The sequence below is a fragment of the Pseudoramibacter porci genome (assembly GCF_009696145.1).
Classification (GTDB): domain Bacteria; phylum Bacillota; class Clostridia; order Eubacteriales; family Eubacteriaceae; genus Pseudoramibacter; species Pseudoramibacter porci.
In genome coordinates, this window is record NZ_VUMO01000005.1 from 56,943 (window position 1) to 112,996 (window position 56,054).

A 56,054-nucleotide genomic window follows, 5' to 3' on the forward strand; every position below is an offset into this window, starting at 1 on the left:
CCAATAGCTCAGCTGGATAGAGCGTTCGGCTACGAACCGAAAGGGCAGGGGTTCGAATCCCTTTTGGCGCACCACTTTTTTATTTTTAAGCCTCAGGGCTTATTTTTTTTGTCATTTTTCCTAATTTTCCTAATGAGGCTATGCTATAATCAACCTTAACCTTTGATTCATCAGGAAAGTAGGAAATTTATGGTTATCAAAATCGCACTGGTTCTCATTTTCTTTGCCGTCATGCTGTTCATCGGGTTCACCTGCAGAAAGCGCGCGACAGATGTCAACGGCTTTGTCCTCGGCGGGCGCAGCGTCGGTCCCTGGCTCACAGCATTCGCCTACGGCACGTCCTATTTCTCGGCGGTCGTTTTCGTCGGCTACGCCGGACAATTCGGCTGGAAATACGGCATCGCCGCCACCTGGGCCGGGATTGGCAATGCGCTGCTCGGTTCCTTCCTCGCATGGACAGTTTTGGGGCGCCGCACCCGCATCATGACCCAGCACCTCAATTCGGCGACCATGCCCGACTTTTTCGGCAAGCGTTTTGACAGCGACGCGCTGAAAATCGCCGCGTCGATCATCACCTTTATCTTCATGATTCCGTACACCGCCTCGCTTTACAACGGACTGTCCCGCCTTTTCGGCATGGCCTTCAACATCGACTACAGCGTCTGCGTCATCGCGATGGCGATTCTGACCGGAATTTACGTCATCGCCGGCGGCTATATGGCGACCGCGATCAACGACTTCATTCAAGGGCTGATTATGCTCGTGGGCATCGTCGCCGTCATTGCCGCTGTCCTCGCCAGCAAAGGCGGTTTCATGGCTGCGCTGGATCAAATGGCGCGAGTCAGCGATCCGGCGATCTCCAAGACCCCCGGCGTTTTCGCGTCCTTTTTCGGACCCGATCCCCTCAACCTGCTCGGCGTCGTGCTGCTGACCTCTCTCGGGACTTGGGGCTTGCCGCAAATGGTTCAGAAATTCTACGCGATCAAAAGTGAAAAAGCCATCGACACCGGCACTGTGGTCTCCACCGCCTTTGCCTTTATTGTCGCCGGAGGCTGCTATTTTCTCGGCGGTTTCGGCCGATTATTTGCCGGTCAGATCGACGTAGTTAAAAATGGATATGATTCAATCTTACCGACGATGATCTCCGGTCTGCCGGATCTGCTCATCGGCGTCGTGGTCGTGCTCGTTCTGTCTGCGTCGATGTCGACGCTCTCCTCCCTCGTGCTGACGTCCAGCTCGACGATCACTTTAGATCTCATCCGCGGACAGTCTAAAAAACACAGGGATGACGACACACTCGTCGCCATTATGCGCGGTTTGATCGTCGTCTTTATCGCGATCTCCGTCGTCATTGCCCTGATTCAGTACCGCTCGAACGTGACCTTTATCGCCCAGCTCATGGGAATTTCCTGGGGCGCCATGGCCGGCGCGTTCTTGGCGCCCTTCCTTTACGGTTTGTATTGGAAAGGGACTACTGCTGCGGGCTGCTGGTGCAGTTTTATCTTCGCCGTCTGCTTTATGCTCGTGGATTTGTTTGCCGGCGCCCATCTGCCGGCGGTGCTCCAGTCGCCCATTAACGCCGGTGCCTTTTGTATGGTGGCTGGCCTTGTAATCGTCCCGGTCGTTTCTCTGTTCACGAAAAAGCCCGACGCGGACCGCGTGGCCGCCACCTTCGCCTGCTACGGCAAAAAGGTTCTCGTTGAACAGCGCGAAGCGCTGTCTGACGATGAAGAAGCGTAAATCATCGGCAGATACAAAAAAGCGTTTGGCAGAAGAAAAAATTCTCCTGCCAAACGTTTTTTAATGCCAACTGATGATTTCGATTTCGCCGTTCACTGTAATTTTCAATATCCAAACGTTACTTTGAAATAAATAAAAGATACGAAATATTCCACTTTTACTCAAGATGATTGCTCGTTTCTTTACTTTTAATTAATAAAACGCGTACATTTTATAAATTTTATTCTTAGATTTTGACAATACAAGTTACTCTCAAGTCCACGGCCTCAACATCGTAAAAAGGGGGATGCTTCGTTTTTGAGCAATAAAAAAACGCCCAAACTGAGCGAAATCATTAGATCAACCTGCATCTGCAAACAGCACAGCTTGAGAATACGCGTACCGTGATTTTATTTAAAAAAAATCGATTCTGGATGTTCAATTTTCAAAATCTCGATCATTTTCTCGATTTCATCCGTTCCAAAAACACTTTCTGACATGCGTCTGGCGAATTCACTGGACGTCAGACCGATTGCATCAGCCAGATCGTCGTCCCGATATCCCTGTTCTTTCATAATTTTACGCAATTGAATTGTGTCGACCATTTTTCCTTTTCTTTTCCTTTTTTGTTTTTGTTTTTGTTTTTGTTTTTGTTTTTGTTTTTGTTTTTGTTTTTGTTTTTGTTTTTGTTTTTGTTTTTGTTTTTGTTTTTGTTTTTGTTTTTGTTTTTGTTTTTGTTTTTGTTTTTGTAATTAAGTATCTTCTTAGTAAATTTTATTCTCTCACCTTTTTCTAAGGTTGTCAAGTTATAATTGTATTAAAATTCATTTACATGTTATAATGTAAACAGTCAGAAATTTCACAAATGAGATGGATAAAATAATGAAGAAAGAACAAATTACTACATCAAAACCCGTGATGACCAAAGGGAAACGCATCCGAACGCTGCGGATCCAGCACGGTTTCCGTCAAGAACAGCTGGCGCGGACTATCGGTGTTTCGAAACAAACCATGTACAAATACGAGTTTGACATCGTCACCAATATTCCGTCGGATAAAATTGAAGCCATCGCCGACGCGCTCGACGTCTCTCCTGCTTACATCATGGGCTGGACCCGCGACGCTGACCCCAATCTTCTGCTTCAAAATCACCTTTCCGAACCTGAGGGGCTCTACAAATACAATTGCCTCGACGAGCATGGCCAAATGGTCGTCGATACGGTTTTAAGCCTCGAATACGAACGGTGCAGCGGCCACAACGCACTGATTCACGATGCCGATATTCAATCAAATGACAACAATTAATTATATTTATTCTAATTTTTGCGCCGTACGCTCGTCTGCATGCGGCGCTGCTTGTTTCTTCACGTTATTTTCGATACAATAAGGGAAACTTTGAAAGGACTCCCTACTCAATATGCGTACTGAAAAAAAGGCTGCCGTCCAAAACGGTGTCGCCAGATTGGTGCTCACCGTCGCGGTGATTGCACTGGAATTTTATTTTCTATACGCCGTTTTTCTTAGGCTTTACTCCGCTTATGCTTGGATTCACACCGGTGTGCGCATCGCGTCGCTGGTCGTCACCATCATCATTTTCGGCGAGCGGCGCAACGCCGGCATCAAAATGCCGTGGATCTTCCTGATCCTATTGTTTCCAGAATTCGGACTTTTGCTCTACGCCCTCGGCGGGCGCATCAACGTCACCAAACGTATGCGCAAACGCTACGCAGCCATCGATAAATTGCTCTACCCGATGATGGCGCAGGATGCCGCTGTCGCCGATCAGCTTCGAAGCACCGATCCGGCGCTGGCCAATATCTGCCATTATGTCCGCCATTACGGCCCCTATCCGGTTTACGACAACACGGCGGTTCAGTTTTTCGATCTGGCCGATAAAGCCCTCGACGCGATGAAGGATGATCTGCGCCGCGCCGAGCATTTTATTTTTATGGAGTACTTTGCCATTGAAGACGCGGAGGCTTTTGCCGGCATCTACCACATTCTAAGGCAAAAGGTCAAGGAAGGGGTCGAGGTGCGTTTGTTTTACGATGACATCGGCAGCATCGGCTTCATCAATCAAAGCTTCATCAAACGCATGGCGGCCGACGGCATCCAGTGCCGGGATTTCAACCCGGTGATTCCGCTGCTCAATGTTTTCATGAACAACCGCGATCACCGCAAGTTCACCGTCATCGACGGAAAGGTAGCCTACTCCGGCGGCTACAACCTCGCCAACGAATACTTCAACATCACCCACCCCTATGGCTATTGGAAGGACACCGGCGTCCGCCTCGAAGGCTCCGCTGTGCGCTCCTTCACGCTGATGTTTTTCGAAATGTGGAACGCCGTCAAACACACCGACACCCCAGACGAAATCGATATGAAATACTTCGCACCCTGGGAAAAAATCGAAGGCGCCGAAGGCTACGTCCAGCCTTATGCCGACAGCCCCCTGGATTTTGAGCACGTCGGCGAAGACGTCTACCTGAACCTGATCAAACACGCCAAGCATTATTTTTACCTGACCACGCCTTACCTGATCATCACCGACGAGATGACCCGCGAACTCGGCCTGGCGGCCAAACGCGGCGTCGACGTGCGCATCATCACCCCCGGTGTGCCGGACAAGCCCCTCGTCTACGCGCTGACGCGGTCATATTATTCCCAGCTCGTGCAAAACGGTGTGCGGATCTTCGAATATCAGCCCGGCTTCATTCACGCCAAGCAATGTATCTGCGACGGCGAGGCTGCTACCGTCGGCACCGTTAATCTAGATTACCGCAGCCTTTACCTGCATTTCGAGTGCGGTGTCCAGATGATCAAAGTCCCGGCGATTCAAAACATTCTCGCCGATTTCAACCACACCTTCACCCTCTGCCACGAAGTCACGCAAACCTATCAGCGCGAACGCCTTTCCCTGTTCCGCCAATTCGTTCAGTCCCTGCTCAGACTGTTCGCTCCGCTTTTGTAAACACGAGACCGCCGCTGCGCGGTCTTTTTTACTTGCCCCCTTTTATTCCCGCTTTCTTGTGGTAAAATATAAGGGCAAAATAACACATGATCATTTGTACGGAAGATCACGATCATTGGAGGTAATATGAGATACGAAAATGTCAAGAAGACCGACCCAGCGGTCTACGATATCATGCGCAAGGAATGGCACCGCCAGCAGGACGGCCTTGAACTGATCGCGTCAGAAAACTTCGTCTCGGAATCGGTAATGGACTGCATGGGCAGCCACCTGACGAATAAATACGCGGAAGGGCTGCCGGGTGCGCGCTACTACGGCGGCTGCCAGTTCGTCGACGAAATTGAACAGCTGGCCATCGACCGCGCCTGCGAACTCTTCGGCGCCGAACACGCCAACGTCCAGCCTCACTCCGGTGCCCAGGCCAACACAGCGGTCTACCTCGCGCTGCTCCAGCCGGGCGACACCGTCATGGGCATGGCCCTCGATCAGGGCGGCCACCTGACCCACGGCTCAAAGGTCAATTTATCGGGCAAGCTCTACAACTTCGTTCCTTACGGGGTCGACAAAACGACCGAATTAATCGACTACGACGCTTTTGAAGCGCAAGTCAAGGAAGTGAAACCTAAACTCGTCGTCGCCGGCGCTTCCGCCTATCCGCGCATCATTGACTTCGAACGCATGGCCAAAATCTGCCACGACAACGGCGCCCTTTACATGGTCGACATGGCTCATATCGCAGGACTCGTCGCTGCAGGCCTGCACCCGTCGCCGGTTCCGGTCGCCGATATCGTCACGACGACAACACACAAGACCCTGCGCGGGCCGAGAGGCGGCCTCATCCTCTGCAAAAACGAATTTGCCAAGGCCATCGACAAAGCCGTGTTCCCAGGCACTCAGGGCGGCCCGCTGATGCATACCATCGCCGCGAAAGCCGTCTGCTTCAAGGAAGCGATGACCGACGACTTCATCGCCTATCAGAAGCAGATCGTCAAAAACGCCGCGGTGCTCGCAGATGAACTCGCCAAACGGGGCTTCCGCATTGTCTCCGGCGGCACCGACAACCACTTGATGCTCGTCGATGTATCTGCCGTCGGCATGACCGGCAAAGAAGCGGATGAAACCCTCGAATCTGTCGGCATCACCGCAAACAAAAACACAATCCCCTACGACACCCAGAAGCCTTTCATCGCCAGTGGTGTCCGCGTCGGCACGCCGGCCGTCACCACCCGCGGATTGGTCGAAGACGACATGCGCGTCATTGCCGACATCTTTGAAGACGCGCTGATCAAGAAGGATTCGGACGCGGCGAAAGCCAAAGTCAAAGCCCTGACCGACAAATACCCGCTGTACCCGGATCTGATGTCTGACGACTGATGGCAGACCAAGATTACAAAACCGTACTGACCGCTGCCGAGGCGGAGCAGACGATCAACAAGTCCCGGTTCATCGGCGTCGTATTTCACGCCGAAACCGAGGATGACGTCGCCGCGGAAATCGCCAAGCTCAGAAAAAAACATTTCAAGGCCACCCACGTCTGTTCGGCCTACGTCCTGGGCACTCAGCCGCCGCGGGAAAAGGCCAGCGACGACGGCGAACCCTCAGGCACGGCCGGCCGCCCCATTCTCGACGTCATCCTCAGGCGGGAGCTGAAAAATGTCGGCGTCGCGGTGGTCCGGTATTTCGGCGGGGTTAAGCTCGGCGCCGGCGGACTGATCCGCGCCTACGCCGGAACAGCGTCCCTCGTCCTCGATCACGCGCGCATCGTCGGGAAAATCTGGTCTGATACCGTCCGCGTCGTGATCCCCTACCCGATGTACGGCGGATTAATCCAAAAACTCGCCGCCTCGGGCAAGGCCTCCTGGCAGCCGGTGCAGTCGCGTTTTGAAGAAACGGTCACTTTGGATTTTGAGGTGCCTGTCGGCGAAACGGCTGAATTCGCCGCATTTCTAACCGACCAAACCGCCGGTCAGGCGGCAATCACCACGGGCGAAGCGAAATGGGTCGACACCTTGATTGCCGCGCCGAAAAAATAGTGGCCATACAGAAAATATGCAGCTTTTGTCAATCCGGCAAGAGCTGTTTTTTATACCTTAAAATTAAAATGTACAAAATAAAAACGCGCCCTGAATGATTCAGAGCGCGCTGAAAACGCGATATCCTCGCAAATTGAACCGAACTGAGCTACTGCAGCACCATGTTCAGGAAATTCTGAGTTCGTTCGTTTTTCGGATGGTTGAACACTTCTTCCGGCGGTCCCTCTTCGACGACGACGCCGCCGTCAATGAAGATCGTCCGGTCGGAAACTTGTTTAGCAAAACCCATTTCGTGGGTCACGACAACCATCGTCATCCCTTCAGACGCCAATTTTTCCATGACGCGCAGCACTTCGCCGACCATTTCCGGGTCGAGGGCGGAAGTCGGTTCGTCGAAAAGCATGACGTCCGGATTCATTTCAAGGGCGCGGGCGATCGCGACACGCTGCTGCTGCCCGCCGGAGAGCTGTCTCGGATAAGCGTCCGCTTTGTCGAGCATGCCGACGCGGTCGAGCAACTCATCGGCCTTCTTGTCCGCTTCTTCCTGGCTCATGAGTCCAAGCTTGACCGGTGCGAAGGTGACGTTCTTTTTGACCGTCATGAACGGGAACAGGTTGAACTGCTGGAACACCATGCCGATGTTGCGCCGAACGAGGTCGATGTCGACCTTCGGATCGGTGATTTCGTGGCCATCGACCACGATGGAACCACTGGTGGCCACTTCAAGTCCATTGAGGCAGCGCAGCATGGTGCTCTTGCCGGAGCCGGACGGCCCGATGACGCAGACCACTTCCCCTTCTTCGACTTCGAGATTGATGTCCTTGAGGACTTCAAGATCGCCGAATTTTTTCTGTAAATTTTTAACGATAATCTTAGGCATCTGCTTTCAACCTCTTTTCAATACGTTTGGAAATGGTTGACAGAATCATGATAATGATAAAGTACATGACCCCGACGATGATCCACACCTTAAAGGATTCCAGATTGTCCGCGATGATTAAGCTCCCGATTTGCGTCAGTTCCGCCATACCGATAACCGACAGAATCGAGCTGTCCTTCAACGTGATGATGCACTGATTGACAATCGCCGGCACCATGGTGCGCACCGCCTGCGGCAAAATAACACTGCGCATGGCCACGCCGTGAGACAGGCCAAGGCTGCGGGCCGCTTCCATCTGGCCCTTATCGACGGATTCAATCCCGCCGCGGAAAATTTCAGCCAGATAAGCGCCGGCATTCAGCGTCAGGGTGATGATGCCGGCCGTCATGGGTTCCATGCGGAAATTCAGCGCACTGGTAATCCCAAAATAAATGAAGAACGCCTGAACGATAATCGGCGTTCCTCGGATGATGTCGACGTAAACGCGCGCGACAGCGCGGGCCCCCACAGCTCTGGACACGGAAAGCATCCCGAAAAGAAGCCCTAATATCGCGGCGAGTACCAGCGATATCAGGGTTGATTCCAAAGTCACTCCAAGTCCCTGGAGCAGGCGGGGCCATGATTGTGAAAGTAATTCAAAAAAACTCACAATGACCTCCAAAAATAATGATGATTCGGCTTATTTGCTGCTTGTCTTGATGTATTTGTTGATGATCTTGTCGTATTCGCCGTTCTTCTTCAGGTTCTTCAGACCTTTATTGAACATCTTGAGCAGCTTCTGATTTTTGCCTTTCTGAACAGCAAAACCGTAGGAATTGCCAGCCTGGAGATCGCCGACGATTTTCAGCGGCTGACCTTTTGTGATGGCGTAGCCGAGGACCGGATAATCTTCGAAGCAGGCAGCGGAGTGTCCGGACTTGACGTCTTCGTACATGTTCGCGCTGCTCTTAAAGGTCGAAAGGGTGTAGCCGTATTTGTCTTGGTTTTCTTTTGCGAAGGACGCGCCTTCCGTACCGGCCTTAACCGCAACATTCTTGCCCTTTAACTGATCGTAGCTGGTGATGCTGGAATCATTCTTGACTGCCATGCCGATCCCGGAGTCAAAATACGGATCTGAGAAATCAAATTTTTTCTTGCGTTCGTCTGTGATGCTCATGCCAGCGATCACGGCGTCGCTCTGGCCGCTTTCAAGAGACTGAACTGCGCCGTCGAAACCGAGCGCCTTGACGGTGTACTTAAATCCCTGATCCTTTGCGATGGCCTTGAGCAAGTCCATATCGATCCCGACGCGCTTGCCCTTGCTGTTTTCAAATTCGAAGGGAGCGAACGTGGTGTCCGTTGCGATGATGTACTCATCGGAGTTTGAGCTGCTGGATGATCCACAAGCACCAAATGTCATGACAGTGACCAAGGCAAGTGCAAAAATCAGGCCCAATTTCAAACCTTTTTTCATAAAAATCCTCCAATTTTTATTGTGTTTTGCTGCTCCGTTAAGAAAGCATTAAAACAGTTTTAAATTACTTTTAATTTTATCATCTTTGTATACCTGGTGCAATTCAAATTATTAAAAAGTGCTTAACTTAAACAGAAATTTCCTGTTATTTTTCGTCGAATACGCTGAATTTATATACAAAATCTGCATGTTCCTCTTTTGGTGGCACACACGGCGTAAATTCGTTTAACCCCTTAAGCTTTCTAAGGTTGAATTAAATTGTATACAATTGACTTTTACCCATGCCTTTGCTAAAATTTATAAAAATAAATAAATTGTATCCAAAATTCACGGCTGCACGATAAACATGCAAGGAGGTTAAGTTCAGATGGCGAACGATCCATTTACCCAGGCTTTTATTCGTAAATACGCGTCGCGGACCGTTGCGCGGGATCAGATCCCGATGGAAACCTACCAGGCCCACAAGGTCAGTCAAGGGCTCCGAGACGAAGAAGGCAACGGACTTGTGGTCGGACTGACCAATATTTCCCGAGCTGACGGTTTCGAAAGCGTTGATGGCAAACGCGTCCCCTGCGAGGGCAAGCTCTGGTATCGCGGCATCGATATTAACGACATTATCAGCGGCTTCACCCAGTGCCGTTTTGGGTACGAATCCGCTGCGTTTTTGCTGCTCTTCGGCGATCTGCCGACTCAGGATGAGCTCAACGACTTCCGCGATGTGTTAGACAGCCAGCGCGCGCTGCCGCCGCATTTTGTGCGGGACATCATCATGCACTCGCCTTCCAACGATCTGATGCGCATGCTGACCCGCTGTGTGCTTTCCCTCGGCGCCTACGACGACAACAGCGAAGACACCTCACCCGAATACGTGCTCGCCCAGAGCATCAAACTCATCGCACAGTTTCCGCAGCTCGTCATGTACACCTATCAGGCGTACAACCACTACATCAAAGGCAATTCTTTGTATCTGCACCGTCCCCACACGAATATGTCCACATCAGAAATTCTCTTGAGCCTCCTCCGTCCAGACCGGAAATACACGGACCTCGAGGCATGGGTGCTCGAAGTGGAACTGATTCTTCACATGGAACACGGCGGCGGCAACAACTCGACTTTTGTCGACCGCGTCGTCTCTTCGACCGGCACGGACACTTACTCGACAATGGCGGCGGCCATCGGTTCTCTCAAAGGGCCGAAGCACGGCGGACAGATTCTGCTCGTGCCCGAAATGATGGAAGACCTGGCAGAAAACATCGCAGGACCCGGAGATATGGCCGGCATCAAGCGCTATCTCTCCGCGCTGCTCGACCACAAGGCCTTTGACAAGAGCGGCAAGATTTACGGCATCGGCAACCCGGTGTATTCCATCTCCGACCCGCGCGCTGAGATTCTACGCAAGTACGGCGAAAAACTCGCCAAGGCGAAAAAACAAAACGACGTATTTGATATGTACGCGGCCGTAGCGGAACTCGCGCCCAAAATGATCAACGAACGCGGCCTTTACCACAAGCCTGTCTGCGCAAACATCGACTTCTTCAGCGGATTTGTCTACCGCATGCTCGACATCCCGCCGGAACTCTACGTCCCGATGATCACCGTCGGCCGCATCGTCGGCTGGAGTGCGCACCGCATCGAAGAAATCGTCAACGGGAAAGTCATCATGCGTCCGGCTTATGAAAGTTTGATTCCGGAACGCAGACCTTTCGTTCCGATCGAAGCGCGGCACGAAGGCGGAAAATAATTTACATGCTTAAGTCATGTAATTCTGAAAGCATTTACAGCGCGAAAAGCCGGATAAATTCCGGCTTTTTTATTTACAACAATTTTCATTTATGATAAATTGTGCATTGTAATCAATTGTTTTAATTTTCGAGTTACATTTGGTCGACCACTTCTTGAAGCATTTGACAGACAAGCCAGTGCAACTCAACAGGAGGTTTAGTGATGGCAAGAAAATTATCCAAAAAATCCGTAGCGTCAGCTGAAACAAAGAAAACAGAAGTCAAAGCTGCACCGAAAGCTGAAGTCAAAACAGAAGTCGAAACAGCAGTAAAGGCTGAACCGAAAAAAGACAAAGCCGAAGCGGCTAAAACTGCCGCCAAGACTGTCGCCAAAACAGCGGTCAAGGCTGCAAAGAGCACTGCAAGTACGGCCAAAACCGGTGCCAAAAAAACGGCTGCAAGACGCAGCTCCAGCCGTGGCTACAAAAGTGAAGTCATTATCCAGCGCAGCGATTTCGAAGTGACATCATCAGGACTGGTTGACGAAGTCAAGGAAATCTGGACGAAAGAAATGGGCAACCTCGTCCGCGATCTCAAGGACGTGAAAGTCTACGTCAACACCGAAGAAGCCATGGCTTATTACGTCATCAACGGCGAAGTCAACGGCAGCTTCGCGCTCTAAGCGCCATGGACGCACAGCGGCTTAACGCCGCTGTTTTTTTTTGCTTAAATCATCTCATTACTGAAGGATTTTCACCTGACACGCCGCCATCGTTTGAAGTGCCGCCGCGTGGCTTTCAGGGGTGACGCCGGCACAGCACCGTGCGTCAACCGCAATCGGCACTTCTGGCAGAAACGCCTTGAGCATCAGCGCGTTAGATACGACACAGATGTCCGTACACAAGCCGACGAGCTCGATTTCAATATCGCGTCCAGCGGCGATTGCCGCTATGCGCTCCGCAAGGGCCACCGAGCCGAAGCTCGGCTTTTCGACGACGTGATCCGGCGGAATCATGGCCGCAATGCGCGGCTCGAGGGCCCAGCCCGGCGTCCCTTTAATGCAGTGGGGCACCGGCAGGTTTTCGCCCTCCTGGGTGTCCAGATAATTTGCCCGATGGGTGTCCTGGGTTGCGTAGACGTTCGCCTTTGGCGTTGCCGCGATCTTGTCGATTACCGGCTGCACAATGGCTTCCGCCTCTTTAGTGCCAAGAGCGCCGTCGATAAAATCCTTCTGCATGTCGACGACAATCAAAATCCGTTCCATACGCACCTCCGTTTGACAAAAATAAATTTAAAGAGCGGCCAGTCCGCGTTTGAGGTCCTCGATAATGTCGTGGACGCTTTCGAGCCCGACGGACAAACGAATCATGCCGCCGTCAATTCCCGCTGCTACGAGCTGTTCGTCGGTGAGCTGGCGATGGGTCGCCGACGCCGGGTGCAGCACACAGGTACGGATGTCGGCGACGTGGACTTCGTTGGACGCCAATTTGAGGCTGTCCATGAATTTCACCGCCTGCGGCCGTCCACCTTTGACGACGAAGGAGATGACGCCGCTCGTGCCGTCCGGCAAATATTTTTCAGCCAACGCGTGATAGCGGTCCCCTGGCAAGCCCGGATAAGTCACAGACGCGATTCCGTCCGCCTGTTCGAGGAACGTCGCCACCTGCATCGCGTTGTCGCAGTACTGGCGCATCCGCACCGGCAGGGTTTCCAGTCCGAGATTAAGCAGAAATGCCGAGTGTGCCGCCGGGTAGCAGCCGAAATCGCGCATCAGCTGCATGCGCGCCTTGGTGATGTAGGGCGCGTCAGCGTATTTATCCGTGTAGACAATGCCGTGGTAGCTTTCATCCGGTTCGGTAAATTCGGGGAATTTCCCGTTGGTGTAATCGAATTTGCCGGCATCGACGATCATGCCGCCGCACTGCAGAGCGTGGCCGTCCATGTATTTACTCGTCGAGTGGGTCACGATGTCGGCGCCCCATTCGAAAGGACGGCAGAGTACCGGCGTTGCAAAGGTATTGTCGACGATCAGCGGCACGCCGTTGGCGTGCGCAATCTTCGCAAATTTTTCGATATCGAACACCGTAAGCGCCGGGTTGGCCAAGGTTTCGCCGAAAACGGCTTTGGTGTTGGGCTTGAAGGCCGCCTGAATTTCTTCTTCCGAAGCCTCTTCGTCGACGAAAATGCATTCAATGCCGAGGCGGCGCAGCGTGATGTTAAACAAATTGAGGGTCCCGCCGTAGACCGAGGGCGTCGCGATGAAGCTGTCCCCCGCCGCACAGAGGTTTAAAATGGCGAGCAGATTGGCCGCCTGTCCGCTGGACGTCGCCATCGCACCGACACCGCCTTCCATATCGGCGACCTTAGCTTCCACCGCCATGACCGTCGGATTCGCGAAGCGCGAGTAAATGATGCTCTTCGTCGGGTCGTCGAAAACGCCGGCGACTTCATCCGTCGAATCGTAAACGTAAGTCGTGCTCTGCACAATCGGGACCACCCGCGGGTCTCCGTTTTTCGGCGTGTAGCCCGAGTGCAGACATTTCGTTTCCATATCCATGATCACACATCTCCTTCCAATTACCTAGTGTTTTAATATGAATGTTGACTCATTTACTATGTTTTAATTCTAGTTTATCAAAAAACGGCGGTCAAGAAAACGTTAAATTGATAAAAGCTCTTCGTCTGCCCTTCACCCTTGCACAGCGGCCCGTCACAGGCTTTTTTTAAAAGCCGCGAGAAAAGTCTCGGCCGCTTTTGAAAAGATGCGGTATTTCTTCCAGACGAACACGGCCCCCACCGATACCCTCGGCTCAAAAGGTACAAAGTGTAAATGGGGATCATCGATTTGGTACAGGCCGTGAATGCTCACGGCACAGGCACATCCGGTGCGCACCAGTTCCGCGCCGTTGCCGATCAAGTCGAACCGCCCCACTACATTGAGGTCTGCCGTCCGCATCTCTCCGCCGGACCATTCCTCCACGTCAAAAGTTGCGTTATTCTTCCGCGACGAGAGGAGCAGCGGCATGGCCTTCAGATCTTCAGGCCGAATGGCGCGCCGCTTGGCCCAGAGACTGCCTGCCGGAACGACGACGCCGACCTCCTCCGTCTCGGGCAGGCGCAGGTAATCGTAAGCGTCGAGGCGCACTGGTTCGAGCAGCAGGGCAAAATCCACGAGGCCCCGCTCCAGCTGCTCCTGAATCACGTCGACGTTGCCGCTGGAAATCTCACAGGTCAGCTTCGGGTATCTTTCGTGAAGCGCGGCGAAGGTTTCCGTCACCAGGTGCATGATTTTCGTCTCAGCCGCCCCGATGCGTACACACCCCGACACGTCCTCGTTTTTTCTGGCAAATTCCTCCTCGGTCTGGTCGACGAGAGAAAGGATTTCCATCGCGCGCTGCTTCAGCCGCATGCCCTCCTCGGTGAGCAGCGTGCTGCGGTTGGTCCGTACGAAGAGCTTCGTGTCGAGCTCATCCTCGAGATCGGCAATCTGACGCGACAGCGTCGGCTGGGTGACGTGAAGGACATTCGCTGCCTCCGTCATGTTTTCGTCCTGGGCCACCTCTAAAAAATATTTCAACGATCGAATTTCCATTTGCACCCCTCTATTCCCGCATCGCAATGTGGTTACTCTTGATATACAAAAATATTATATCATGCTTTTCAACATAAGCATTTCACATTTTAACTTTTTGGGGTTAAGATAAACGTGTCAAAAAAATTACACCACTGGAGTCCACCTATGGATGAAAAACCAGACAAAATCTCGTGGACGCTGGCTGCAGCGCTGACTTCATCAAGGCCTACGCCGCTTTGAACAAGCCGAGCGTGCAGATCCGCAGGCTACGCGAGCACCGCAGAGTGCTGCTGTCGGCTATCCACGACACGCAAAACAAATTGGATTGTCTCGATTACTTGATTTACACCAAACGGAAACAAACCCATTAGATTCAAGAAAGGAAATGAACAATGGAAAAACAAACAGCTGGACGCGACGCCCTCGGCGATTTCGCGCCGAAATTTGCAGCACTTAACGACGACGTACTTTTCGGAGAAGTCTGGGCCAGAGAAGACAAGCTCTCCCCGAAACTCAGAAGCATCATCACCGTCTCGGCCTTGATCGGCAAAGGGATGGTCACCGACGCTTTGAAGTTCCACCTGCAGAGCGCCCGAAAAAACGGCGTGAGCAAGCAGGAAATGGCTGAGCTTTTGACCCACATCGCCTTTTACGCCGGATGGCCCAACGCCTGGGCCGCCTTCCCGATGGCGAAGGACGTGTACGCTGACGACACGACACCGGAAAGCCACGGCGGCTTTTTCGGCCTGGGTCAGCCCAACGACGCCTTCGCCAAATACTTTATCGGTCAGTCCTATTTGAACCCGGTGACCAAGCCGGACGACCCGCTGGCGATTTTCAACGTCACCTTTGAACCGGGCTGCCGCAACAACTGGCACATCCACCACGCCACCTCCGGCGGCGGCCAGATTTTGATCTGCGTCGACGGCGAAGGCTGGTATCAGGAAGAAGGCAAACCAGCACGAGCCCTCAAACCGGGCGACATCGTCGAAATCCCGCCGGAAGTCAAACATTGGCACGGTGCCGCAAAGGACAGCTGGTTCTCCCATCTGGCCTTTGAACTTCCCGGGGAAAACACGTCCAACGAATGGTGCGAACCCGTCGGCGACGACGTCTACCTCGCGCTTTAAACCAGGGGGGACCAATCATGCCCCTATCCGCCGATATTTAATATATCTGCCAAAAAACTGAGCCGGCCTGTAATACAGGCCGGCTCGGTTTCACATATATTGTTTTCAACGTATTCTTATTTCAATGCCCTTTAAAATAATTTGTTTCATCTGCCACAATTAAATCACCAAAATGCGCATTACCCCAATCACACATCACTGTAAGAATAGGAATCAACGTTTCGCCGTAGGGCGTGAGTGAATATTCCGTCTTTGGCGGAACCACTGGATAAACCTCACGATGGACCAAACCGTCAGCTTCGAGCTGTCGGATCTGCTGCGTCAGCATTTTTTGCGTAGCTTGGGGAATTAGTCGTCTGAGTTCCGAAAATCGAAGTGTCTTTCCAATGAGATCGTAAAGAATAATCGGTTTGTATTTGCCGCCTATGACGCTCAGTGTTGCCTCAACCGGGCAATGAAAAATACGTTCTTTCTTCTCATTTTTATTGTGCATACGCTGCCTCCATCATTTACTATTGCGGCTGTACCAGTTGTTCGTGATGATCTGATGCAGCGCTTCAACTCTCTATATATCATAACAGAAATGCAGGTGTCCCTGACATTCATTCGACAAGCTTAATGTTTAAAATCCTTGCCGTAGTTCCAGCATTTTGCTATGACTTTTCCCGTTGAAAGGTACTGCGCGCTTTGAAATTCAAACAGCACCGGGCTGACCTTTTCATAATCAATTTTTCCGCGTTCGTTAAGACATTCTTCCTGCACATACGTGTGGACAGGTTTGAGAATGAAGTCGTGAAAATTTCCAACTGTCATCATCTGTTCCACCTTACAAGTCATGCAAACAGGTGCTACTTCTACAATTGGTGCCTTCTCCAGTTCGTCCATATGCCAGGCAAATGTTTTGGATTTATCGATTTTTTCCGCCTTGACTATGCCGCACCAATCTGCTGCCTTCAACATTGAAGCGCTGACCAAGCTAACTGAAACGACACCATTTTTCTGAATCGCAGCATCGTCCAACTTGTGTGCTTGGTCCACGCTGATCATCAAACGTCCGTGTTCAGCCACACCAACGTGTGCAATCGGGAGAAAATTCACTCTCCCATCCTCAAGCATCGTCCCCACAATCGTCGTTGGCATCGGGTACAACCCCATTACACTTCCAATATCTTTCTGCATAATTGTCATGCTCCTTTCATCTGATAACGGTATAAATTGTCTTATCGATATACGCATTTTACATCGTTCTAACGTATTGTGGAAGTACGCACAATGATGTGCCATAGGTACAAAAAAGTAAGTATCCTGATCTCCTTGAACAAAAAAAGACTCTAAGAGAACTCAGAGCCTTATGCGTCAACTATGGCCATTCCGGTATAACAGTAAATGGTGTCAGTCATTCTGCCCACCCTTTGCTTTGTATTGCTCCTTCAAATTTCGAATATCTTCTTCATGTTTATTTTTCATCCGTTCTAATTTGTATATACGTGCCCGCCATTTTTTGCGTGCCGAAAGGACCACAAGAATCTCAAAAATCTGCTCTATATTTGCCCAAGTTTCCGGCAGGTATTCACGAGCCAGATCCCCGTCGTATTCAGATCAGAAGCCTGCCATTGACTCGTCTTATCGCAGGATGGCTTCAGGCACGAAGCCGATTCATCTTTGTTACAAAGCGACCAGCAGGTAAAACTGATGCCGTTATTTGTCAAAAGGGTCATCCACCGATTTGCATTGTCGATGTCGTATCCGCCGTTTCCCGATGCGTCGCAGATCCCAAATTCCGAGGCAAAAATTGGCGTTTTGCTGTCGACCGCCTGCTTCAATTTATTCTGGACATCGTCTCGGTGCGTGCCGGCGTAAAAGTGGAGTGTGTACATGACGTTTTTCACGCCAAGGGGCTTCTTCGCCACTTCGTCGATATCCTGCGACCAGGTGTTGGTGCCGCAGAGGATGATCGCATCGCTGCCGCTGTCCCGGATTGTTTTCGAAACGGTTTTGCAATAGGTGTAAAGGTCCCGGCCGCTGCCGTCGAACCATTTGGTATGCGTCGGCTCGTTGCAGATTTCAAAAATCACGTGCGCATTATTTTTGTACTTGGCAGCATAGGTTTTGAAAAAGTTCTGGACTTGGGCGAGATCGTCGTTGGGATTATAATTCAGAACGTGCCAATCGATAATGACGTACATGCCCAGTTTGTCGGCCGCTTTGACCGCGGTTTTAATTTTCGCGTCCATTTTCGCCTGACTGCCCTCGAGGTAGCCGCCCTCTCTCGGATAGACCGCAAGGCGAACCGTGTTGATGCCCCATTCGTCGCGGAGAGAGCGCATCGCTTTCTGGTTCACGTACTGCGGATACCACTGAAGCCCGTGGGTGCTGACGCCGCGGAGCTGAACGTATTTTTTGTGTTTGTCGAGGATAACCGGCTGCTTAAATCCTTTCGCGTGACCGACCGAAAGCCTGCCGTGCTGGCCGAAGGGCGTTTTCGAACGCGCCATGGGTTTATTCTTCCCCTTTACCGCATAGCGCAGCCGGGTTCCGCTCGCGTCCGCCCGAAAAGCCTTGGAAGCCGCCACGCTGTTCTGTTTGGCCGCCACTTGGCTAATCCCGTCAAATCCAAAGGCGGTGGAACTCAAAATCAGGCTGCAAAGTGCGAGTGCCGTCAAGACGCGTCTTTTATTCATTTTCTTTTTCATACTGAACTCTCCTATTTTGGCGATGATCATCGTATTCATTATATCATTGTCCGGCGGCGCGCATTTCATCAAAAAAATAAAAGCCCTCACGGGCTTTTATTTTTTATCTCAAGTTTAAACTAGCACAGCTTCGCGCCAGCCGGAATGTGATCGTCGAGGATCAGCAGGTGAAGTTTTTCTTCCCCTTCTTCTTCGTGGACAGCGGAGATCAGCATACCGCAGGATTCGATCCCCATCATCTTCCGCGGCGCGAGGTTCACGATCGCGACGCAGGTGCGGCCCACCAATTCTTCCGGTTCGTAGAATTTATGGATGCCGGAGAGGATGGTGCGGTCCGTGCCGGAGCCATCGTCCAGGGTGAACTGGAGCAGCTTCTTGCTCTTCGGCACCGCTTCGCAGGCCTTGACCTTGACAGCGCGGAAGTCCGCTTCGCAGAAGGTGTCAAAATCGATTTGATCTTCCATTAGCGGTTCAACCTTGACCTTCGAGAAGTCGATGACTTCATCGGAGCCTTCGACTTTAAAGCTCGGCTGCTTCTTCGGCTTTTCGCCGTCCAGCGGTTTCATCGTCGGGAGACGTGCCCCTGAACTTTGTAACCCTTCATATCCCTCCATCACTGCCCGTCCAGAGGTCCTTCGGCGGGGACAAATTTCACACGCGTTCGTATCTCTCCATAACTTTTGGTAAATCGTTGGTAATCCGTTGGTAAGCGTCACTTTTTACCAAACGAATCGGAGAAATTCCGCAACTCACGGTCCCGCAGGTCCTTTGTCACGTCCGCGTAAATGTTCATCGTCGTTTGCGCGTCTGCGTGCCCCAGAACGTCCTGCATTACCTTCACGTTTACTCCCTGCTCCACCATTCTTGTTGCGAATGTATGTCGCAGGTAGTGGCAGCTGAAATGTGGCAGCAGAACCGGGTTGGCGTTATTGGCAGCATTGTCCAGCACCTCGAAGTTGCAATCGCGGATTATCCGGCGGAGGGCCTTGTTCACTGTGCTTTGGTGATACACCTCGCCGAAGCGATTCAGAAAAACAAAGTTGGTATATCCGTCAATGACGGACTTGCAGGTTATCCCAAACTCTTTCTGCAACTGCTTCTCTTCCAGAAAGGCTTCCCGAACCCTCGGAACCATCGGAATGATTCTTTCCCCCGCCTTTGTCTTTGGCGTGTTGATGGCAAAGGTGCAGACGGTGTTTTCCTGCCGATGCGAATAGTAGACAAGGGTATGGTTGACCGAGATTTCATTCTTCTCGAAGTCAACATCTTCCCAGCGCAGGCCGGTAATCTCGCCGACCCTCATGCCCGTCCAGAGCATGCCCTCTACAATCGGGTACCAGTGATGCATCGGTCCCGGCTTTTTCAGAAACCGTTCCAGAAGCTCCTGCTGCTCCTGTGTTAAGGCCCTGCGCTTCAAGCCATCGCCTGCATGTGCCTTCTTCAGCTCCCGGAGGGCATTGTCTGACGGGTTATAGCGGAGGTAATCGTCCTCAACTCCCACCTGCAACACCTGATGGAGGACCGTATGAACGTTGTCGATGGTTGCCGACTTGAGTCCCCGGTTGTCGGAGAGGCTGTTGTAGAAGTTCCGCACATCCGACCGTTTCAAGTCCTGAATCCTGCGCTCGCCAAACCCCGTCGAGACAAACTCGGTGTACATGTAGCAGTAATTGCAGAACGTATTATCTTTCAGCCCGCGTTTCAGCTTCTTCCACATGCCGAACAGGTCATTTATCGTCAGGTTTTTCGCGTCTGCCCGGATGTGGTCAAGCGAGTCCTTCCGGACCGCGTTTTCCTTCTCGCGTAGCTCGTCCAGTGACTTTGCATAGACGGAATGGCTTACGCCCGTCCCGTCCTTCCAGCGATACTCGTAGGTCTGGTTCTTCCTCTGGTATTCTCCCTCCTTCAAAACTCTGTGTTTGTTATCTTTCCGTCTTTCCATCCTGTGGTCTCCTTTCCACAAGACAGAAGCACGTACCTGCTTTTATTTTACCAAGCACGTGCTTCTACGTCCAGCTTTCTGAAATATCCCTGAAAGAATGGTCAAATGGAATAGCTCTTCGCAAGGTACTCGTCGAGCAGGCGGCGCTTTATCAGGCGCTTGCTGCCGTTCCAGAGCACGAACTTGCAGTTCTCGTCATCCGTGATTTGCCGCAGCTTCCCGGTCCCGATGCCGGAGTAGGCGGCGGCTTCCTCCAATGTCAGGTTGGACTTTTCCCAAATCGGCACCTCTGCCTTCATCGTGTCCTCCTTTCCTCACACCTTGAAACGCAGAATCGCGCGGAGGAGCTTTCCCTGAAGGTAGGATTTCATGTACATGTCAACCCCGCGCTCCACATGACCGGCGGCGTCCATGAAGGAATGGGTGCAAAGCCGGTCAATGAACCCGTCAAAGTAGTCCAGCACTTCCGTTGTTTCCAGCAGGCAGCCTTTTGTGGCGGCGGCCACGGTCTCATACGTCAACATCGTCAACCTCCTCTCCCCTCAACAGCATGCGCAGCTGTCGAAGTGCCTTAAACCTGCGATACTGGACGGTGGAGCGGGGGCGGCCCAAAAAGGACGCGATGCGCTTGTCTGTCCATCCAGCGAAGTAGGAGAGAAGTACGATGGACCGGTCATCCTCCTGCAACACCGCCAGCGCGTCCGCAAGCTCTTCATCCACAACCCCGATGGAAAGCCCGCAGACCTCGAAAACAACCTCAGCCGGCGGAAACGCCTGCTCGTCCGGGACGCGGAGACGATTGAGTTCCGCTTCGCTCATCTCGGAAAACAGCTTCTCCCTCCGTTGGTTCTTTGCCATCTCGCGCATCAGGTCCGTCCGCGCGTTTTTCAGAGTCTTCTTGCAGAAGGCGCAGAACATCTGCACGACCGCCTTTTTCTCATTGTCAGATATCATTTGGTTCCTCCTTTCTTCACTTAGTTCACGGAATCAAGGAGCGTTTTTGCCAAAGTGTCTGAAAACAGAAGCGTCCCGGCGGGATTTCCGCAGGGACGCTTCTTGAAGCTAGGACGGATTTTGCGATTGCAGGAACCCGGCAGAGAGCCTTCCGGTGCTACTCGATGCCCAGCTTCTTCCTCATCGCCTTCCGCATTTCCAGACCGTTCTCGCGGCGGCGGTTCGTTCCTTTGAACTCGATGGGAAAGCACCGCTCCAAGATGCGGTCGAATACGCGGCACCAAGGGTCCTCGCTCCTCGCATGGGAGATTCGATTCAGCGTAAAGTTCGTGGTAATCACCATCGGCTTCCCGTTCTTATAACGGCCATCGACAACCGTGAACACGTGCTCCATCATGTACTCCGTGCAGCGCTGCGTGCCGAGGTCTTCAATGAGCAGCAGGTCCGTGCCCAGAATCCGGTCGAGATTTCTTCTCCGGTCCTCGAAGGACGATTCCATGGTGGACACGATGTAACCGATATCCGTCTGCAACGCGCTAAACCCGAGGTCGATGACAGCGTTGGCGATGCAGGAGGACATGAACGACTTGCCGGTCCCCACGTCTCCCCAGAGCAGAAGGCCGTTCGGGTCCTGCCTGTCGAAGGTCGCAGCAAATCTCTGGCAGGCAGATGACTGAAACGGGTTGCGCCCATCGTCCTTCTGGAAGGTGCAGACCTTGTAGAACCCGCTGTTCGGGAAACATTCGTTGCGAAGCCGCTCCGCCCTCTCGGCGAGGGCCTTCCGCTTCTCCTGCTCCTCCCGCTCCCGCTCCCTCCTTTTCTCGCAGTCGCAGAGAACATGGACAATGTGTCCTTCCTTTTCATCAAAAATCGGGGGAAGGCGCATTTCCTTCGGCTTCCCGCAGACCCCGCAGATGAGGATGCCGTCCTCGTTCCGAAAATCCGCCCTGCCGGCTGCACCGGCAGCCGTTCCTTCCTTCTCAGTTCCCATACCTGCTGTCCTTTCTGCCACATCGCCCGACAAGACGCTCAGAGCCGTTCTGTGGGGTTAACCGCCCACGCCATGTGTTTCCCCTCATGTGGGGGAGAAACAGGGCGTCAAATGCGTCCTGACAGGCTCCTGCGGGGTTCTTTTAATAAAGGTCCTCTTCAAGCATCTGCACCGCCTGCTCCCGGCTGCACCCGTACCTGCGCATAATCTCCTCGGGAGTCGGAACACGCGAAGCGGGGGTCCTGCCACCAGACGGCAGGGATGCACGGGCCGGCTTCTCATGCAGATTCCACGTCTCCGCCAGCTTCTTCCAGTCATCCACCGGCCTGCCGTTCTTAGTGACCCAGCCGCGCTTTTCGTTGACCTCAAAGAACCTCCGCGCATCCACGGAGAGTCCGTGTGAGTGAAAGTACTCCTGAACCTCTTCCAGAGATGGAGCCGTCCTTACAGCTGTAGATGGAGATAGATGTTCTTTTTCTTCATCTTCATCTACATCTGTATGCGTGACGGGAGCGTGACTAACGCGTATGTCACGCGTGACACCCCTCTGAGCTGGGGAAATGCTGCCTGTCTCCATCTTTCCTCCACAATTTGCTGCACACGACTCCACTATTTCTTCATGCCCTGCCTTCATCGTTTCTTCACTGTCCGCCGGGTTCGGTTGGGTCTCCCCAAGGAGCAGCTCGCCTTCGTCGTTTCGGGGAAGCCCCTGCCCAATCATCAGCTCGCCGCCCATAAGCTGCTCGCGCTGCTTCTCTCGGAAGCGGCGCTGCCGCTCGCGGTCGGCGGCCTTCTTCCGGTCCATCGCTTCGATGTTCTGGTGCTTTTCCCAGTTCGGCATCGTGATGGTGTCGTTGATGATTTCAATCATGCCGTACTGCTCGAAGGTGGCGAGCGCAAGGCGGATGGTGTTCAGCGGCCGGCGGAATATCGCAGCCAGCATCTCGTCCGTGTAGGGAATCCGGTCGTTCATGAGAAAGATGCCGTCGGTGCAGTGCTTTCCAGCAAGGCAGAGGAGCTTGAACCAGATGACGAGTATCGAGTCGTGCTCTGGAAGGGTTTCAATGAGCAGTATCTTCTCGTCATCAAAGATATTGGTCGAAAGCTTTATCCATTTCATGCCAGCCATCTCGTTTGTCCTTTCTGCTAGATGCGGGGCAATCTATCGTGCTTGTATGCTACTTTACTAGGTTGCTACTATACTATCTTTCTACACGCAAACCGGGCATGGTTTCCAGTTCACAGTTCCTTCATCGCCCATAAGTGACACGTGAAAAGCGTCCTCCGTGCCAGCCAGGACGAAAACTTGCGTCTGTGAAGACGGTGCGTTATAGTAGGCAGCGTCCTTTCTGCTTGGAACTGTGTTCCGGGGCAGACAAGAAAAGGCCAGCCTTCCCGGCTGGCCTTTTCACGTTGCGTCTGTTTTCCCCATACGAAACCTATTGCAAATCTGACGCCCCGTCTCCCATGCCCGCCTTCCTGCCGACAGGCGGTTTTTTGCGGAAGGCATCGCAGCGCTTCTTCGCATCCTCCGGCGTGGACTCCGAAAGGACAACCGGCGGCTGACTTCCGCCGATGGCTTCCTCTAGCCAAGCCTGAAACAGCTCAAGGTTAAGCTCCTGCCATCCGCATCCGACCGCCTGCACCACAATTTCCCCGATGGTGTTCTGGAAGGCCGTCTTCCACTTTCTCTCCCTCTCCCGCTCCTTTCGGAGAAGGGCTTTCCTGCGGGCTTCGAGCCGAACGATTTCATCCTTCTTCTTTTCTATCTTCTCGTCGTAATCAGAAATTGTGGCCATAAGAATCCTTTCTCTCATCCGGAGCCACCTGCTATTTTGCCATTGACGCCCGCAGTTTCCAACCCTTCCGACGGCCTTCGAGTTTTGTTTGGAACTCTACGGCCATCGAAAGCATTGAAAACTGCTTCAAGCGGCGGACAGTCCTTCTCCTCGGCAGGAACCTCTTGGCGGGCGTGTAGAGGATGTGGATGTTACTGCCTTTCTATTTTACAAGAATGGTAGTTTGCTATATTTGTAGTATGGAAGTATGGCAAGCGGCTGATAGGAGACATGAATGGCACGCTACGTCTACACTCGCGAGGTTTCTGGCATGGAAGGCAGGTCCGTGATGGATGGCTACCTTGAGTCCACTCCCGAAGAGGACCGGATGGACATGGCCGGAGACCAGATAATGGTCGGCTTCACCGGGAATGGCTATCTTGCGTTCTGGAAGCGTTGCAGAGAACAGGAACTCCATCTGGCGTGGAGCCGAGCCCGTTCGGTCATCACCGACACCTACACCGGCGAGGAAAAGGTCTGGTAGCGGAAGGACGCTGAGGGCGGCAAGGGAGACTGACTATGGAAAACGACCGGGCAACCAACGCGGTTAAGGCAAGGGGCGGGTGCCCGGTGCTGGCCGCCGGGCCAGATTCAGCCGCGTAACATTTCAAGAATTTGCCTTCGGGCGGAAAGGACGAACACAGATGTTCACGATTCTGTTTCTGAACCAGAAGGGCGGCGTCGGGAAAACCACCATCGCCGACGAGCTTGCTTTTGCGCTTGAGCGCCGGGGCAGGACCGTGGCGTTCGTCTCCACCGACCCGCAGGGAGGAAGCGTACACGAAGCTTGTCTGGAACCGGAGCAGGCAGAACAGTGCGACTTCCAAGTAGTAGATACCGCCGGAGTCCTCAAGGACGGAATTCGCGAATGGTGCCGCGATGCGGACCTCATCCTAATTCCGATGCTTCCGAGCACGCGGGACATGGAACCAACCATGCGGACCTACGAGCTGGCGAGGGAATCCGGAACACAGGCGGGCATCTTCCTTTTGATAAACAATTTCTATGTCTTCGGAAGCCTTGACCGCGAGCTGGTGGCGTATCTGGAAGAGGAAGGCATTCCGGTCCTCGCCAAGATTCCACGTGCCGCAGCCCTGTCCCGGGCGGCGGCAGCCGGAAAGTCCGTAGCAGAGTACAACAAACGCTGTCACGCCATCCCCGCACTGGAAGAGCTGGCGGACAAGGTAACGAAGGAAGCGGAGAAGCATCATGAGTAATGCATTTATGGCATCAGCCGAAAAATCCAAGCGCGAGCAGGAGAAAATCAGAAACCGTGGAGAGCGCGGCAGGTCAGACGGAAAGGAAGAAATGAAGGTTCTCAACATCCGCATCCCTGCCGACCTCCATTACAAGGCGAGCCTGCACCGCCTTGAGACCGGCGAGAGCATGACCCAGCTCATCACCCGTCTGTTGAAAAGGGAACTGGGCTAAAGGCTTCGCGCAGAGAGCAGACCCAAGAAAAGGCCGGAGCAAACAAAGCGCCCGGCCTTTTCTGGTTTCCGGCGCTACCGGAAACCCCGCATAAGGGAGGGAGGAAAACGGTGCGGCGGCACACCGTTTTCCTCCCTCCCTTATGCTCTCGCACTGATAGAATATCAGTGCTCACCAGCTGCGCTGCTCTTCGAGTTGCAAGATGTAGGAAGCGTGGCCACAAACTCCACTAAAGTGGAGTTTTGTCCTCCCTTCCATCTTGCTCGCGGAGTGCTTTAGGAGCCTTCCGTGAGTGAAAAGAAACCGCCGATTTTCCGTGGCGGAAAATTCCGGAGTCGGCATTCTGCCCCTCCGGTTTCGTTCATCTAGTAAACGGCGGCGGCACCGTTTGGAAAGTAAGGAGAAGCGATTGGAGAACAGAAAGATATGGCTGAAGGTTCGCGTGACGGAGAAGGAACGAAAAACCATCAAGCGCAAAGCGAGAAAAGCGGGGATGACGGCATCCGATTACGTGCGTCATTCACTCATCCACTCGCGGGACGGGACGATAAACGTCATCGACACCACGCCACTCAGGGATGCCGTTTTCGAGTTGACAAAGCAGGGCGTCAACCTGAACCAGTTTATGAAGTTCCTCAACACCTACGGGGTAAAGGCCTTCGATGCCGAGCGCGCAGAACAAGTATTGAGCCGGGAGTGCGATTTGCTTCTTGCCGTAGAAGACGCACTCTCCGCCTTGCTGCGGGAAGCCGAGAAGGGCAACGTATTTATCATGAAAGAAGACGGCGCAATTCCGGCGGAGAAGGATTTCCAGTGAGAGAACCCGGCTCTTGCAGAAAGGGGGTTTTGCCGTTGACCATCATCAAACAGACCAGCGTTTCCAGCGGCCGCCATCAGAAGAACCTGCGCAACTACATCAACAACGACAAGAAGGTTCTGCTGCGGGACAGCCAGAACATGGACCTCTGCCCGGACCTGAAACGCTGGGCGTGGTTCATGGACAAAACGCGGGAGAGCTTCGGTCACAACAAGGCATCACGGAAAGGCAAAGACGGAAAGACCGCCAAGAACACGATTCTCTATCACCAGATACTCGGCTTCAATCCCGACGAATGCGACCTCAACGGCGGAACCCTCCGCCCCGAGGACTGCATGCGGTACGCAAAGGAGTACATCTCCACCTACTATCCGCACCAGCAGGTGGTCATGGCCCTTCACAACGAGTTTTGCAAGGCGGACGGGACGCACCGCTACGCCGTCCACATGGTCATCAACCGCAGCGACCTGTCAACCGGAAACCGCCTGAACGAGGGACGCGGGGCGGATGCAAAGCGGGCGCGCGCAAAGCGGATTCGGTCAATGGATGGGGCGTGGAATCTACGGCAGGTGGAGGAGGGTGCAAAGAACTCTACCGTCCACGCAAAGCAGCCATCCAAAGTCGAGCGGGCAATCGCCGCACGCGGCGGTTCCTCCTACAAGACGAACCTGCGCGAACTGTGCCGTCTCGCCGCCACGAAGGCGGAAAGCATCTACGAGTACCGCGAGCAGCTGGAATCATGGGGCGTCGATACGCAGTTCCGGAACGGAAGGCTGTACGCAACCGACCGGGACAACGCCCGCTACTCCTTCTCGATAAAAAAACTCGATGCCCTGCTGGACGAGACGGGGCTTCAAGCAGCCTTCCGCAGCAACCTCGCGAAGGATATACGAGGGAGGGGAGCCAGCGCGGCAAATACGGCGCGGCAGAAGCAGGAAGCGCAGGCGCATGTCCAGAACCTCACGAAGCAGTATCTCGGCGAGATACGGCAGGCGTATCAGGAGTACCGCAGGGAGGTCCATGCCATGAAGGGCCGGACCTTGGAGGAAATTCCGAAGCTCAGGCTCAGGCGTCCGCCGGAGGATATCGCAAACGACAGCGAGGTTCGCAGAGACCTGCTTGCCTACTGGCGTGGAGCGGACGAGCTGAGGGCTGAAATGGCAGCCGATACCCCTGTGCGGAAGTCTCAGACAGGGCGCTCCCGTGGCGGTAGCGGACAGGTGGAACAGGGAAGGCAGCGTGGAGGTGCCGCCCGTGACGCCGGGCACAGAAACGACGAGCGAGGATAAGGAGCCACATGGTGTCAAAGACCCACAGGACACAAATGCAACGCCTGCGTGAAGCCCACCCGGAGCTGCAACACCTTCCGGACGCCGTACACAGGATAGCCAGAAGGCAGGAAATGCCCCTCGCCAGCGTCATAGCCGCGAGCGGCATGAGTTCTTCCGGCTTTTATGCCGCAATGAGGAACAGCGAAGACTTCCGCCGTCTTCCGAATCTTGGAACGTTCTTCTCTCTCGCAGACGCACTGGGTGTTTCTCCGGAAAAACTTCTGTCGGAAATGCGCACGCTGGCCGCCGAGGACAGCGCGCAGAACAAAGCAATCGGTTAAGGAGGTCAAAATGGCCATGCAGAGCAGGGAAGCGGCAAACGAGCTTTATCAGGAAGGCTTCGCGGACGCTGCGAACGACGAGAACACCCTTGCGGAAGAGGAGCTGAGCGGCTCCGATATCGTTGGGGCACTCCTGAAGGTGCAGGAGTCTATTGACAGGCAGGCGGAAAAGAACGAACAGACTGCCGAACAGATGCGACAGATGCTCAGCCAGATGAGGGATGTGCTGGATGAGGTGCAGCGCATGCGGAACGATGCGGCAGACAGCACCCGTGTCGCACAGCTCGCCGCGTTAAGCGGCGTCAGCAAGGTGCAGAAGGATGCTGAGGAGCTGACTGTCAAGAGCATCGGTGAGGTAACCGAACGCAACAGGAAATACATCGACACCTTGGTTCTGGAATCCCGCCGCCGCATCGAGCGTCTCGGGATGATAACCCTGCCAGACAGGCTGTTCTACTACGGGAAGTGGACGGTCCTGATACTCGCGCTCTGCCTTCTGGGACACGCCATCTGGCAGATTGTCGCATAAGCTGAAAGCGGGCCAGCCCATCCGGACTGGCCCGCTACTATTCCTCTATCGCTCGTTTGGATGACGCAGGTCTTGTTCCTGCCCCCTGCGCTCTTCGAGCGCGTCTGATGCGGCCCGCGCTTCCGACACCTCACCGTAAAGAGAGATGCCCCGCTCTCCCTGCGGGTCCCTCGGGTTCTCCGGTCCCTTCCGATGGAGGTATTCGAGCACGTCATGCCGCTCGCCTATTTCCGTCAGCGTGGCAGCCTGCGCACACTCGGCGAACCATGGGAACACCTCATGCAACTCGTCTACTACAACATAAGCTTCCATGTATGACATGGGACTCTCGGACTCATAACCGGAGTATTGTGAATGAGTAAACCCATGCATTTCCATGAACCCCTTGATATCCGACCATGCCCTCTTGTAAGCGGATTGTGCGTTGTCGGTGGAAGGGTAGTGCTGCTTCAGCAGCTCCACGTCAAGGTCAAAGTGAAACTCTTTTCTGCCGTATTCCATACAGTGGCCTTACTCGGCACACAGAAGGCGCGGGCGGACCCTGCCGATGACGGCGAGGTAGTCCTCTCCCTGTGCGTCCCCCTCGAACGTCACCCAGCTCCTCACGTTCTGCATGACCCATTTCTGCTTGGAGAGGTCGCAGACGGCGGGGCACTGCGCGCGGAAGCCGGAGCGCGCGTCGCGCGCCTGCCACGTTCCGCGCCCGACGCGGACGTTGCCGTAGGGCTCCACGAAGGCCCCCACGCGGTCGTAGAGCTCTTCCGCAGTGGTCCCGTGCGCAGCGGCCTTTCTCTCGTCGAACTCGATTGTAAAATGCCAAAGAGATGTCTGCAATGTAGCCATCGCTATACTCCTTTCTTACTATCATTCTTTCTTGCTGTTTTTCTATTATACTATACGCTGCGGAATTTCTCCACGCTTTCTTTTAGCGCGCTTCTACGCGCCTTTCTCTCCCGCCCGCAGTATTAACCCCCCGGGATGCGTCAAGCATGGCGGTCGATTCCGTCTTGAGGGAGAGTCCCGGTTCCTCCCTCCCGGGAGCGGGGCTGTCGCGGTCCTTTTTCAGCTGTTCCTCATACCGGGTGAAGATGTAGGTGTCGGCCTTATCGGCCTTTCCTGCCGCCTTGAACAGGTAGGCGGGGTCATTCTCCAACGCCTTCATCCATGATTGCAGGTAGGAAACGTGGTTCCGGTAGAAGTCTCCCTCCAACTCCGCATTCTGGATGCCGAGGTCCGAGGAGAGAAACAGGCTTCCGAGTTCCGCTACCAGCTCTTCCTCCGCATACTCCGGGCTTCCGAACCGGACCGAGCACTCCCGGTTCAGGGCCGAGGGGTGCCCCGTGGAATGGGTCATCTCGTGGAGCAGGGTCCGTGTGAAGGACTCGTCAGACCGGAACGTGCCGCGCGGCGCAATCAGGATGCAGTCTTTCCCCGGGGAGTACGCGGCCATGCCGGTATACAGGCTGGACTCGTTGACCGGGCAACGGGAGGAGCGAATCAGGTTCTCGGCAATTCCCGCCGTATAATCCGATTGGTGCTGCGGCCCCTCCGGTGCCGGGGGAATGCCGTCGATATCCCCGGCGTTGAACACGTTCCAGTAGCCGACACAACGAAGGTAATGGCCGACTACCTCATCTTCTCCCGTGTCCTCGTTCTTCCCGGTCAGGGGAAGGTCCTTCCACTTTTCGATAATCGCGGCCTTGGACCCCCTTTTCAGGTGCCACCCTTTGTCGCGAATCTGATTGAACGTGCACCAGCGGTTGTCCTCAATGCCGCGCATGTAACCCACAAAGGCGAGGTGGAGCCGGTTTGAGCCGCGATAGACGGTGCCCGAAACTGGATTCCGTGGGCTGAGGGTCGGAAGATAGGGCGCGGACCATTGAAGGCCGTTCTCTCCCATGTCACGGATGATTTTGCGGACTACCTCCTCTCTGTGGCTGTTGACGATATCCACCGGCGACGGTCTTTCCTGGTTCCTCATAACAATCCTTCCTCCTCATTTCATCGGAAATGCCCGGTAGAAAAACAGCCCCACAGAAACCGTTCTGCGGGGCCAAAAAGAGTTCATGCGTGTCAGAACCCATCGAGTGACGAAATGGCCCGCAGAACGGCTCTCAGCCGCCCGGAAGGGATTCCCGGGTTCAATGGGTTCATGGCGCACTCAAAACAGGCATACTACCTTCATGGCCGCCACGAAGACGAAGTAGACGGCGCAGAAACCTGCGATACCGTAGAACGTGTAGCGCAGGGCGATTCTGCGCACGGCGGGCAGGGACCTGCGGTTGACGATGCAGGCTATCAGCACCCCTATCAGATTCAGAAAGAATCCGAGCACGAAATACCCGGCCTTGATTGCGGGCGTCATCTTGGGAATGCGTATCTCTGCCATGGTTTTCCTCCTTCTCCTGCACGGCTAGGAAAAATCATACCCTCCTGCCGCACCGGACTCCTCCTCATCCTCAAAGCCGTCATCCTGCGCGAGTTCGGCGGAGCGGATGCGCTCGATGGCAGGGAGGGTGTAACCCATAAGCCGGGCAATCTCGTCCTCCTGCATGTCCGGGTGGGCCTTTTGCAGGTAATCAAAGACAGCTATCGCCCTGCGGTTCACGGACTGCGTGGTAGCGTCCGAGTAGCAGAGCTGTTCCATGGCGAAGAAACGCTCGCCATTGATTAGGTCTTCTCCCTCGCGCCACAGAAGCTTTTCGCCGTCCTTCTTCAGCCAGACCACATTATCCAGCTCGTCCGGGCCTACCAGAAGGAGGGCGCAGCCGACCTTGCGGGACGCTGCCGGAACGCTGACCCCATCCAGCACGGTCTGGGCTGCTTTGCCGCCGACCTCGTACCAGTGCTGCGCGAGCACGACGCCCTCCTCTTCCAGCGCACCGAGATAGAGGTTCCAATCCGTGAGCACGTTGATGCCGTTCGCACGGTACGGTTCCGAACAGGTCTGCACGGAGGGGTCAAACTCCTCATAGCGATGGGACTTGTAAAGCACCTCGATTTTCATCGTCCTGCTCCTTCCCGGACCGTCACTTCTTCTTGCCGGCAAAGGCTACCGCAAGTGTGCCGTCCTTCTTCAGGCTGAGCCTGCAATCGAATGTCTTCCCCGCCTTGGACCGGCAGCCTTTCAGGGAGACCGACTTGCCGTCCAGCAGCCCTCCGGCCTGCTTCGGGGTAAGCGTCTTGCCGCAGAAGGGCAGTATCTTGAATCCGCATCCGGAGACCTGCTTCCAAGTCCCGTCCTCCTGCTTTTCGCTTTGGTTTGACGAGCAGGAATATGCCCTGCCGCACTGCACGACCTCCTTCCCGCAGACGGGACAGCGCCCAACAGAAGTCCGGCTTGCGCCGACGCTCTCTCCCGCATAGGCCGATGCCATGTGGCTGCGAAAGACCTGAATGACGCTGCGCTGCACGGCGTTCACGTCATCGCTCCCCTCCGCAATGCTCTGCTGGATGAGCCACCACCGGGCCGTCACGTCCGCGCCCCGGATTTCCGGCGGCAGCAGGCGGTAGAAGGCCTTCGCCTTATCCGTGGCGTGGACCTTTCCCTTCTGCTCTGCCAGATACCCGCGCTTCTTGAGGTTTTCGATGATGGCCGCCCGTGTTGCCGTGGTCCCGATTCCCCCGTGCTCCCCCTTCTTACCGTCATCCTTCTTCTTGAGGATGGCTTTCACCTCCGGGTCCGTGACGTACTTTGAGATGGCTGCCATGTCCATGATGAGCGTGCCCTCGGTGTAGGGCTTCGGCGGCGTGGTTTCCTTCGCTCCGACCGTGCAACGGACCCCGCAGAGCTGATGGCTGCCTTCCGGCACCCACAAGGCGTCCGGGTCCGCATCCACGCCCTCCTCCTGCGCTTCCCCTCCGAACGTCTCCCGAAATCCGTAAGAGACAACCCGCTTCGCCGTTGCGGAGAACGTGCCTTCCTCCACCGGGAAGGTGCTCGTACTCAGGTCATAGACCATGGGCGGGAGGAACTGCATCGCGTAGCGCTCCACAATCGCACGGTAGACCTTGGACTCGTCCCCGGTCATCCGACTGACCGGCGCATCCGCTTCCTGCGGGATGATGGCGTGGTGCGCCGTCACGTTCCCGTCATTGAAGGCCTTGGAGCGGATGCCAAAATCGAGCGCCCAGTCCGTCCCCAGATTCCGCATCGCCTGCGAAAGGACCGCCGGAGCGTCCTGAAAATGCTCTTCCTTCAGGTACTGCGAATCCGAGCGGTTATAGGTGATGGCCTTGTACTTGTCGCGCAGGTCCTGCGTAATCTGCTGGGTCTTTGCAGCTGCAAACCCATAGCGCTTGGACATATCCGCGAGCAGGACGGTGAGGTTATAGGGTAGCGGCGGGCATGCCTGCTTCCGCGTGACCGTGGTCTCGAAGGTCAGTTCCCTTCCATCCAGTCTTTCCTTCAACCGGTCCAGCGCTTCCCTTGCGAAGAGATGCTTTTCGTCCCCCAGAAGCTCCCTGCCCGGCTTGAAGCAGAACGTCACGGCTCCCCCGGCATCCACGCAGTCTCCCTCGGCGGAAAGGACGAAATACTTCCTCTTCGCATGGTGTTCGATGGCATCGTCACGGGCAACGACAAGTCCCATTGTCGGAGTCTGCACGCGCCCCACGGTACAGAGAGTGTGCAGCCGGAGCGTCGCAAGACGGGTCTCGTTTACGCCAAAGCACATATCCGCCATCTGACGGGCGTAGGCAGCCCTTCCAACGCCACGGCAGCCATCGTTCGGCACAAGCTGGCCGAACGCCCGGACGATGTTTTTCTCAATGTTGTCGTTCACGTAGACACGTTCGACCCTGCCCGCGTAGCCCAGATAGTCCAGCAGTTCATCGACAATCAGCTGTCCCTCATCATCCGGGTCACCGGCGGCAATGACGCTGTCCGCCTTTTCCAGAAGTCCGGCGATTCGGTCCACCAGCTCCCTCTTGTCCGGTGCAGGTTCCTTCGGCCAGTCCGGGACCTCAATCGGGAGCGCATCCAGAGACCACGGCTTCCCCCATGCAGGGTTTAACTCCTCCGGCTCCACGAGTTGCAAGAGATGCCCGGCACAGGCGATGACGGTATAGCCATTCCCGGAAATCGGGAGGGACGCGTTCTCTGAAACGCTTCTCCCGCAGATGGCGCGGGCAATGTCGCGGGCAAGCATCGGCTTCTCCGCAATGACGAGTTTCATAAGGCATCCTCCCTTCTTACCTCTCCGGGTCCCGTTCCCCGGATGCGTCAGGGCTTCGTCCGTCCGCAATCTCCGAGGAAGCTTCCCGGGCCGCAGCCGCTGTCTCCCTCATGCCGCCCCCGGAGCGGCCCCCGAAGCTCTCCTTGAGATGCTGCGCGCTCCGGGCGTCGCCAGCGCCCTCGCACTGGACGCTCATCTGCTGCATCTGCTGCGGCGTGAGTGCCGGGTCGGCGATGGCTGCTACGACCTCCTGCGACAGCTGCGGGTTGGCCATGGCGTCAAAGAGGACGCGCAGCTGCTCCCCGGAGAACCGCAGGGGGTTCTGTGCAAGGCTAAGGACGTCTGCAGGCGGGAGAGAGAGCTTCCCGAGCGCATACGTGATGGCCCTCATGGCCGGAGCGGGGACCGCCGGCCCGAACAGGGTCTTGAACTGTCCGGGCGTGAGGTTATATTCGCTCGTGAGCCGAACACAGGCCAGCTGGTCAGGAGTATAGGCCGGGTCCAACATGCGCAGGGCCGTTGCCCTCTCTGCACCGTCATAGAGCGCGGAGAACACGGAGCGCATGTTCGCCGCAGGAATCTGCGGTTTCGCGAACAGCTCAACCAGAGGGACCGGAAGGCCGAGGGAAAGAGCGCCGGCGGCAACGTCCAGCTGTGCTTCCGACAGTTCTCGCCATGGGAGGGCGCGCCCGCCGGTCTGCACGATGCTCCGGATGAGATGCAGCTTCTCTGCCGAGAACTCCGGACTCAGGCACTCGTCAAAGACGGATGGAAGAAGCTCTTCCGCGATGCGCGCCAGCTCCCGCATCTGCGAGTGGTTGAACCGCGTGTCGGCGATTTTCCCGACGGTCCCGGCATCCAGCCCCTCGCGGAAGGCCTTGCAGATGGCGAAGGCCTGCCAGTCCGTGAAGGCATCTCCCATAAGAAGCTCCGCCGCCCGAATCTGGCTGCCCGCAGGGACGGATTCCAGCATCCCCCTGAGCTGGGAGACCTGCTTTTCCGACAGGAAGCTTACGGGGTCGGCGGCATCCGGATCCACCTCTTCAAACGTGAGGAGCTGGCCTTCGATGCAGTAGCCGAGGTCAATTTCGGTGTAATCCTCTTCCGCAAGGGTGTCCGCATCCAACTCGTCCCTAGGGACAAGGCCGAGCACCTGCCGGACATCATCGGCTGTCCCTCCGTGGTCGAGGATGCCGTGCAGGTTCTCTTCCAGAACGCCCGCCACGTCAACGCCGTCTGCACCGCCGGAAGGTATGACGCAGTAGAACGGCAGAGCGAAGTTTGTATTCCACGAGCTGACGGTGTACTGTGCAACGGCGGTTTCCTCAAGCCCCTGTTCCAGACGCATGATGATGACGGGAAGCGGAACGTTTCCTTTGTATGGCATCGTGAACCTCCTTTCTGCCGGCTATGCCTGCCGGTCCTGCTCAAAGGGGTTCTGCCCCTTGTGGCCACCGGCAAGCGCGGAAGAAGAGGAACGCATCTCAGATGCTTCCTCACGCAGGCCGTTTCTGCTCTCTGCCCGGTCCTGCCGCATCTTCGGCCCCTTGGTGATGGAAAGCACCTCCGACAGGCCGCTTCCGGGCGCGCTGACGCGGGTGAAGTAGTCGCGGACCGTCTGGCACTCGCCGTCCGTCAGCGGACGGTCCTCGCCCGTCTCGGGGTCGAAGCCCACGGCAACAAGGTTGCCAAACAGGACGGTGTAAAGGTCCCCCTCGCGGACCGGCGTGTGGAAGTCCAACTGCGAAAGGTATCCCGCATCCTCCATCTGCTTTGTCGCGTAGACCGCGCGGTTCGGCGGGCAGCTGTACAGCCCCTCCTCGTTCACGTAGATTGAAATCTCTTCTCCGAACAGCACGTTGAGCGGTTCAATCGACCCGCCCACCAAGCGCTGCAACTCTCTGAGCGTAGAGCCGCCGGCGTCCTCCTTCAGGTCGATGGTGACGGGGGTCCCGTCCACGGGTATGAGTAAAGCTTCCATCTTTCCGGTCCTTTCTGCCGTTCCCTTATTTCGGAAACGGGCGGGGAGCAGCTGCGCCCCGCCCGCACTTTCCTGTCGTGAAAGGCACGCCCTCACCGGGAACTCTGCTTTCACCTTTAATAAATTATTAAAGCCGCGCTCTCCCGCCGCTGGGGGCGGGAGTTCGGCAAGGCGCTCCGGCGCTTCGGCCAACAGTTAGCTTCCGAGGATTTCCTTTGCCCATGCGCCGGACTTAATCAGTCCGAACACGAGGAGGAACGAGCAGCCGAGCCACATGAGGACGCCCTGCAAGGCGTCAATGGCCACCTCGCCCGCGGCAAGGGCAAGAATGTTGTCGCTTCCCACCTGAGAGGTAAGGGATGCCAGAATGTGCGGGAACGCCACAAGCAGGAACAGCATGATGGCTCCCGCGAGCGCGGCGGCGGCAAAGTTCTTGAGGAAGCCGACCCCCATCTGCCTTGTCTCGTCAAAGCCAAGGAGCGCCATGGGAATGGAAGAGAACGCGGCCATGACGTAAATCTGCCACGCGCGGGCGTAAGCAACCACGAAGGCAACCACATAGGCAATGATGCCCGTGATGGCGCACAGGATGGCCACGATGAGCGTCGTGAAGCATCCGCCGAACGTGACCTTGCTGAGGTCAAAGTTCTCCGTGCTGATGCCCTCGCCGAGGAAGCTGCCTTTCTTACCCACAGAGCCAATCACAGGGATGATGTTGTCTACGACCATCTGGTACACGGCCTGCACGATATCGAGAGAGTGAATTATGAACCAGTGAAGCAGGACATACGTCACCGCGAGGAAGACGATATCCTTGATGGCCGGAAGCGTAGCTGTCGCATCCATCCTCTGGCTGATTTTGATGAGTTGCACCAGCATGAACAGGGCAAGGATGGACTCCGCGAGCGGGACCACGGCGGTCTGATGGACCGTGACCGTAATCGAGTAGACAGACTCTCCAAGAAGGCTCGAGAATGGAGCCGTCAGAATCCCGTTGTCTCCGATGGCAGAGACAAGGCCGTTGTACATGTTGAAGAAGCCGCATGCGCCATCCAGAAGCCATCCCTTGATGGCTTCTTCCACGGCTCCCTTGAGGTCCCATGGCGCAGCCGCATAGGCTGGTTGCGGCAGGAGCAGCACGAGCGCGGCGGCAGCGAGCACGCTTGTTATCACAGCAGCGCGAAAGCCCGGCCCGCGACGCATATGCCTGCTATTGGTCTTATTTGTGTAAGCGCTCAAAACATATCCTTTCTGCCTGCAAGGCGCGGGCTAGACGCTGAACTTGTAAGTGCTGTCGTTCTGGTCATACGTCACGGTGATGACCGGTGTTGCCGAGCCCGTCAATGACGCCGAGCCGTCCGATTCGTCACTGCTCAGGGTGAAGGCAGTCACAACCAGCCCCTTGTCGTAGTCGATGGTGACGTTCTTGTTCCACGTGGCCTTTACCGCTGATGGGTAATGGGTTGAGCACCACCGGCTGAGCGCGTCCACGAATGCGTCTTGGTCCCCGAGCAGTCCTTTCGCTTCCCCATCCAGCCCCTCAACCGCAATCTTTTCCACCGCGTCTGAGCGCTGATAGGCCGTGTTGGGAAGGGCGAACATGCCGGACAGGAGACTTGCCTGCCCGGCAGACGCGCTGTCGGCGCTCTTGACAAGCGTATAGGTGGCAATGTATGTCCCGGCGTCCGTCTCAAAGGCAATGGTGTCCACCTCGGTATCGGAGCCGTTGTTTCCGAACTCGCAGGCGGAGATGGCAAAGGGATGGGAGGTCTCCTCGCCGTTCACCGTCTCCACGTAGTGGTCATCGTAAAAGCGAACCGTGTATTTCCCGTCGCTGGCGGACCAGACACCGGCGCACAGCGTCTCAATCAGCTTCCGCGTCTTCGAGTCATAGGCTTTAATCAGCTTTTTCTGCGATTCCGTGAGCGAGGTCTTCTCCGCTTCCGAAGCGCCTGCCGTCTTTCCGCTGTCGCTTCCGGCGGCATCGGAAGCCGTCTGGCTCTGCTGCGCCGCCCTCCGCTCCGCCACGTGCAGGGCGCTCGTGACCGAGAACCCTGCAAACACGATAATGGCGAAGAGGGAGAGCAGAGCCACCTTCCTGTGCTTTTTCAGAAGTTCCTTCCAGTCTTTCATTCCCTATCCTTTCTGCTTATTTCACGTTCGGGGGGAACCCCCACCCCGCCGGACTCCATTTGCAGTACGTGCTTATCCACCGGTCCAAATCCCAGACCTCAATCGAGCCGGTGTTGTGGATGATTTTGTTGTCCCCGATGTAGATGCCGACGTGCCCGTAGGTCGCGCCCGCCGTTGAGCCGGAGCTGGAACTTCTCACGGCAACCAGCATGCCGACCTTGAGCTGGGAGCGGTCGGTCGAGTGACAGTAAGCCGCGTACATGTCGCAGGCGTTACCGCTGATGCCGCCCAGCCCTGCCTTCGCGTAGACGTTGGAAACCCACGCGGCGCACCATCCTGCGCCGGGGGACGGCGTTCGATACGCCGCGTCCACGATGGAGCGCTGCGTCGCGTCAGACGCGGCATACTCCTCGCCGCTTCCGCCACCAGAAGAAAGCTTTTCGTAGAAGGCCTGTGCCGCAGGCAGACGGTCCCGGTAGAACGACTGCCGCGCCGCCCAGTCCGCAGGGCGGAGCCAGCAGGCCATCACGCAGTACGTCGCGAACCCCACATCGTCTGTCTTTAGCCAGGCATCGTAGCTTGCATCGCGTCCGGAATACTCGGTGATGTATTTGGTGTAATAGCCGCTGCGGTGCAGGCCGGTGGCCCACGATGCGCGGAGGTTTTCGATGAAGTATTTCGTCTGGGCGCTGGCGCTGTTCTTGTCGAGTCCATTTGCGCTGCACCAGTTGACAAAGCTCGTATATTCGCCGTGTCCCGGCGTCGTGTCTGTGAACTGGTATAGGCCAAACCCATACTCGTAGGCGTAGCTGTTTCCCTCCCCATGATACTCGTTCGTGGGGTCCCAGCCGGACTCTCCGGAGATGTTGCCCATGATGGCGGCAATCTGCGGTTTCCCAAGTCCCTCCGCCGCGAGCGCCTGTGCGACCTCCAGCTGGGTTCCGCTGAGGTCACCGAACGAATCCACCTGACTGGATGGGTTGTCGCTGCCGGCGAGCACCGCCACCAGCACGACCGCCAGAAGGAGACCGAAGATTGCGGGAACTGCCGCGCCGCCCAGCAGCGCGACAAGCCCCTTTCCCTGCGTCCCGGCTGCGGCAGGAAGGGCGCGTTTTACCGCGCTTCCGCCAGCGGAAGCCGCCGCCTTTTGCGTGGCGTCCGTCGCGGTGTACATTTCACGCCTGAGATACCCAGCCGCCTGCGCCTTTCTCTGGACCTCTGCGGCATCGGCAGGCTTTTTGCGGTACTTCTTTTCGGAGAGCGAACCGAGCGGCGCTTCCTTCTCAAGCGCGTCCCTGCCGGAGAGGTGCCGGTGGAGCCTTCGGGCAATCCGGACAGCACGCCGGCCCCGGTAGGCCGCGTCATCCATGCCCTCAAGCTCTGAGTCCTCAAGCGTCTTCGACACCACGCCGCCGATAACCGCATCCCTTGCCGCCGGATTTGCGGCCTTCTTGAGGGATTCCCGGAGATGGTGGTCCGCCTGTGCGCGCGTCTTTTGTGAAGCTGCCCGCTCTTTACCGAACGTGCTCTCGGATTCCTCACCGGAGCCGGCGGCTTCCTTCCCCGCCTTCGCCCTTTTCCCTGCCGCAGCAGCCGCAGCCGCGCCGCCGGCGCTGCTCCTCCTTCCCTTCTCGTATGCGGCGCGCTTGAGCGCCATCGCGCTCTTGTCGGCGCTTCCCACAATGCCGGTGTTGACGGCGTTCGTCTGTTCGGTCCGGATGAGCTGCGCTCCTGCATCCTCGCGTTCGCTTGCCGTGCGCGCGTAGTCTGACGCTTTCATTGACGTTCACCGTCCTTCCGGTTCGTGTCGGAACAGCTACCTGTCCTTCTTCCTGTCATTGGGGTTCGTGCTGAACAGCTCGTAGAGGACGTTGCCCTTCGGGAACTTTCCGCGAATCGGGACGCGGGCGTTTCCGGCAATCAGAAGACCGTCTCCGGGTTCGACGGACTCATCAATGCACTCTTCCTCCTGTTCGGAGAGATTCAGCAGCTCCACCCACCTCATGCGGTCGAGCGGGGACTGCTTGAGCAGCATCAGGAAGTCCGCGTTGAGGACGATGTTCTGCGCCGCTTCGTTGTTGAGCATCGCCGTCGCGTTCTGCGTGATGCCCGTAAGCAGAAGCCCGAACTTGCGGCCCTCGTTCGAGAACCGCGAGAAGTAGTTCAGGACCGTCGGGTAGGCGAACATGGACTGCATCTCCTCCACGTAGAGCCACGTCCGCACGTTTCGCTTTGCGTTGAAGTACATGCGGTTGCGGACGGCTTCGCAGATGTTGATGAGTGCGAAGACCAGCATCGAATCCGGGAGGTCCTTCAAGTTGAAGTCCACGATGCGGCTCTTGAAGTCCACGTTGGACTGGTGATTGAAGAAGTCCATCGGCGGCTGGATAAACCGCTCGTAGCGGAGCGCAATGTCCTCGCGGGCCTGCTTTTCCGGCTGTTCCCGGAGCGTGTCGTAGAAGTCCTGTAGCAGGGGCGGATTGCCGTCTCCGCGCTCCGCCGCGCCCTGGAACGCGATGTTGACGCATCTCGTGATGATGGACTGGTCAATCTGCGTGAACGGCTCGTCAGACTCTGCGGCGCTGGCTGCTGCCTGTGCGAGCATCGCGTCGATTTTGAAGGCAATCTGCTCGTTGCGGGACATGTGCTCGACAGAGACGGTATCGAACGGGTTCAGGTACGTGCCGGTTCCGACGCCGAAGTGGAAGACGGAGCCGCCATAGCGCTCGGCAATTCCGGTGTACTCGCCGGCGCGGTCGATAACATAAATCTCGTCCGTCGGGTTTGAGAAGATGGTCGCGGTCATCTCGGTCTTGACGAACATTCCCTTGCCCGCGCCCGTCTTGCCACAGACAAAGCCCATCGGGGAAGTCAGCTTCTTGCGGTTGCAGAGAACGAGGTTTCTGGAATGCTTGTTCTGACCGTAATAGTTCCCGCCGGCATCGTCCAGCTCCTGCGTCGCGAAGGGCACGAGGATGGCTACCTGCGCCGTGGTGAACATGCGGCTGATTTCCACGTGGTTGTGCCCGAGCGGGAGAATCGAGTTCAGCCCCCTGCGCTGCCGGTACTCGTAGGTGTCCACCTCGATGGAGTTCTGCCGTGCCATGGAGATGATGCGCATGGCCTGCGTGTCCAGCTGCTCCTTGCTCTCCGCATAGGTGTAAATAAGACCCGTGAAGACGTAAAGGCGCTGATTCTTGTTCTGTAGGTTGTCGAGAACGTCTTCCGTTTCTTCCTTGGAGTATTTCAGCTCCTGCGGAAGAATGGAGAAGTCGTACCCCTTGTTGACGGCGCTGCGCTGCTCCTCAATGATTTCCTTGTCAATCCACGCGCTGCGCGTGCGAACGTAGTTGATGGCCTTGGACTTGTCCATGGGCTGGACGAACCACGTGACCTCCATGGGGATAGGCAGGTCCACAATATCCGCCAGCGCGCGGTCGGAAAGCTCCGAGCCGAACTTCTTCATGACGAGGACCTGCCCGTAAATCCCGTTGTCCAGCTTGAAGCAGTCGTTGTACACGCCATCCGGCTTGAAGTCAATCTGCCCCGGCGCGATGCAGTCCTTTGTGGTCTGCATCCGCACGCTGGAAATATCCCTCTGATAGTCGAAGATGAAGGGCCGGTAGGGATTGAGCAGCGAATGGAGGACGGAAAGGCGCTGTGTGCCGTTCATAAGATGCGGCTTCGAGCCCATGGAGTTGAGGATGCGGCTGGATTCCGTCTCGATGCGGGCGAGCTGCCTTGCCGCTTCCTCCGCCGTGTCCGCACTGACGGAATAGGTCAGGTAGCGGTTTCGCCGGATGTTGCTGACGCCTTCCCGCACCTTGTCATTGAGTATGTCATTGAACACCTGCGCGTCATGCATCGCGGCTTCGCAGCTCTGCCTTGACGGGTCGAAGAACTGGCGGTGGCCAACGTCCTCCTTGAGGAGCGGCGTGTTGATGACGCTCATCTGAACCAGCGTGTCCGCACCGAACTGGTCATAGAGCCGCGTGAGGGCCGAGAACATGGCCTTCTGCTGCTCGTCACGGACGGAATGATAGCTCGTGTCATCAAAGGCGATGGTGGACGAGAAAAGCCCCTCCTCCACCTCGCAGATGCCATCCTGATACATGCGGTTGTAGCCGATGTAGCGGACAACGTCCTTCGCGGCTTCCCTCCTTCTCCTCGCGTCCGCCGTCTTCTCGCTCAGCTCGTGGTCCCTGTCCCTGAGTTGGGACTTCACCGACGTGTAGCTCTTCTTTGCTTCTTTTTCGGCTTCCTTCGCCGCACGGCGCTCCTCCCGGATTTTTCGCAGCGCCGCCTTCTTTTCCTTGCGCGGCAGCTTCCTTCCAGTGGTGAACGAGGGGAACATCTGCTTGAGCGCGCCAACATCAACCGGGCCGTTGTCATGGTCCAAATCGGTGCCGGCGCGTCCCGTTCCGAAGTCCTCGCCGGAAGCGTGCACAAAGGCTTCTACATCAAAGCCGGGGCTTTCCCCGCCGCTAGGTGATGACGCGTCCTGCCCTTGGGGAGTAGGACTCGATTCCTCGGAGACCTTGCTGCTTTCGATAAAATCTTCCATAAACCTTGCCTTTCTTCTTGGAGGTTTCGCCCGGGGTCTCCACAAGCCCTGCCAGCTCCATGGAGGGCACGTAAAAAATTCGGTCGTTCTCGAACTGCGCCCTCAGCCAAAGCGGAACGAACTTCTCAAAGGGCATCCCCTTGGGTCTCACAAAGCCGCAGCACCAGAACGGGAGCGAGACGGCATAAATGAGAATCATGTTGTCCCCGGGGTTTATCCCGAGGACGAAGTACATGTAGAGGGCGGAAAGAACCGAGCAGCCGAGAGCGCCCACAACGGAGACCAGCGTGCGTGTTGTGAGCTTTCCAACCACCTTCGGCTGGTACTCAGCAATGTCCTTGTGAACTGCGACAGACAACATGGTGCAGACTCCCCTCCTTTAACCGGCCCACCCGGTGTTCAGGGAGCCGAAGTAGACGGCTGCCGCGATGACAATCGCGCCGCCGACAATCATGGCGATGGCACCGGAGAGCTGACCACCGCCGCCCTGCATACCGTCCTTGATGGTCATTCCGAGATTGACCAGACCAAAAACGACGAGGACGCCACCTAGGAATGTAATTCCCTGCGTGAGCATGGATACTGCGTTCTGTAGCATAAAATCTTCCTTTCCTGCCTGCTGTGTTACTGGCAATCAGAATCCCGTAAAGCCGTACGTCGATGCGAATCCGAGCACAACTGCGCCGGCGGCAATCATGGCGATGGCTTTCCGAATTTCGCCGCCGCGCGACCCCTCACGAAGCACTATCCCGAGGTACACCAGTCCGACAAACAGGACGGCTGTCCCGGCATAGGCGAGCGGCTTCACGGCGAGCCTGACAAGGGCTTCCACCTTTCGTTCACCTTCCTCTCCTTTCTGCCCGTGCAACGTTAATAAATTATTATAACGGTCTACTGGGCGGGCTTCCTTGCGCTGCCCGAAAAATCCGTACCGTTCATATAACGCTTGAAGTCGAAGGGATTCTCATGCAGCCGTTTCGGGTTCCTCTTGTCCACGATGTAGCAGTATCTCTTGTGCCGCCGTGGGTCGAATTTGTCATCCATGAGAGGGTTTGTTCCGGCAATCAGGAGGATGGCTTTTCTGCGGCTCATCTTTCCGATTTCGGCGGCATCAATGAGGTCTCTCCCCTGAATTTGCAGGTTCTTGCTCGCGCTGGACGATTGCCCGGAAGACTCGTTGTAGGTCATCTGATGGATGGTCTGCTTGCCAATCATCTCCGCAATTTCCTTGTTCGTGGAATTGGATTTCCCACCGAGGAAGAGGGTCGAGTCGCAGCAGTCCACAATGGTCTGGGCCTTCTTGTCGTACTTCGATTCCAGCTGGCTCATGGACTGGAGGATAATCGTGATGCCGATGTTCCGGGAGCGTGTGACTGCGATGGTCTCCTCAATCTGCGGGATAGTGCCGATGTTCGCGAACTCGTCAAAGATGAAGTGAACCGGCCTTGGCAGCTTACCTCCATAGTCCGTGAGCGCCTTCCGGCAGAGCTGGTCGATGCACTGCCACATCATGATGGCAAAGAGGAACGATAGCGTCTTGTCCGTGTCGGACAGAATGCCGAACACGGCGGTTCTCGTGTCAGGGTCTCCCAGTGTATCCAGTTCCATTTCGTCATACTCAAGAAGCTGGCGGACCCCGGACGTTGCGATTGGCGCGAGCCGGACGTTGCAGGAGATGATGATGGATTTCAGGGTGCGCCCGGCAGCCACCTTGAAGTTCTTGTAGTTCATCAGGGCAAAGTCCTCATCCGGGGACAGCCCGCCGCGCTCAGCCGGGCGGACGCCATCATAGTTTCGGCGGAACCGCGAGGACTGCCAAGACCAGCCGGTGTCCGCAGTGAAGTCGCGGGACAGCCCGCCCTTCCTGCGGGGCGCACCCGCAGCCCCAACATTTCTGGCAAAGCGCTTCCCGGTTTCAATCTGGTAAAAGATAAGGTCCAGCGCCGACATGAAGTTCTCGTCCTCCTCCCTTGCTTCTGCCAGTGAGAGGAGCGTCAGGAGACCGGAGAGCGTGTAATCCTCCTCCGGGAACCAGTCGCGCAAAAGCGCGATGAGCGCCGTATAGAGCATCTTTTCTGCGTTCTCCCAGAACGGGTCGCTGGTCTTGCCCTCGCCGTTCGTGTTCATAATGAAGCAGTTGACGAACGAGAGGATATCCGTGTCGGTCTTCACGTACCTGAGCGGGTTGTAGTGCATGCTTTCGTCAAGATTGATGGTGTTGAAGCTCTTCACCTGATAGCCGTTGTCGGTGAACAGGTAGCCCGCGTCTTTCAGCAGGGTTCCCTTCGGGTCGGTGATGAAATAGTTCGTGTTGAGCTGACAGATGTTCGGCGTCACGTAGTTGAACGTCTTGCCCGAGCCGGACCCGCCGACCACAAGCACGTTGAGGTTGCGGTCCAGCTCCGGGTCATACTTAGGCCGGTGCAGCGCCAGCCCGTACTTTTCTGTGAAAATGAGGTTGTTGTCCGGGTTGCTGAGGTCCCGGAACCGCCTTCCCTCCTTCACCGTCCCCCAGCGGGCGGAGCCGCTTTCTTCGCCGGAGCGGTAATTCCCGATGTAAACCACGTGCCTGAGCCAGACCATCCACACGACCAGTGCCATGCAGAAACCGGCGAGGAGCGACTTTGTGTCCATGGCGAGTAAGAGAGGATTTTCGCGGATTCGCGCCCACATGGTCAGGAGTGCGTCCCCGCAGTGGTCAAGAAACTGTCCCGGGTAGGACGCCAACGCTTCAAAGTACCGGTTCCCGAGATAGAAGCCTGTCACCGAAAAAGCCAGCGTGACAAGAGCCGACGTGGCGATGCGCCTATTTACTTCCGGGTTTCCCTTTCTGTCTGCCATCTTTCCGTCCTTCTTCCTTTTAGCGCACCGGCTTCATCCGATTTGAAATGTCCAGCTCATGGGAAGGTGTGCCGCTCTCGGCTTCGAGTTCGGTCTTCGCTTCGCGCATCTCCCGAGCTACGCTGCTCAGGGAATAACCGCTGTCAGAGCTTCTGGCAGCACGGTCCTCTGCTTCGCGCGCCATGGAGGGGGAAACATCCGTACCGACGCCCTCATGCTCAATCCGGGCCGTATGGTCATCCGTGTCAATGCTGTCATGGGACTTCACGCCTTGGTCAAGGTCCGGCGTTGCCCCGTCGTTGTCCAGGGCACCATCGACGGGCCGCTGTCCCTCGTGCTCCTGACGCCGGCTTCTGTCCCCCGCTTCCTTCCCGGGCGCGGGACGGTTCTTCTCAAACCAGTCATGCGTGGCATCCACGCCCCATTTTCGGCTCAGCGTGTCCGCCCCAACCGCCCAGTCCGTCCGCCCCTGCGCGTCCTTTCCGAACGGGAGAAGACCGTCCTCGCCCCGGCGGGCTTCGTAAAACATGACCTCGCCCTTTCGGGTTGTGGTGATGCCGATTCCCTGACGGGCAAGAATCTGCTCAAAGTCGTTAAAGTCTCTGCTGCGGTCCCTCGCGTCAAGAACCTTGTCCCGGATGCTTTCCGTGTGGTTGAGGTTTCCGTCGGAGTGGTCCGTGCGAAACGCTTCCCTGCTCTTTGTCTCTTCCGGATGACGGAAGGGAAGGTTAGGCAGTCTGGTGATTTCGGTTAATCCCGCCAGCTGCTCCGCCGTGACGGGACGGCTGTTTTCGAGACGTTCCACGATGGACTGCTCCTGCCGCAAGCTCATCACTTCGGCGAACTGCGGCGCGCAGTCTTTAATCGCTTTGATATCGTCCTCGGCGAACTGAATGAATCCGTTTCCCTCCCTGTCGGCCAGCGCGGACGCAAACGTTCCGTTCTCGCGGCAGACCTGCGCGAAATAGGCAGCATCGTTGGAGGTTCCGAATGGAAGGCAGACTTGTTCGCGCGACGCGAGGGCTTCCGCTTCAATCTCGGCTTCTTCCTCGGACCTCCCGCTTTCCATCAGCCGTTCCTTGTGCCAGTCCCTTGCCTTGTTGTCGATGAACCTTTCCAGCGCCCTGCCGGTCTGGTTCCCGATTGCCTGCATCAGCATCTCGCCAACGTCTTCCCCGTAATCCTGAGCCATGCCGTTTCCTTTCCCTGTAGTTTGGAGAATGCGCGAATCCCGTCCGGGTATCCTTGACATGGAAGTATATCAGCCGCAGCACGATTCCTCCCGCAGTACCTTACACGTCATCAGAAAGGATTTTGCCAAACGGCTCCATCCCGTCGTTGAATGTGCGATTGTCAAAAACCGGAACCGCGCATAACCTCTTTTGCCGTTCCCAAAGCTCTAAACGATTCCAAGCCGGATTTTGCCAACAAAAAAAGACGCCCCGAACGGAGCGCCTTCATCACAGGTCAATATCCTGCCTTACTGGTACGTGCTTCTGTCAAACTGTTGGTAAATCGTTGGTAAATTGGTGCGTTTGCACATCAGAAACCCTTTGTTTTAAGCGTTTTTTTCGTCTTTGGTCTTCATTGTCGGGAAGAGGATGACGTCGCGGATCGTGCGCTGACCGGTAAAGAGCATGACCAAACGGTCGATCCCGATGCCAAGACCACCTGTCGGCGGCAGCCCGACTTCCAGGGCGTTGATGAAGTCCGCGTCGTACGGATGGGCTTCTTCGTCCCCGCCGGCCTTCTTTTCCATCTGAGCGATGAAACGTTCTTTCTGGTCCGCCGGGTCGTTGAGTTCTGAGAAGGCGTTGGCACATTCCGCACCGGAGATGTACAGCTCGAAACGCTGGGTGTAACGCGGATCGTCCGGGTCCTTCTTCGCCAGCGGCGAAATTTCCACCGGGTGCATCGTGACAAAGGTCGGCTGAATCAGCGTGTCTTCGCATTTCGCGTCAAAAACTTCGGCCATGATTTCGCCGACGCTGCCGTCCTTGCCTTCGATATCGACGCCGAGGTCAGCCGCCGCCTTTTTCGCTTCTTCCACATCGGTCATGTGATCGAAATCCACGCTCGTCGCTTCCTGAACCAGATCGACCATGCGGGCCCGTCTGAAAGGTTCACCGAGGTGAATGGTGTGGCCGTCGTATTCGACGTCCTTGGTGCCGAGAATTTCATCGGCCAGATAATGGTAAAGGTCTTCAACCATGTTCATCACGCCGATATAATCGGTGTAGGCTTCGTAGGTTTCGAGTTCGGTGAATTCCGGATTGTGGGTCGCGTCCATCCCTTCGTTTCTGAACACACGGGAAAGTTCGTAGACCTTGTCAAATCCGCCGACGATCAAGCGCTTCAGCGGCAGCTCGAGGGCGATGCGCAGGTACATCGGAATGTCCAGCGTGTTGTGGTGGGTGATGAACGGGCGGGCATTGGCGCCCCCGGCCAAGTTGTTCAAAACCGGGGTTTCCACTTCGAGGAAGCCGCGGTTATCGAGGAATTCGCGAATCTTGGAGATGATGCGCGAACGGGTGACAAAGACGTCGCGCACTTCCGGATTCACGATCAAATCGACGTAGCGCTGACGGTAGCGCAGGTCCTGATCCTTCAGCCCATGGAATTTTTCCGGCAATACCTGAAGGGATTTGGACAAGAGTGTAAATTCGTGAACACGAATCGACACCTGGCCGCGCTTTGTTTTAAAAGTTTCGCCTTTGATGCCGACGATATCGCCGATATCGACTTTTTTAATTTCGTCGTAATTCGGCAGCAAGTCCTTTTTCAGATACAGCTGAATTTTGCCGGTGCTGTCCAGCAAATCGTAAAAGCCGACCTTTCCCTGGCCGCGCTTGGCCATGATGCGCCCCGCAAGGGAAAGCTCCTGACCTTCGTATTGTTCAAAATCGTCGTTAATTGCCTTAGCGTGACCGGTCACATCGTATTTCGTGATTTCGTAGGGGTTCTTGCCTTCTGCTTGAAGGGCGTGCAGCTTGTCCCAGCGGACCTTGATCACATCGCTCATTTTTTCTTCTGCCATGTTTGCTCCTGTTCTCTTTCTCTTTTAGGCTTATCTGTGGATATCGAGGATGGTGTAAGTCACCGTTCCCCGCGGCACTTCGATGACGACGGTATCGCCAACCTTGTGGCCCATCAGGCCTTCGCCGACCGGCGACGCGTTGGACAATTTGCCGGCCTTGATATCCGCTTCGGCCGAACCGACCAGTTGATACGTCATCTGACGCCCGCCGGTTTCCACCGTCATGTAGCTGCCGATCCCGATTTCGTCCGTCTGAACGTCGTCGGCCACTCTGATATTGCGGATCTGTTCTTCAAGTTCTTTGATCCGCCCTTCGACAAAGCTCTGTTCGTTTTTCGCTTCGTCGTATTCCGAGTTTTCGGACAAGTCCCCGTACCCGCGCGCGATGCGCAGCTTTTCGATGACTTCGTAACGGGTAACCGTCTTTAAATGTTCCAGCTCATCTTTGAGTTTCTGCAGGCCCTCTTTGGTGACCACTAATTCCTGTTTGTTTTCGCTCATAGCAATCCCTTCCGCTTGTATTACCGATGCCAAAAAATAAAAAAACACACGCGGCCGCGTCTGATTTTCATCGTTTCAGCATCCATTTTAACCATTTTCAATGACTTTACATATTATATTAATGACCGGCTTAAAAGTCAATGATTTCAAGCGCAACCGCCGGATTTTCCGTCAGAAAATGGGCGATGCCGTCGTGGTCGTTGTCGTAGGCGGTGACGGCGTCCGCCGCGGCCTTGGCCGGCGCCTCGCCGTTTTTCATCGCGACGCCGATTCCCGCGTAGGCGAGCATCCCCGCGTCGTTCTGGGAATCCCCAAAGGCGATCATCTGCGTCCTCGAAATACCCAGCTGATTTTCGAGTGCTTTAAGGCCCGACGCCTTGGAGAAGCCCTTGAAGGTGACCTCGAGGTAATATTCCCCGACGCGGAAAAAATCGAACACGTCGGCAAAAGGCGCCGTGATCTCAGGGGTGACCCGGTCGAGGACGTCGCCGTGACCCATCACGAGAATCTTGCACAGCGGGAAATCGACGAAATCCGCCAGCGGCACGTGCTTTTCGATGGGAATGCCGATCACGCTGCGCTGGTGCTCCACCTTGTAACCGTCGGGGTCGTTGGAAAAATAGGTCCGGCCGTCGTCGACGAGGACCGACACCGGAAAGCGCTCCGCGTTGTGAATAAAGGCGCGGACGATGTCCGGGTCCATGGTCTTTTCGAAGAGGACTTGCTGATTGGTCTGGTCGACGATCTGCGCACCGTTGTAGGCGATGACCAGCCCGTGGTAATCCGCGAGTCTTAACATCCTGCTGTAAGCCGCCGTGCCCACCGCCGGACGGGCTGAGGCGATGGCGACCGTGCCGCCGGCGCGCTGAAAGGCAATGAGCACCTCCCGCGTCCTCGGTGAAATCGTCTTGTCCGTCGTGAGCAGCGTCCCGTCCAAATCAAAGGCCAAAATCTTGGGTTTCATACGCAACCTCCGTCGTTTTGTTTCATCTTATCACATTTTGCCGAACAAAACCGGCGCAACCAAAAAAACTGCCTCGTTTGAGACAGTTTTTCTGGGTTGTTTTATAAGAAGGTCTCTTATAAACAAATGACAATTGGTATTTTATTATTCAACGTCCATGAGCGCCTTCGGTCCTTCTTCACCAGTACGGACCTTGACGACACGATGTACGTCGTAAACAAAGATCTTGCCGTCGCCGATATGGCCGGTGAACAACGATTTCTTCGCTGTTTCGATCACATCGTCAACTGGGATGCCCGAGACGACGACTTCCACCTTAACCTTCGGCAGCAGGGTCGAATCGACCGTCGCGCCACGGTAACGTTCGGCTGAACCCTTCTGGATGCCGCAGCCCATGACTTGGATAATCGTCATGCCGCTGACCCCGAGTTCGTTCAACGCGCGCTTCAAGGCGTCAAACTTGGACAATCTGCAGATAATGACCACTTTGTGCGCTTCCACCGGGCCGCCGGAGACGAGTTCCGGTTCTTTGGACACTTTAACCGCCGCGTCGACCTGAGCCGGTGATGCCTTTTCGTAATCATCTTCGCCGAGATCGGTATTTTCATTGGCTTCGAGGCTCATATCCGTCACGTCTGAAATCGCAAAGCCGGAATAAGCTGAAGCGAGGCCGTGTTCGTGAATATCAAGACCTTCAATTTCAATCTGTGGCGAAACACGCAGGCCGACCGTTTTATCAATGATCTTAAAGATAATGAACATGACAACTAAAACGTAAGCCGCAACGGCCACTACGCCGAGCGCCTGGATGCCGAGCTGATGGGCGCCGCCACCGTAGAAGAGGCCTTTGCCGACGCCGTCTGCGCCAGTTGAGAACAAACCAACGGCGATTGTTCCCCACATCCCGTTAACCATGTGGACGGAAACTGCACCGACCGGGTCGTCGATTTTCGCTATATTATCAAAGAATTCAACCGAAAGGACCACCAGGAAACCAGCCACAAGACCGATAAAGAAAGCACCAAGGGGTGAGACGCAGTCGCAAGGTGCCGTGATCGCAACCAAGCCAGCGAGAGCTGCGTTGAAAGTCATGGACACATCAGGTTTGCCGTAACGCACCCATGTGAAGATCATCGCGACGACGGTAGCCACTGCAGCAGCCAGGTTCGTGTTCATAAAGACGATAGAAGCGGACGCCGCGTTGGCGTTGGTATCCATCGCAACCGTTGAGCCGCCGTTAAATCCAAACCAGCAGAACCAGAGGATGAAGACGCCCAGCGCACAGGCCGTCATGCTGTGGCCCGGAATGGCGCGGGCCTTGCCGTTTTTGTCGTATTTCCCAATACGGGGCCCAAGCAGTGCGGCGCCGAGGCAAGCGATGAGGCCCCCGACCATATGGACACAGGTGGAGCCGGCGAAATCGTGGAAGCCTAAAACGCCGAGCCAGCCGCCGCCCCAAATCCAGTGACCTGAAATCGGGTAAACCAGCAGTGAAATCGCTGCGGAATAAATACAGTAAGCTTTAAAGTTTGTCCGTTCTGCCATGGACCCGGAAACGATGGTCGCTGCCGTCGCACAGAAGACCGTCTGGAAGATGACGTAGCACCAGAGGGGCATGTTCTGCGGCACGACGCTGTTGGCCGCCGTGTATTTTCCAAGGATCATTGGATCGATATGGCCGATCAATGCGCCTGTCCCGCCAAACATCAAGCCGAAGCCGACGAGCCAGAAGCACGGTGTCCCGATACAAAAATCCATCATGTTTTTCATCAAGATGTTCCCGGTGTTTTTCGCACGGGTCAAACCGGCTTCGCAAAGCGCAAATCCCGCCTGCATAAAGAAGACCAGCGCCGCACAAATCAGCACCCAAGAGACAGTGGTTACACTAAATTTCATGATGCACTCCTTCACAAATCACAATATTAACAGATATGAATCAAAGAATAATGAGTCCTGATCAAAGAAAAAAGCGCCTTCCCCCCGCGGGATCCCATAGCGGAGGAAAAGCGCCTTTGCTTTAATCGCGATGCAACAAGAACAAAATAAAAGGCACTTTGAGAAAGAGATCTCAAAGCGCCCTTGCTTCGTTCTTATCGATTTGTTATTTTCATTTTAAAAGCATTTTCAGAAAATGTCAAGGAATTTTTTATATTTTTTAAGCCGTCGTCTTTTATTTTATCAGGCCATCGGGTATGATGAGCTTATCTGATTTTCACCGATCCCTACACCATCATGCAGGAGGCCTTATGACCCAATCCCATCAACCTGAACACACATTCAAAATCGGCGACTTGTCCCGGCTCTTTCACATCGGTGCGGACTCGATCCGCTACTACGAGCGGCTGGGGCTGCTGCACCCGGTGCGCGACCCCAAAAGCAATTACCGCCTCTACACCTTGGACGATATCCGGGCGATGAACACCATCCGCGAGCTGCTCGCCCTGGGCTTTCACACCGATGACATCCGCCGCTTCGAAGCCGATCGCCATCTCGACTCGGTCACCGCGCTGCTCGAAAAAGAAATTCAAGTCGTCGACGCCAAAATGGCCGACTTGAAAAAGACCCGCGCCGATTTAAATGCCCGGCTCACCGCAATCCGGGAAGATTTGTCCCGGGACTGCTCCGGAAAAATTGTCCGCCTCACCCTGCCCGAACGTCCGTGTCTGATGATTGTCGCGTCGCCCATGGCCGACGAGATGATCAGCTACGAGCTCGCCCGGGCCAGCGGCGGCTTCTCCGAAAAAATTGCGACCATCGGCTGCTGCGACTGCTACATCCTCGACACTACCGCCCTCAACGAAGCCGGCACCGATTACCGCACCAAAGGGGTATTTTTCTACTCGTCCCATTTGACCCTCCCCTGCAACCACGTCCTGCCCGCCGGAGACTACCTCAGCGTCTGCTATCGCGGCGACTTCAGCCAGAGCCTCGATCTCGTTCCGAAAATGTACAAAGAAGCCGAACGCCTGGGCCTTGCCCCCGCCGGCGACCCAATGGAATTCTGCCACATCGACCGCTTCGAAACGGCCGATCGGGCCGAATACCTCACCGAGATTCAGCTGCCTGTCGCCGATGCGGCAAAAAAATAAAAGCGGTCATGCCGCTTTTATTTTTTTGCTGTTTTCACTTTACTTCCAAACCCCGCGGGCCCTTCTGATCTTCCCGTACATTTTATTTTCCATCGCCATGACCTCGTTGAGGGGCACATGCTTGAACACCGGACGGCGCATCTTATACTTGATCCAGAACACCGCGTAAACAGCGAGGGCCAGTAGGGTCACGCCTGTGACGAGCCAGATCATGTTGCGTTCCGCCGGATCAGTGGAGATGTTCAAAATCATAAAGACGGTTCCCGCGATACCGATGAGGGGCAGGATCGGCCCGCCCGGCACCTTGAAGGTGCGCGGTGCTTTCGGCAGGCGGCGTCTCAGCACCAGTACGTCCACGTGAGCGAGAATGTAGCTGACCATCCAGAACACCGAGCCGACGAGAATGAAGAAAGAAATCCCGTCGGAAGAACTGTCGCTCATCCATGCGAAAAAGCCGATAGCAGCCGAAATGATCACGACGCCGAACCAGGGCACGTCGTGTTTATTCGTCTTCGCGAAAATCTGCGGCAGCATGTTCATGCCGGCCATGCCCTGGCAAATGCGCGACAGGCCGTTGGCCGTCGAGTTCTGGGTCGAGACAACGGCGAGGGCACCGACGAGGGTCATCCAGACCTTCCCGACGTTGCCGAGGAGTCGTTCGCCGTAGAGCAGATGGGGTGCCGGCGAGTTGAGCAGCTCCTTCCACGGAATGTAATTGTGAAAGCCGAGCACCATGATCGACTGAACGACGCAGATGATGCCAAGGCCGAGCATCATGCCGAGGGGCACGTTGCGCTTCGCGTTTTTCACGTCCTTCGAGATTGGCAGCGCGTATTCAGCGCCGATGAACAGCCAAAAGGCCACGGCAGTCATCGACACGATGTCGCCGAAATTGGTGTCGATCACGTAGGGCTGAGACACCTTCGCCCCGGTGCCCATGCCGATCATGCCGATGATCCCGAGAATCGCCATCGACCCAATCAATAGATACGAGACCAGATCCTGAATCTTCGCGAACATGTCGACGCCGTAGAGATTGACAATCATGATCAGCACGGTCATGATTAACGACCACGCGATTGAGGGAATCGGAATAAAGCTGAAGGTTTCCGCCATCGCGTAGGCGAAAATCGACGCTTCGACCCCGCAGGAAAGCACGTTGCAGATGAGGTACCCGCCAACCATCGAGATCAGCGTCGGGAAAGGCCCGAGCCCAGCCATCGTGTACTGGGCCAGGCCACCTGTCGTGTTCGGCATCAGCGCGTTAAGCTCCGACAGAGAGGCGATCGTCGTCAGGTTCAACGCCAGCGCGATGACCATCGCGACGATAAAGGTCACGCCGATGGTGCCGGCACCCTGTCCGAGGGAGACGAGACAGCTCGTCGCGATGACCAGGCCGACGGAAACCGAAACGACCGAGCCTAAGCCGAGTTTTTTCGTTTCATTCATAATCGTTCCTTATGTTTTTCAGAAAGTTCCGTAAAACCAGCTGGTTTAAAGGGCGTCGATCCCTTCGTCGCCGGTCCGAATCCGAATCACATTGTCGAGACTGTAGACGAAAATCTTGCCGTCGCCGATGTGCCCGGTGTACAGTGTCTTCTTGATGTCTTCGACGGTGTCCGCCACTTTTTCGGTTTCCACCACGACCGACACCTGAATCTTCGGCAGCAGTTCCATTTCGTAATTTTCTTCGACCTCGTATTCCTTGGTGCCCTTTTCGACGCCGCACCCCAAAACCTGGGTGAAGGTCATGCCGCCGACCTTCAGGTGGCTCAGCAGGCGCTTCAGCGCCGCAAATTTCGACATGTCGCAAATGACATCAATCTTTGACAATCCTGTGCTCATTTTTATTTCCTCGTTTCTTTTATATTTTGTATTTTTTGACAACTGCCTTATGCCATTTCCGGTTTATCCCAAAGGTTGAGTTTGACACCGATGCCCATTTCCACGGCTCTGCGGTAAACGCTGCAGCCCCAGGCCACGTCTTCCACCGGCATGCCGCCGACCGAGTACACAATGACTTCGTCGTCGGAGGTCCGCCCCGGCGCCTTGCCTTCGATGATGTCGGCCATTTCGATCAAATCTTCTGGCTTGGATTTGCCTTCGTGGATCAAATCGGTGAACTTGCAGCCGATGATCCCCATTTTCGGATAAGTCGGGTACGGGTATTCCGCTTCCCAGGCTTCGTACAATTCCTTGTTGTCGACGACAAATTTACACGTCGTCAGGAAGTCGTCGTCGAAGCGGGCCGCGCTCGGCATCGAAATGAAAGCGCCGGGCTTGACCCATTCCCCGTTGATGTAGGGGTAGGTGTTGACCACGTTCGGGTCGTCGTCGGTCATCGCCGTCGTCGTCAGCGAGATCACGTCCGCGCCGCGCACGGCCTCTTCAATGGTGTCGCAGACCACGATGTCGTCGATCTGCGGGTATTCCGCCTTGACGAATTCGACGAAGGCGTCGAGGGATTTCCTGCCCCGGCCCTTGATCTGCACCCGGTGCAGCTTCGGACAGGTCGCCGCAAAAGCGGCCAGGCTCGTCTTGCCCATGACCCCCGGTCCGATGATCGCGGCAGTTTCACTGTCTTTCCGAGCCAGGTATTTTGCCCCGACCCCCGGGATGCCGCCGGTCCGATAAGCGGAGAGCAGGTTAGCCGACATAAAGGCCAGCGGCGCGCCGGTGTCCTTGTCGCTTAGCGTCATCATCAAAATCGACCGCGGCAGACCTTTTTCCTTGTTTTCAATATTCGAGCCGTACCATTTCACGCCGGCCATCTGGTATTTGCCGCCAAGGTAAGCCGGCATCGCCATGAAGCGGCGGTCCTGGGTGTTGACAGGCATCCCCGGGAATGTCGGCTCGTCCGGGAACATGATCATGCAGCCGTGGGAGTTGTGATTTTCCCCGCCCATGCGGTAATCCCCCGCCTTGAGCAAAAGCAGCATGTCTTCCATCGATTGAATGCAGGCGCTCATGTCCTTCACGCCAGCTTTGATCATATCGGGTTCTGACAAATACAAGAAATCAATTTTCGTATCCATTTGCGTCCTCCTGTTTTCGCTTTTCACCATTATATCATCTTCTGCACAAAAAAATGGAGCCGGTGCGCCGCTTTTGCGGCGTTTCAGCTCCATTGCATGTTCGTCTTTCGTTTTACAACCTCTATTCTAAACACTGGTAATATACCAGAGTCAAGGGGGTTTTCTCAATTTTTATAATTTGTCGTTCCGGTGATCAGCGCCATGTCGTGGTCAAAGTCGTAGCGCTGAATTGGCAGGGTGTCCGGCGCCTCACCTTTTTCAGCCCAGTCCGTCAGCGCCGCCATGCCGTCGGCCAGGCTCACGGCCGGTCCGCTCCAGTCGAGAATAGAGTGCCCAGCGTAGGGCATCCGGTACAGCCGGCACGCGTCGGCCATCGCTTCGGCGCTCTCGAAATGTTTGGCCATGTCTTTGACGTAAGCGAAGGTGTTTACAAAAGGCACCACC

Annotated in this window: 59 protein-coding genes, 1 tRNA gene and 1 pseudogene (2 of these 61 cut by a window edge); 18 read left to right on the top strand and 43 right to left on the bottom strand. The window is 55.6% G+C overall.

Annotated features, from left to right (window positions below):
• Positions 1-74: transfer RNA gene (locus FYJ52_RS04930), tRNA-Arg, on the top strand; it begins 3 nt to the left of the window's first position.
• Positions 75-189: 115 nt separating this feature from the next.
• Positions 190-1,740, top strand: coding sequence for a sodium:solute symporter family protein (locus tag FYJ52_RS04935; RefSeq protein WP_154576147.1), 1,551 nt, complete (start codon positions 190-192; stop codon positions 1,738-1,740).
• A gap of 389 nt (positions 1,741-2,129) precedes the next feature.
• Here the strand turns inward: FYJ52_RS04935 and FYJ52_RS04940 are convergent, their stop codons facing one another.
• Positions 2,130-2,324 carry a DUF739 domain-containing protein gene (locus FYJ52_RS04940; protein WP_154576148.1) on the bottom strand — a complete coding sequence of 65 codons (195 nt, stop codon included), beginning with the start codon at positions 2,322-2,324 and terminating at the stop codon, positions 2,130-2,132.
• A gap of 277 nt (positions 2,325-2,601) precedes the next feature.
• On the opposite strand from FYJ52_RS04940, the gene FYJ52_RS04945 reads away from it, so the two are divergent.
• The 4 genes from FYJ52_RS04945 (at position 2,602) to FYJ52_RS04960 (ending at position 6,723) form a co-directional block, all read left to right on the top strand.
• Positions 2,602-3,024: a helix-turn-helix domain-containing protein gene (locus FYJ52_RS04945; protein WP_235901543.1), complete on the top strand. Its 423-nt coding sequence runs from the start codon at positions 2,602-2,604 to the stop codon at positions 3,022-3,024.
• Positions 3,025-3,136: 112 nt separating this feature from the next.
• Complete coding sequence (gene cls, locus FYJ52_RS04950; RefSeq protein ID WP_154576149.1) at positions 3,137-4,690, top strand: cardiolipin synthase; 1,554 nt, start codon at positions 3,137-3,139, stop codon at positions 4,688-4,690.
• Between the two features lie 126 nt (positions 4,691-4,816).
• A complete protein-coding gene (locus FYJ52_RS04955; RefSeq protein ID WP_154576150.1) occupies positions 4,817-6,064 on the top strand; it encodes a serine hydroxymethyltransferase in 1,248 nt (415 codons plus the stop codon).
• The gene (locus FYJ52_RS04960; protein WP_154576151.1) at positions 6,064-6,723 is read left to right on the top strand and encodes a YigZ family protein; all 660 of its coding nucleotides are present in this window, start codon (positions 6,064-6,066) and stop codon (positions 6,721-6,723) included. The genes FYJ52_RS04955 and FYJ52_RS04960 overlap by 1 nt, the downstream gene beginning before the upstream one ends.
• A 148-nt stretch (positions 6,724-6,871) precedes the next feature.
• Here the strand turns inward: FYJ52_RS04960 and FYJ52_RS04965 are convergent, their stop codons facing one another.
• Genes FYJ52_RS04965 through FYJ52_RS10025 form a run of 3 tightly spaced genes read right to left on the bottom strand, consistent with a single transcriptional unit; the run spans position 6,872 to position 9,056 of the window.
• A complete protein-coding gene (locus FYJ52_RS04965; protein WP_154576152.1) occupies positions 6,872-7,603 on the bottom strand; it encodes an amino acid ABC transporter ATP-binding protein in 732 nt (243 codons plus the stop codon).
• On the bottom strand, positions 7,596-8,252 hold the full coding sequence (locus FYJ52_RS10020; protein WP_328598767.1) for an amino acid ABC transporter permease: 657 nt from the start codon (positions 8,250-8,252) through the stop codon (positions 7,596-7,598). The genes FYJ52_RS04965 and FYJ52_RS10020 overlap by 8 nt, the downstream gene beginning before the upstream one ends.
• 30 nt (positions 8,253-8,282) lie before the next feature.
• On the bottom strand, positions 8,283-9,056 hold the full coding sequence (locus FYJ52_RS10025) for a transporter substrate-binding domain-containing protein (protein ID WP_205960761.1): 774 nt from the start codon (positions 9,054-9,056) through the stop codon (positions 8,283-8,285).
• A 367-nt stretch (positions 9,057-9,423) separates the two neighbouring features.
• Here FYJ52_RS10025 and FYJ52_RS04975 point away from each other — a divergent pair, with 367 nt between their 5' ends.
• Both FYJ52_RS04975 and FYJ52_RS04980 read left to right on the top strand, forming a co-directional pair.
• Positions 9,424-10,797: a citrate synthase gene (locus FYJ52_RS04975; protein WP_154576153.1), complete on the top strand. Its 1,374-nt coding sequence runs from the start codon at positions 9,424-9,426 to the stop codon at positions 10,795-10,797.
• A 203-nt stretch (positions 10,798-11,000) separates the two neighbouring features.
• On the top strand, positions 11,001-11,459 hold the full coding sequence (locus FYJ52_RS04980; RefSeq protein ID WP_154576154.1) for a DUF6465 family protein: 459 nt from the start codon (positions 11,001-11,003) through the stop codon (positions 11,457-11,459).
• A gap of 57 nt (positions 11,460-11,516) precedes the next feature.
• On the opposite strand, the gene FYJ52_RS04985 is transcribed toward FYJ52_RS04980, so the two are convergent.
• From FYJ52_RS04985 to FYJ52_RS04995, 3 genes are all read right to left on the bottom strand, one after another.
• Positions 11,517-12,041: a cysteine hydrolase family protein gene (locus FYJ52_RS04985; protein ID WP_154576155.1), complete on the bottom strand. Its 525-nt coding sequence runs from the start codon at positions 12,039-12,041 to the stop codon at positions 11,517-11,519.
• A gap of 27 nt (positions 12,042-12,068) precedes the next feature.
• Positions 12,069-13,334, bottom strand: a complete 1,266-nt coding sequence (locus FYJ52_RS04990) for an O-acetylhomoserine aminocarboxypropyltransferase/cysteine synthase family protein (protein WP_154576156.1) — start codon at positions 13,332-13,334, stop codon at positions 12,069-12,071.
• A 153-nt stretch (positions 13,335-13,487) separates the two neighbouring features.
• Positions 13,488-14,369 carry a LysR family transcriptional regulator gene (locus tag FYJ52_RS04995; protein WP_154576157.1) on the bottom strand — a complete coding sequence of 294 codons (882 nt, stop codon included), beginning with the start codon at positions 14,367-14,369 and terminating at the stop codon, positions 13,488-13,490.
• A gap of 173 nt (positions 14,370-14,542) precedes the next feature.
• Here FYJ52_RS04995 and FYJ52_RS05000 point away from each other — a divergent pair, with 173 nt between their 5' ends.
• The gene (locus FYJ52_RS05000; protein ID WP_205960762.1) at positions 14,543-14,722 is read left to right on the top strand and encodes a hypothetical protein; all 180 of its coding nucleotides are present in this window, start codon (positions 14,543-14,545) and stop codon (positions 14,720-14,722) included.
• Positions 14,723-14,743: 21 nt separating this feature from the next.
• Positions 14,744-15,481 (top strand): carboxymuconolactone decarboxylase family protein, encoded by a 738-nt coding sequence (locus FYJ52_RS05005; protein ID WP_154576158.1) that lies wholly within the window; start codon positions 14,744-14,746, stop codon positions 15,479-15,481.
• A 121-nt stretch (positions 15,482-15,602) separates the two neighbouring features.
• On the opposite strand, the gene FYJ52_RS05010 is transcribed toward FYJ52_RS05005, so the two are convergent.
• From FYJ52_RS05010 to FYJ52_RS05060, 11 genes and pseudogenes are all read right to left on the bottom strand, one after another.
• Entirely contained in the window at positions 15,603-15,974 is a 372-nt protein-coding gene (locus FYJ52_RS05010; RefSeq protein WP_154576159.1) for a winged helix-turn-helix transcriptional regulator, read from the bottom strand.
• Between the two features lie 122 nt (positions 15,975-16,096).
• A complete protein-coding gene (locus FYJ52_RS05015) occupies positions 16,097-16,660 on the bottom strand; it encodes a flavin reductase family protein (protein ID WP_154576160.1) in 564 nt (187 codons plus the stop codon).
• Between the two features lie 362 nt (positions 16,661-17,022).
• The gene (locus FYJ52_RS05020) at positions 17,023-18,174 is read right to left on the bottom strand and encodes a glycoside hydrolase family 5 protein (RefSeq protein WP_205960763.1); all 1,152 of its coding nucleotides are present in this window, start codon (positions 18,172-18,174) and stop codon (positions 17,023-17,025) included.
• Positions 18,175-18,293: 119 nt separating this feature from the next.
• Positions 18,294-18,746: pseudogene (locus FYJ52_RS05025) on the bottom strand (hypothetical protein); the annotation flags it as partial.
• A gap of 140 nt (positions 18,747-18,886) precedes the next feature.
• On the bottom strand, positions 18,887-20,116 hold the full coding sequence (locus FYJ52_RS05030) for a tyrosine-type recombinase/integrase (protein ID WP_154572384.1): 1,230 nt from the start codon (positions 20,114-20,116) through the stop codon (positions 18,887-18,889).
• A gap of 101 nt (positions 20,117-20,217) precedes the next feature.
• The gene (locus FYJ52_RS05035; protein ID WP_154572383.1) at positions 20,218-20,415 is read right to left on the bottom strand and encodes an excisionase; all 198 of its coding nucleotides are present in this window, start codon (positions 20,413-20,415) and stop codon (positions 20,218-20,220) included.
• A gap of 15 nt (positions 20,416-20,430) precedes the next feature.
• Positions 20,431-20,640, bottom strand: coding sequence for a helix-turn-helix domain-containing protein (locus tag FYJ52_RS05040; RefSeq protein WP_154572382.1), 210 nt, complete (start codon positions 20,638-20,640; stop codon positions 20,431-20,433).
• The gene (locus tag FYJ52_RS05045; protein WP_154572381.1) at positions 20,627-21,070 is read right to left on the bottom strand and encodes an RNA polymerase sigma factor; all 444 of its coding nucleotides are present in this window, start codon (positions 21,068-21,070) and stop codon (positions 20,627-20,629) included. Before FYJ52_RS05045 ends, FYJ52_RS05040 begins: the two co-directional genes overlap by 14 nt.
• Positions 21,071-21,227: 157 nt before the next feature.
• Entirely contained in the window at positions 21,228-22,061 is an 834-nt protein-coding gene (locus FYJ52_RS05050) for an ATP-binding protein (protein ID WP_154572380.1), read from the bottom strand.
• Between the two features lie 142 nt (positions 22,062-22,203).
• Positions 22,204-23,190, bottom strand: a complete 987-nt coding sequence (locus FYJ52_RS05055; protein ID WP_154572379.1) for a phage replisome organizer N-terminal domain-containing protein — start codon at positions 23,188-23,190, stop codon at positions 22,204-22,206.
• 310 nt (positions 23,191-23,500) lie between these two features.
• A complete protein-coding gene (locus FYJ52_RS05060; RefSeq protein WP_154576161.1) occupies positions 23,501-23,860 on the bottom strand; it encodes a hypothetical protein in 360 nt (119 codons plus the stop codon).
• Between the two features lie 274 nt (positions 23,861-24,134).
• Between FYJ52_RS05060 and FYJ52_RS05065 the strand changes: the two genes are divergently transcribed.
• From FYJ52_RS05065 to FYJ52_RS05090, 7 genes are all read left to right on the top strand, one after another.
• Positions 24,135-24,383 (top strand): hypothetical protein, encoded by a 249-nt coding sequence (locus tag FYJ52_RS05065; protein WP_154572377.1) that lies wholly within the window; start codon positions 24,135-24,137, stop codon positions 24,381-24,383.
• 160 nt (positions 24,384-24,543) lie between these two features.
• Complete coding sequence (locus FYJ52_RS05070; RefSeq protein WP_154572376.1) at positions 24,544-25,116, top strand: ParA family protein; 573 nt, start codon at positions 24,544-24,546, stop codon at positions 25,114-25,116.
• A complete protein-coding gene (locus FYJ52_RS05075) occupies positions 25,109-25,330 on the top strand; it encodes a hypothetical protein (protein WP_154572375.1) in 222 nt (73 codons plus the stop codon). The genes FYJ52_RS05070 and FYJ52_RS05075 overlap by 8 nt, the downstream gene beginning before the upstream one ends.
• 409 nt (positions 25,331-25,739) lie before the next feature.
• Entirely contained in the window at positions 25,740-26,147 is a 408-nt protein-coding gene (locus tag FYJ52_RS10030; protein ID WP_205960764.1) for a plasmid mobilization protein, read from the top strand.
• A gap of 35 nt (positions 26,148-26,182) precedes the next feature.
• Positions 26,183-27,436, top strand: coding sequence for a relaxase/mobilization nuclease domain-containing protein (locus FYJ52_RS05080; protein ID WP_205960765.1), 1,254 nt, complete (start codon positions 26,183-26,185; stop codon positions 27,434-27,436).
• 8 nt (positions 27,437-27,444) lie between these two features.
• Positions 27,445-27,759, top strand: coding sequence for a hypothetical protein (locus FYJ52_RS05085; protein ID WP_154572373.1), 315 nt, complete (start codon positions 27,445-27,447; stop codon positions 27,757-27,759).
• 10 nt (positions 27,760-27,769) lie between these two features.
• Complete coding sequence (locus tag FYJ52_RS05090) at positions 27,770-28,288, top strand: hypothetical protein (protein ID WP_154572372.1); 519 nt, start codon at positions 27,770-27,772, stop codon at positions 28,286-28,288.
• 45 nt (positions 28,289-28,333) lie between these two features.
• Here the strand turns inward: FYJ52_RS05090 and FYJ52_RS05095 are convergent, their stop codons facing one another.
• The 21 genes from FYJ52_RS05095 to FYJ52_RS05195 all read right to left on the bottom strand — a co-directional run bounded on the left by FYJ52_RS05095 (position 28,334) and on the right by FYJ52_RS05195 (position 51,382).
• Positions 28,334-28,789, bottom strand: coding sequence for a hypothetical protein (locus FYJ52_RS05095; protein WP_154572371.1), 456 nt, complete (start codon positions 28,787-28,789; stop codon positions 28,334-28,336).
• A gap of 9 nt (positions 28,790-28,798) precedes the next feature.
• A complete protein-coding gene (locus tag FYJ52_RS05100) occupies positions 28,799-29,131 on the bottom strand; it encodes a hypothetical protein (RefSeq protein WP_154572370.1) in 333 nt (110 codons plus the stop codon).
• Between the two features lie 82 nt (positions 29,132-29,213).
• Entirely contained in the window at positions 29,214-30,269 is a 1,056-nt protein-coding gene (locus tag FYJ52_RS05105) for an ArdC family protein (protein WP_154572369.1), read from the bottom strand.
• 180 nt (positions 30,270-30,449) lie between these two features.
• Positions 30,450-30,677 (bottom strand): hypothetical protein, encoded by a 228-nt coding sequence (locus FYJ52_RS05110; RefSeq protein WP_154572368.1) that lies wholly within the window; start codon positions 30,675-30,677, stop codon positions 30,450-30,452.
• Positions 30,678-30,701: 24 nt separating this feature from the next.
• Complete coding sequence (locus FYJ52_RS05115; protein WP_154572367.1) at positions 30,702-31,295, bottom strand: hypothetical protein; 594 nt, start codon at positions 31,293-31,295, stop codon at positions 30,702-30,704.
• A gap of 22 nt (positions 31,296-31,317) precedes the next feature.
• The gene (locus FYJ52_RS05120; RefSeq protein ID WP_154572366.1) at positions 31,318-33,465 is read right to left on the bottom strand and encodes a type IA DNA topoisomerase; all 2,148 of its coding nucleotides are present in this window, start codon (positions 33,463-33,465) and stop codon (positions 31,318-31,320) included.
• A 16-nt stretch (positions 33,466-33,481) separates the two neighbouring features.
• Complete coding sequence (locus FYJ52_RS05125) at positions 33,482-34,852, bottom strand: hypothetical protein (protein WP_154572365.1); 1,371 nt, start codon at positions 34,850-34,852, stop codon at positions 33,482-33,484.
• 21 nt (positions 34,853-34,873) lie between these two features.
• Positions 34,874-35,638: a DUF3846 domain-containing protein gene (locus tag FYJ52_RS05130; protein ID WP_154576162.1), complete on the bottom strand. Its 765-nt coding sequence runs from the start codon at positions 35,636-35,638 to the stop codon at positions 34,874-34,876.
• A gap of 3 nt (positions 35,639-35,641) precedes the next feature.
• Positions 35,642-36,685 carry a conjugal transfer protein TrbL gene (locus FYJ52_RS05135; RefSeq protein ID WP_154572363.1) on the bottom strand — a complete coding sequence of 348 codons (1,044 nt, stop codon included), beginning with the start codon at positions 36,683-36,685 and terminating at the stop codon, positions 35,642-35,644.
• 30 nt (positions 36,686-36,715) lie between these two features.
• Entirely contained in the window at positions 36,716-37,579 is an 864-nt protein-coding gene (locus FYJ52_RS05140) for a hypothetical protein (RefSeq protein ID WP_154572362.1), read from the bottom strand.
• 16 nt (positions 37,580-37,595) lie between these two features.
• On the bottom strand, positions 37,596-39,359 hold the full coding sequence (locus FYJ52_RS10340) for a phage tail tip lysozyme (protein ID WP_154572361.1): 1,764 nt from the start codon (positions 39,357-39,359) through the stop codon (positions 37,596-37,598).
• A gap of 36 nt (positions 39,360-39,395) precedes the next feature.
• Entirely contained in the window at positions 39,396-42,143 is a 2,748-nt protein-coding gene (locus FYJ52_RS05150; RefSeq protein WP_205960766.1) for a VirB4-like conjugal transfer ATPase, CD1110 family, read from the bottom strand.
• Positions 42,064-42,504 (bottom strand): PrgI family protein, encoded by a 441-nt coding sequence (locus tag FYJ52_RS05155; protein ID WP_154572360.1) that lies wholly within the window; start codon positions 42,502-42,504, stop codon positions 42,064-42,066. Before FYJ52_RS05155 ends, FYJ52_RS05150 begins: the two co-directional genes overlap by 80 nt.
• An 18-nt stretch (positions 42,505-42,522) precedes the next feature.
• Positions 42,523-42,777, bottom strand: coding sequence for a hypothetical protein (locus FYJ52_RS05160; protein ID WP_205960767.1), 255 nt, complete (start codon positions 42,775-42,777; stop codon positions 42,523-42,525).
• A complete protein-coding gene (locus FYJ52_RS05165; RefSeq protein WP_154572359.1) occupies positions 42,778-42,975 on the bottom strand; it encodes a hypothetical protein in 198 nt (65 codons plus the stop codon).
• 59 nt (positions 42,976-43,034) lie between these two features.
• Complete coding sequence (locus tag FYJ52_RS05170) at positions 43,035-44,984, bottom strand: VirD4-like conjugal transfer protein, CD1115 family (protein WP_154572358.1); 1,950 nt, start codon at positions 44,982-44,984, stop codon at positions 43,035-43,037.
• Positions 44,985-45,003: 19 nt separating this feature from the next.
• On the bottom strand, positions 45,004-46,176 hold the full coding sequence (locus FYJ52_RS05175; protein ID WP_154572357.1) for a hypothetical protein: 1,173 nt from the start codon (positions 46,174-46,176) through the stop codon (positions 45,004-45,006).
• A 366-nt stretch (positions 46,177-46,542) separates the two neighbouring features.
• Positions 46,543-48,021, bottom strand: a complete 1,479-nt coding sequence (gene lysS / locus FYJ52_RS05180) for a lysine--tRNA ligase (protein ID WP_154576163.1) — start codon at positions 48,019-48,021, stop codon at positions 46,543-46,545.
• Positions 48,022-48,051: 30 nt separating this feature from the next.
• Complete coding sequence (gene greA, locus FYJ52_RS05185) at positions 48,052-48,522, bottom strand: transcription elongation factor GreA (protein WP_154576164.1); 471 nt, start codon at positions 48,520-48,522, stop codon at positions 48,052-48,054.
• Between the two features lie 130 nt (positions 48,523-48,652).
• Complete coding sequence (locus tag FYJ52_RS05190) at positions 48,653-49,486, bottom strand: Cof-type HAD-IIB family hydrolase (protein WP_154576165.1); 834 nt, start codon at positions 49,484-49,486, stop codon at positions 48,653-48,655.
• 144 nt (positions 49,487-49,630) lie between these two features.
• Positions 49,631-51,382 carry an ammonium transporter gene (locus FYJ52_RS05195; RefSeq protein ID WP_154576166.1) on the bottom strand — a complete coding sequence of 584 codons (1,752 nt, stop codon included), beginning with the start codon at positions 51,380-51,382 and terminating at the stop codon, positions 49,631-49,633.
• Between the two features lie 350 nt (positions 51,383-51,732).
• Here FYJ52_RS05195 and FYJ52_RS05200 point away from each other — a divergent pair, with 350 nt between their 5' ends.
• Positions 51,733-52,575, top strand: coding sequence for a MerR family transcriptional regulator (locus FYJ52_RS05200; RefSeq protein ID WP_205960768.1), 843 nt, complete (start codon positions 51,733-51,735; stop codon positions 52,573-52,575).
• A 39-nt stretch (positions 52,576-52,614) separates the two neighbouring features.
• On the opposite strand, the gene FYJ52_RS05205 is transcribed toward FYJ52_RS05200, so the two are convergent.
• From FYJ52_RS05205 to FYJ52_RS05220, 4 genes are all read right to left on the bottom strand, one after another.
• Positions 52,615-54,024: an APC family permease gene (locus tag FYJ52_RS05205; protein WP_154576168.1), complete on the bottom strand. Its 1,410-nt coding sequence runs from the start codon at positions 54,022-54,024 to the stop codon at positions 52,615-52,617.
• A gap of 45 nt (positions 54,025-54,069) precedes the next feature.
• Positions 54,070-54,420 carry a P-II family nitrogen regulator gene (locus FYJ52_RS05210; RefSeq protein WP_154576169.1) on the bottom strand — a complete coding sequence of 117 codons (351 nt, stop codon included), beginning with the start codon at positions 54,418-54,420 and terminating at the stop codon, positions 54,070-54,072.
• Positions 54,421-54,467: 47 nt separating this feature from the next.
• Positions 54,468-55,610, bottom strand: coding sequence for a tyramine oxidase subunit B (locus tag FYJ52_RS05215; protein ID WP_154576170.1), 1,143 nt, complete (start codon positions 55,608-55,610; stop codon positions 54,468-54,470).
• A gap of 164 nt (positions 55,611-55,774) precedes the next feature.
• Positions 55,775-56,054: the 3' end of a tannase/feruloyl esterase family alpha/beta hydrolase gene (locus FYJ52_RS05220; RefSeq protein ID WP_154576171.1), read on the bottom strand. 1,295 nt of this gene lie beyond the right edge of the window; only the last 280 of its 1,575 coding nucleotides appear in the window; its start codon lies beyond the right edge, outside the window — the gene reads right to left on this strand; its stop codon occupies positions 55,775-55,777.

Excerpts from the sequence above, each read along its gene's own strand:
- FYJ52_RS04935 (WP_154576147.1), top strand. The coding sequence starts at position 190 with ATGGTTATCAAAATCGCACTGGTTCTCATTTTCTTTGCCGTCATGCTG.
- FYJ52_RS04940 (WP_154576148.1), bottom strand. The coding sequence starts at position 2,324 with ATGGTCGACACAATTCAATTGCGTAAAATTATGAAAGAACAGGGATAT.
- FYJ52_RS04945 (WP_235901543.1), top strand. The coding sequence starts at position 2,602 with ATGAAGAAAGAACAAATTACTACATCAAAACCCGTGATGACCAAAGGG.
- cls (WP_154576149.1), top strand. The coding sequence starts at position 3,137 with ATGCGTACTGAAAAAAAGGCTGCCGTCCAAAACGGTGTCGCCAGATTG.
- FYJ52_RS04955 (WP_154576150.1), top strand. The coding sequence starts at position 4,817 with ATGAGATACGAAAATGTCAAGAAGACCGACCCAGCGGTCTACGATATC.
- FYJ52_RS04960 (WP_154576151.1), top strand. The coding sequence starts at position 6,064 with ATGGCAGACCAAGATTACAAAACCGTACTGACCGCTGCCGAGGCGGAG.
- FYJ52_RS04965 (WP_154576152.1), bottom strand. The coding sequence starts at position 7,603 with ATGCCTAAGATTATCGTTAAAAATTTACAGAAAAAATTCGGCGATCTT.
- FYJ52_RS10025 (WP_205960761.1), bottom strand. The coding sequence starts at position 9,056 with ATGAAAAAAGGTTTGAAATTGGGCCTGATTTTTGCACTTGCCTTGGTC.
- FYJ52_RS04975 (WP_154576153.1), top strand. The coding sequence starts at position 9,424 with ATGGCGAACGATCCATTTACCCAGGCTTTTATTCGTAAATACGCGTCG.
- FYJ52_RS04980 (WP_154576154.1), top strand. The coding sequence starts at position 11,001 with ATGGCAAGAAAATTATCCAAAAAATCCGTAGCGTCAGCTGAAACAAAG.
- FYJ52_RS04985 (WP_154576155.1), bottom strand. The coding sequence starts at position 12,041 with ATGGAACGGATTTTGATTGTCGTCGACATGCAGAAGGATTTTATCGAC.
- FYJ52_RS04990 (WP_154576156.1), bottom strand. The coding sequence starts at position 13,334 with ATGGATATGGAAACGAAATGTCTGCACTCGGGCTACACGCCGAAAAAC.
- FYJ52_RS04995 (WP_154576157.1), bottom strand. The coding sequence starts at position 14,369 with ATGGAAATTCGATCGTTGAAATATTTTTTAGAGGTGGCCCAGGACGAA.
- FYJ52_RS05005 (WP_154576158.1), top strand. The coding sequence starts at position 14,744 with ATGGAAAAACAAACAGCTGGACGCGACGCCCTCGGCGATTTCGCGCCG.
- FYJ52_RS05010 (WP_154576159.1), bottom strand. The coding sequence starts at position 15,974 with ATGCACAATAAAAATGAGAAGAAAGAACGTATTTTTCATTGCCCGGTT.
- FYJ52_RS05015 (WP_154576160.1), bottom strand. The coding sequence starts at position 16,660 with ATGCAGAAAGATATTGGAAGTGTAATGGGGTTGTACCCGATGCCAACG.
- FYJ52_RS05020 (WP_205960763.1), bottom strand. The coding sequence starts at position 18,174 with ATGAAAAAGAAAATGAATAAAAGACGCGTCTTGACGGCACTCGCACTT.
- FYJ52_RS05030 (WP_154572384.1), bottom strand. The coding sequence starts at position 20,116 with ATGGAAAGACGGAAAGATAACAAACACAGAGTTTTGAAGGAGGGAGAA.
- FYJ52_RS05035 (WP_154572383.1), bottom strand. The coding sequence starts at position 20,415 with ATGAAGGCAGAGGTGCCGATTTGGGAAAAGTCCAACCTGACATTGGAG.
- FYJ52_RS05040 (WP_154572382.1), bottom strand. The coding sequence starts at position 20,640 with ATGTTGACGTATGAGACCGTGGCCGCCGCCACAAAAGGCTGCCTGCTG.
- FYJ52_RS05045 (WP_154572381.1), bottom strand. The coding sequence starts at position 21,070 with ATGATATCTGACAATGAGAAAAAGGCGGTCGTGCAGATGTTCTGCGCC.
- FYJ52_RS05050 (WP_154572380.1), bottom strand. The coding sequence starts at position 22,061 with ATGGGAACTGAGAAGGAAGGAACGGCTGCCGGTGCAGCCGGCAGGGCG.
- FYJ52_RS05055 (WP_154572379.1), bottom strand. The coding sequence starts at position 23,190 with ATGGCTGGCATGAAATGGATAAAGCTTTCGACCAATATCTTTGATGAC.
- FYJ52_RS05060 (WP_154576161.1), bottom strand. The coding sequence starts at position 23,860 with ATGGCCACAATTTCTGATTACGACGAGAAGATAGAAAAGAAGAAGGAT.
- FYJ52_RS05065 (WP_154572377.1), top strand. The coding sequence starts at position 24,135 with ATGGCACGCTACGTCTACACTCGCGAGGTTTCTGGCATGGAAGGCAGG.
- FYJ52_RS05070 (WP_154572376.1), top strand. The coding sequence starts at position 24,544 with ATGTTCACGATTCTGTTTCTGAACCAGAAGGGCGGCGTCGGGAAAACC.
- FYJ52_RS05075 (WP_154572375.1), top strand. The coding sequence starts at position 25,109 with ATGAGTAATGCATTTATGGCATCAGCCGAAAAATCCAAGCGCGAGCAG.
- FYJ52_RS05085 (WP_154572373.1), top strand. The coding sequence starts at position 27,445 with ATGGTGTCAAAGACCCACAGGACACAAATGCAACGCCTGCGTGAAGCC.
- FYJ52_RS05090 (WP_154572372.1), top strand. The coding sequence starts at position 27,770 with ATGGCCATGCAGAGCAGGGAAGCGGCAAACGAGCTTTATCAGGAAGGC.
- FYJ52_RS05095 (WP_154572371.1), bottom strand. The coding sequence starts at position 28,789 with ATGGAATACGGCAGAAAAGAGTTTCACTTTGACCTTGACGTGGAGCTG.
- FYJ52_RS05100 (WP_154572370.1), bottom strand. The coding sequence starts at position 29,131 with ATGGCTACATTGCAGACATCTCTTTGGCATTTTACAATCGAGTTCGAC.
- FYJ52_RS05105 (WP_154572369.1), bottom strand. The coding sequence starts at position 30,269 with ATGAGGAACCAGGAAAGACCGTCGCCGGTGGATATCGTCAACAGCCAC.
- FYJ52_RS05110 (WP_154572368.1), bottom strand. The coding sequence starts at position 30,677 with ATGGCAGAGATACGCATTCCCAAGATGACGCCCGCAATCAAGGCCGGG.
- FYJ52_RS05115 (WP_154572367.1), bottom strand. The coding sequence starts at position 31,295 with ATGAAAATCGAGGTGCTTTACAAGTCCCATCGCTATGAGGAGTTTGAC.
- FYJ52_RS05120 (WP_154572366.1), bottom strand. The coding sequence starts at position 33,465 with ATGAAACTCGTCATTGCGGAGAAGCCGATGCTTGCCCGCGACATTGCC.
- FYJ52_RS05125 (WP_154572365.1), bottom strand. The coding sequence starts at position 34,852 with ATGCCATACAAAGGAAACGTTCCGCTTCCCGTCATCATCATGCGTCTG.
- FYJ52_RS05140 (WP_154572362.1), bottom strand. The coding sequence starts at position 37,579 with ATGAAAGACTGGAAGGAACTTCTGAAAAAGCACAGGAAGGTGGCTCTG.
- FYJ52_RS10340 (WP_154572361.1), bottom strand. The coding sequence starts at position 39,359 with ATGAAAGCGTCAGACTACGCGCGCACGGCAAGCGAACGCGAGGATGCA.
- FYJ52_RS05150 (WP_205960766.1), bottom strand. The coding sequence starts at position 42,143 with ATGGAAGATTTTATCGAAAGCAGCAAGGTCTCCGAGGAATCGAGTCCT.
- FYJ52_RS05155 (WP_154572360.1), bottom strand. The coding sequence starts at position 42,504 with ATGTTGTCTGTCGCAGTTCACAAGGACATTGCTGAGTACCAGCCGAAG.
- FYJ52_RS05170 (WP_154572358.1), bottom strand. The coding sequence starts at position 44,984 with ATGGCAGACAGAAAGGGAAACCCGGAAGTAAATAGGCGCATCGCCACG.
- FYJ52_RS05175 (WP_154572357.1), bottom strand. The coding sequence starts at position 46,176 with ATGGCTCAGGATTACGGGGAAGACGTTGGCGAGATGCTGATGCAGGCA.
- lysS (WP_154576163.1), bottom strand. The coding sequence starts at position 48,021 with ATGGCAGAAGAAAAAATGAGCGATGTGATCAAGGTCCGCTGGGACAAG.
- greA (WP_154576164.1), bottom strand. The coding sequence starts at position 48,522 with ATGAGCGAAAACAAACAGGAATTAGTGGTCACCAAAGAGGGCCTGCAG.
- FYJ52_RS05190 (WP_154576165.1), bottom strand. The coding sequence starts at position 49,486 with ATGAAACCCAAGATTTTGGCCTTTGATTTGGACGGGACGCTGCTCACG.
- FYJ52_RS05195 (WP_154576166.1), bottom strand. The coding sequence starts at position 51,382 with ATGAAATTTAGTGTAACCACTGTCTCTTGGGTGCTGATTTGTGCGGCG.
- FYJ52_RS05200 (WP_205960768.1), top strand. The coding sequence starts at position 51,733 with ATGACCCAATCCCATCAACCTGAACACACATTCAAAATCGGCGACTTG.
- FYJ52_RS05205 (WP_154576168.1), bottom strand. The coding sequence starts at position 54,024 with ATGAATGAAACGAAAAAACTCGGCTTAGGCTCGGTCGTTTCGGTTTCC.
- FYJ52_RS05210 (WP_154576169.1), bottom strand. The coding sequence starts at position 54,420 with ATGAGCACAGGATTGTCAAAGATTGATGTCATTTGCGACATGTCGAAA.
- FYJ52_RS05215 (WP_154576170.1), bottom strand. The coding sequence starts at position 55,610 with ATGGATACGAAAATTGATTTCTTGTATTTGTCAGAACCCGATATGATC.